Source organism: Nostoc sp. (assembly GCF_036917655.1).
In the GTDB taxonomy this organism is placed as follows: Bacteria; Cyanobacteriota; Cyanobacteriia; order Cyanobacteriales; family Nostocaceae; genus Nostoc.
The window spans coordinates 1-57,671 of sequence record NZ_JBALCY010000047.1; the positions used below are offsets into that span (position 1 = coordinate 1).

55 protein-coding genes, 1 tRNA gene and 2 pseudogenes (1 of these 58 running past the window's edge) are annotated in these 57,671 nt (G+C 42.8%); 26 read left to right on the forward strand and 32 right to left on the reverse strand.

Going from position 1 to position 57,671, the window contains the following annotated elements; genetic code table 11:
* Positions 1-378 precede the first annotated feature (378 nt).
* From V7K30_RS16720 to V7K30_RS16745, 6 genes are all read left to right on the forward strand, one after another.
* A complete protein-coding gene (locus V7K30_RS16720) occupies positions 379-558 on the forward strand; it encodes a hypothetical protein (RefSeq protein ID WP_335001059.1) in 180 nt (59 codons plus the stop codon).
* A gap of 115 nt (positions 559-673) precedes the next feature.
* Entirely contained in the window at positions 674-2,092 is a 1,419-nt protein-coding gene (gene lysA / locus V7K30_RS16725) for a diaminopimelate decarboxylase (protein ID WP_335001061.1), read from the forward strand.
* Positions 2,093-2,326: 234 nt separating this feature from the next.
* On the forward strand, positions 2,327-3,250 hold the full coding sequence (cdaA, locus tag V7K30_RS16730; RefSeq protein WP_335001063.1) for a diadenylate cyclase CdaA: 924 nt from the start codon (positions 2,327-2,329) through the stop codon (positions 3,248-3,250).
* Entirely contained in the window at positions 3,247-3,996 is a 750-nt protein-coding gene (locus V7K30_RS16735) for an isoprenyl transferase (protein WP_335001065.1), read from the forward strand. Before cdaA ends, V7K30_RS16735 begins: the two co-directional genes overlap by 4 nt.
* Before the next feature lie 434 nt (positions 3,997-4,430).
* Positions 4,431-4,829: a hypothetical protein gene (locus tag V7K30_RS16740; protein WP_335001067.1), complete on the forward strand. Its 399-nt coding sequence runs from the start codon at positions 4,431-4,433 to the stop codon at positions 4,827-4,829.
* Positions 4,830-4,841: 12 nt separating this feature from the next.
* Positions 4,842-4,967 carry a hypothetical protein gene (locus V7K30_RS16745; RefSeq protein WP_335001069.1) on the forward strand — a complete coding sequence of 42 codons (126 nt, stop codon included), beginning with the start codon at positions 4,842-4,844 and terminating at the stop codon, positions 4,965-4,967.
* Here V7K30_RS16745 and V7K30_RS16750 read toward each other — a convergent pair.
* The 5 genes from V7K30_RS16750 to dnaK all read right to left on the reverse strand — a co-directional run bounded on the left by V7K30_RS16750 (position 4,961) and on the right by dnaK (position 10,971).
* Entirely contained in the window at positions 4,961-6,373 is a 1,413-nt protein-coding gene (locus tag V7K30_RS16750; protein WP_335001071.1) for an eCIS core domain-containing protein, read from the reverse strand. The genes V7K30_RS16745 and V7K30_RS16750 overlap by 7 nt on opposite strands.
* Before the next feature lie 232 nt (positions 6,374-6,605).
* Positions 6,606-6,878, reverse strand: coding sequence for a DUF3143 domain-containing protein (locus tag V7K30_RS16755; RefSeq protein WP_335001073.1), 273 nt, complete (start codon positions 6,876-6,878; stop codon positions 6,606-6,608).
* Between the two features lie 38 nt (positions 6,879-6,916).
* Positions 6,917-7,441 carry a J domain-containing protein gene (locus V7K30_RS16760; RefSeq protein WP_335001358.1) on the reverse strand — a complete coding sequence of 175 codons (525 nt, stop codon included), beginning with the start codon at positions 7,439-7,441 and terminating at the stop codon, positions 6,917-6,919.
* Positions 7,442-7,735: 294 nt separating this feature from the next.
* Entirely contained in the window at positions 7,736-8,731 is a 996-nt protein-coding gene (locus V7K30_RS16765) for a J domain-containing protein (protein ID WP_335001075.1), read from the reverse strand.
* Between the two features lie 149 nt (positions 8,732-8,880).
* The gene (gene dnaK / locus V7K30_RS16770; RefSeq protein ID WP_335001077.1) at positions 8,881-10,971 is read right to left on the reverse strand and encodes a molecular chaperone DnaK; all 2,091 of its coding nucleotides are present in this window, start codon (positions 10,969-10,971) and stop codon (positions 8,881-8,883) included.
* Positions 10,972-11,288: 317 nt separating this feature from the next.
* On the opposite strand from dnaK, the gene V7K30_RS16775 reads away from it, so the two are divergent.
* Positions 11,289-12,137, forward strand: coding sequence for a M28 family peptidase (locus V7K30_RS16775; protein WP_335001079.1), 849 nt, complete (start codon positions 11,289-11,291; stop codon positions 12,135-12,137).
* Positions 12,138-12,377: 240 nt separating this feature from the next.
* A complete protein-coding gene (locus V7K30_RS16780; RefSeq protein ID WP_335001360.1) occupies positions 12,378-13,910 on the forward strand; it encodes a SagB/ThcOx family dehydrogenase in 1,533 nt (510 codons plus the stop codon).
* Positions 13,911-13,970: 60 nt separating this feature from the next.
* On the opposite strand, the gene V7K30_RS16785 is transcribed toward V7K30_RS16780, so the two are convergent.
* The 8 genes from V7K30_RS16785 to V7K30_RS16820 form a co-directional block, all read right to left on the reverse strand.
* Positions 13,971-14,279: a KGK domain-containing protein gene (locus V7K30_RS16785; protein ID WP_335001081.1), complete on the reverse strand. Its 309-nt coding sequence runs from the start codon at positions 14,277-14,279 to the stop codon at positions 13,971-13,973.
* A gap of 226 nt (positions 14,280-14,505) precedes the next feature.
* A complete protein-coding gene (locus V7K30_RS16790; protein WP_335001083.1) occupies positions 14,506-14,814 on the reverse strand; it encodes a KGK domain-containing protein in 309 nt (102 codons plus the stop codon).
* 105 nt (positions 14,815-14,919) lie between these two features.
* Positions 14,920-15,993, reverse strand: a complete 1,074-nt coding sequence (gene ccsB, locus V7K30_RS16795; RefSeq protein WP_335001085.1) for a c-type cytochrome biogenesis protein CcsB — start codon at positions 15,991-15,993, stop codon at positions 14,920-14,922.
* Positions 15,994-16,252: 259 nt separating this feature from the next.
* A complete protein-coding gene (locus tag V7K30_RS16800) occupies positions 16,253-18,040 on the reverse strand; it encodes a DUF3352 domain-containing protein (protein WP_335001087.1) in 1,788 nt (595 codons plus the stop codon).
* A gap of 463 nt (positions 18,041-18,503) precedes the next feature.
* Positions 18,504-19,067: a Uma2 family endonuclease gene (locus V7K30_RS16805; protein WP_335001089.1), complete on the reverse strand. Its 564-nt coding sequence runs from the start codon at positions 19,065-19,067 to the stop codon at positions 18,504-18,506.
* A gap of 31 nt (positions 19,068-19,098) precedes the next feature.
* On the reverse strand, positions 19,099-19,674 hold the full coding sequence (locus tag V7K30_RS16810; RefSeq protein WP_335001091.1) for a Uma2 family endonuclease: 576 nt from the start codon (positions 19,672-19,674) through the stop codon (positions 19,099-19,101).
* A gap of 355 nt (positions 19,675-20,029) precedes the next feature.
* A complete protein-coding gene (locus V7K30_RS16815; RefSeq protein WP_335001093.1) occupies positions 20,030-20,653 on the reverse strand; it encodes a chorismate lyase in 624 nt (207 codons plus the stop codon).
* Between the two features lie 128 nt (positions 20,654-20,781).
* Positions 20,782-20,862, reverse strand: a tRNA-Leu gene (locus V7K30_RS16820).
* Positions 20,863-21,750: 888 nt separating this feature from the next.
* Between V7K30_RS16820 and accC the strand changes: the two genes are divergently transcribed.
* Positions 21,751-23,094 carry an acetyl-CoA carboxylase biotin carboxylase subunit gene (gene accC / locus V7K30_RS16825; protein ID WP_335001095.1) on the forward strand — a complete coding sequence of 448 codons (1,344 nt, stop codon included), beginning with the start codon at positions 21,751-21,753 and terminating at the stop codon, positions 23,092-23,094.
* Positions 23,095-23,219: 125 nt separating this feature from the next.
* Here the strand turns inward: accC and V7K30_RS16830 are convergent, their stop codons facing one another.
* Entirely contained in the window at positions 23,220-23,513 is a 294-nt protein-coding gene (locus tag V7K30_RS16830; protein ID WP_335001097.1) for a YggT family protein, read from the reverse strand.
* Positions 23,514-23,860: 347 nt separating this feature from the next.
* On the opposite strand from V7K30_RS16830, the gene psbX reads away from it, so the two are divergent.
* The 4 genes from psbX to V7K30_RS16850 all read left to right on the forward strand — a co-directional run bounded on the left by psbX (position 23,861) and on the right by V7K30_RS16850 (position 26,338).
* Positions 23,861-23,980: a photosystem II reaction center X protein gene (gene psbX / locus V7K30_RS16835; RefSeq protein WP_012412183.1), complete on the forward strand. Its 120-nt coding sequence runs from the start codon at positions 23,861-23,863 to the stop codon at positions 23,978-23,980.
* Positions 23,981-24,230: 250 nt separating this feature from the next.
* Entirely contained in the window at positions 24,231-25,145 is a 915-nt protein-coding gene (locus V7K30_RS16840; RefSeq protein WP_335001099.1) for a Ycf66 family protein, read from the forward strand.
* 47 nt (positions 25,146-25,192) lie between these two features.
* On the forward strand, positions 25,193-25,753 hold the full coding sequence (locus V7K30_RS16845; protein ID WP_335001100.1) for a TolB family protein: 561 nt from the start codon (positions 25,193-25,195) through the stop codon (positions 25,751-25,753).
* A 48-nt stretch (positions 25,754-25,801) separates the two neighbouring features.
* Positions 25,802-26,338, forward strand: a complete 537-nt coding sequence (locus V7K30_RS16850) for a TolB family protein (protein ID WP_335001102.1) — start codon at positions 25,802-25,804, stop codon at positions 26,336-26,338.
* Positions 26,339-26,410: 72 nt separating this feature from the next.
* Here the strand turns inward: V7K30_RS16850 and V7K30_RS16855 are convergent, their stop codons facing one another.
* Positions 26,411-27,421, reverse strand: a complete 1,011-nt coding sequence (locus V7K30_RS16855; protein WP_335001362.1) for a succinate dehydrogenase/fumarate reductase iron-sulfur subunit — start codon at positions 27,419-27,421, stop codon at positions 26,411-26,413.
* 1,469 nt (positions 27,422-28,890) lie between these two features.
* Here V7K30_RS16855 and V7K30_RS16860 point away from each other — a divergent pair.
* The 3 genes from V7K30_RS16860 to V7K30_RS16870 all read left to right on the forward strand — a co-directional run bounded on the left by V7K30_RS16860 (position 28,891) and on the right by V7K30_RS16870 (position 31,123).
* Positions 28,891-29,328, forward strand: a complete 438-nt coding sequence (locus tag V7K30_RS16860; protein WP_069074038.1) for an AbrB family transcriptional regulator — start codon at positions 28,891-28,893, stop codon at positions 29,326-29,328.
* A gap of 185 nt (positions 29,329-29,513) precedes the next feature.
* Positions 29,514-30,383, forward strand: coding sequence for a CPBP family intramembrane glutamic endopeptidase (locus V7K30_RS16865; protein ID WP_335001104.1), 870 nt, complete (start codon positions 29,514-29,516; stop codon positions 30,381-30,383).
* Positions 30,384-30,502: 119 nt separating this feature from the next.
* Positions 30,503-31,123 carry a hypothetical protein gene (locus tag V7K30_RS16870; protein ID WP_335001106.1) on the forward strand — a complete coding sequence of 207 codons (621 nt, stop codon included), beginning with the start codon at positions 30,503-30,505 and terminating at the stop codon, positions 31,121-31,123.
* Positions 31,124-31,565: 442 nt separating this feature from the next.
* On the opposite strand, the gene V7K30_RS16875 is transcribed toward V7K30_RS16870, so the two are convergent.
* The 4 genes from V7K30_RS16875 to V7K30_RS16890 all read right to left on the reverse strand — a co-directional run bounded on the left by V7K30_RS16875 (position 31,566) and on the right by V7K30_RS16890 (position 34,944).
* Complete coding sequence (locus tag V7K30_RS16875) at positions 31,566-32,687, reverse strand: geranylgeranyl reductase family protein (protein ID WP_335001108.1); 1,122 nt, start codon at positions 32,685-32,687, stop codon at positions 31,566-31,568.
* A 367-nt stretch (positions 32,688-33,054) separates the two neighbouring features.
* Positions 33,055-33,603, reverse strand: coding sequence for a ribosome recycling factor (frr, locus tag V7K30_RS16880; protein ID WP_273766877.1), 549 nt, complete (start codon positions 33,601-33,603; stop codon positions 33,055-33,057).
* Positions 33,590-34,318, reverse strand: a complete 729-nt coding sequence (gene pyrH / locus V7K30_RS16885) for a UMP kinase (protein ID WP_335001110.1) — start codon at positions 34,316-34,318, stop codon at positions 33,590-33,592. Before pyrH ends, frr begins: the two co-directional genes overlap by 14 nt.
* 71 nt (positions 34,319-34,389) lie before the next feature.
* Complete coding sequence (locus V7K30_RS16890; RefSeq protein WP_335001112.1) at positions 34,390-34,944, reverse strand: thioredoxin family protein; 555 nt, start codon at positions 34,942-34,944, stop codon at positions 34,390-34,392.
* A 468-nt stretch (positions 34,945-35,412) separates the two neighbouring features.
* On the opposite strand from V7K30_RS16890, the gene V7K30_RS16895 reads away from it, so the two are divergent.
* The gene (locus V7K30_RS16895; protein ID WP_335001114.1) at positions 35,413-36,336 is read left to right on the forward strand and encodes an alpha/beta fold hydrolase; all 924 of its coding nucleotides are present in this window, start codon (positions 35,413-35,415) and stop codon (positions 36,334-36,336) included.
* A gap of 196 nt (positions 36,337-36,532) precedes the next feature.
* Positions 36,533-37,195: pseudogene (gene iscB, locus V7K30_RS16900) on the forward strand (RNA-guided endonuclease IscB); the annotation flags it as partial.
* 263 nt (positions 37,196-37,458) lie between these two features.
* On the opposite strand, the gene V7K30_RS16905 reads toward iscB, so the two are convergent.
* Entirely contained in the window at positions 37,459-38,160 is a 702-nt protein-coding gene (locus V7K30_RS16905; protein WP_335001116.1) for a diacylglycerol/polyprenol kinase family protein, read from the reverse strand.
* Positions 38,161-38,221: 61 nt separating this feature from the next.
* On the opposite strand from V7K30_RS16905, the gene yidD reads away from it, so the two are divergent.
* The 3 genes from yidD to ychF all read left to right on the forward strand — a co-directional run bounded on the left by yidD (position 38,222) and on the right by ychF (position 40,036).
* Positions 38,222-38,461: a membrane protein insertion efficiency factor YidD gene (yidD, locus tag V7K30_RS16910; protein ID WP_335001118.1), complete on the forward strand. Its 240-nt coding sequence runs from the start codon at positions 38,222-38,224 to the stop codon at positions 38,459-38,461.
* Positions 38,462-38,710: 249 nt separating this feature from the next.
* Entirely contained in the window at positions 38,711-38,899 is a 189-nt protein-coding gene (locus tag V7K30_RS16915; protein ID WP_335001120.1) for a hypothetical protein, read from the forward strand.
* Positions 38,900-38,944: 45 nt separating this feature from the next.
* Positions 38,945-40,036: a redox-regulated ATPase YchF gene (gene ychF, locus V7K30_RS16920; RefSeq protein ID WP_335001122.1), complete on the forward strand. Its 1,092-nt coding sequence runs from the start codon at positions 38,945-38,947 to the stop codon at positions 40,034-40,036.
* A gap of 280 nt (positions 40,037-40,316) precedes the next feature.
* On the opposite strand, the gene V7K30_RS16925 is transcribed toward ychF, so the two are convergent.
* The 6 genes and pseudogenes from V7K30_RS16925 to hisG form a co-directional block, all read right to left on the reverse strand.
* Positions 40,317-41,321, reverse strand: a complete 1,005-nt coding sequence (locus V7K30_RS16925) for a zinc-binding dehydrogenase (RefSeq protein WP_335001124.1) — start codon at positions 41,319-41,321, stop codon at positions 40,317-40,319.
* A gap of 118 nt (positions 41,322-41,439) precedes the next feature.
* The gene (locus V7K30_RS16930; protein ID WP_335001126.1) at positions 41,440-42,351 is read right to left on the reverse strand and encodes a hypothetical protein; all 912 of its coding nucleotides are present in this window, start codon (positions 42,349-42,351) and stop codon (positions 41,440-41,442) included.
* Positions 42,352-42,776: 425 nt separating this feature from the next.
* Positions 42,777-45,077 (reverse strand): hybrid sensor histidine kinase/response regulator, encoded by a 2,301-nt coding sequence (locus V7K30_RS16935; protein WP_335001128.1) that lies wholly within the window; start codon positions 45,075-45,077, stop codon positions 42,777-42,779.
* Positions 45,078-45,082: 5 nt separating this feature from the next.
* Entirely contained in the window at positions 45,083-45,532 is a 450-nt protein-coding gene (locus V7K30_RS16940; RefSeq protein WP_442941071.1) for a response regulator, read from the reverse strand.
* Positions 45,526-47,214, reverse strand: a pseudogene (locus V7K30_RS16945) (PAS domain-containing sensor histidine kinase); the annotation flags it as partial. The pseudogene V7K30_RS16945 and the gene V7K30_RS16940, both read right to left, overlap by 7 nt.
* A 452-nt stretch (positions 47,215-47,666) precedes the next feature.
* Positions 47,667-48,314: an ATP phosphoribosyltransferase gene (gene hisG / locus V7K30_RS16950; protein WP_335001130.1), complete on the reverse strand. Its 648-nt coding sequence runs from the start codon at positions 48,312-48,314 to the stop codon at positions 47,667-47,669.
* Between the two features lie 67 nt (positions 48,315-48,381).
* Between hisG and rppA the strand changes: the two genes are divergently transcribed.
* Positions 48,382-49,098, forward strand: coding sequence for a two-component system response regulator RppA (gene rppA, locus V7K30_RS16955; RefSeq protein ID WP_335001132.1), 717 nt, complete (start codon positions 48,382-48,384; stop codon positions 49,096-49,098).
* Positions 49,099-49,333: 235 nt separating this feature from the next.
* Positions 49,334-49,600 carry an NIL domain-containing protein gene (locus tag V7K30_RS16960; protein WP_196523851.1) on the forward strand — a complete coding sequence of 89 codons (267 nt, stop codon included), beginning with the start codon at positions 49,334-49,336 and terminating at the stop codon, positions 49,598-49,600.
* Between the two features lie 98 nt (positions 49,601-49,698).
* Here V7K30_RS16960 and V7K30_RS16965 read toward each other — a convergent pair whose 3' ends face one another.
* Positions 49,699-50,433 (reverse strand): type I restriction enzyme HsdR N-terminal domain-containing protein, encoded by a 735-nt coding sequence (locus V7K30_RS16965; RefSeq protein WP_335001136.1) that lies wholly within the window; start codon positions 50,431-50,433, stop codon positions 49,699-49,701.
* 103 nt (positions 50,434-50,536) lie between these two features.
* Positions 50,537-51,667, reverse strand: coding sequence for a hypothetical protein (locus tag V7K30_RS16970; protein ID WP_335001138.1), 1,131 nt, complete (start codon positions 51,665-51,667; stop codon positions 50,537-50,539).
* Positions 51,668-52,054: 387 nt separating this feature from the next.
* Here V7K30_RS16970 and V7K30_RS16975 point away from each other — a divergent pair, with 387 nt between their 5' ends.
* Positions 52,055-52,699 (forward strand): NIL domain-containing protein, encoded by a 645-nt coding sequence (locus V7K30_RS16975; RefSeq protein ID WP_335001140.1) that lies wholly within the window; start codon positions 52,055-52,057, stop codon positions 52,697-52,699.
* Between the two features lie 239 nt (positions 52,700-52,938).
* Here V7K30_RS16975 and V7K30_RS16980 read toward each other — a convergent pair whose 3' ends face one another.
* Together V7K30_RS16980 and cysE are read right to left on the reverse strand one after the other, a co-directional pair.
* The gene (locus V7K30_RS16980) at positions 52,939-53,529 is read right to left on the reverse strand and encodes a Crp/Fnr family transcriptional regulator (RefSeq protein WP_335001142.1); all 591 of its coding nucleotides are present in this window, start codon (positions 53,527-53,529) and stop codon (positions 52,939-52,941) included.
* Positions 53,530-53,719: 190 nt separating this feature from the next.
* On the reverse strand, positions 53,720-54,448 hold the full coding sequence (gene cysE, locus V7K30_RS16985) for a serine O-acetyltransferase (protein WP_442941072.1): 729 nt from the start codon (positions 54,446-54,448) through the stop codon (positions 53,720-53,722).
* Positions 54,449-54,662: 214 nt separating this feature from the next.
* Between cysE and V7K30_RS16990 the strand changes: the two genes are divergently transcribed.
* Together V7K30_RS16990 and cysK are read left to right on the forward strand one after the other, a co-directional pair.
* On the forward strand, positions 54,663-55,145 hold the full coding sequence (locus V7K30_RS16990) for an RrF2 family transcriptional regulator (RefSeq protein WP_273769587.1): 483 nt from the start codon (positions 54,663-54,665) through the stop codon (positions 55,143-55,145).
* An 18-nt stretch (positions 55,146-55,163) separates the two neighbouring features.
* A complete protein-coding gene (cysK, locus tag V7K30_RS16995) occupies positions 55,164-56,126 on the forward strand; it encodes a cysteine synthase A (RefSeq protein WP_335001143.1) in 963 nt (320 codons plus the stop codon).
* 204 nt (positions 56,127-56,330) lie between these two features.
* Here the strand turns inward: cysK and V7K30_RS17000 are convergent, their stop codons facing one another.
* Positions 56,331-57,029, reverse strand: a complete 699-nt coding sequence (locus V7K30_RS17000; protein ID WP_335001145.1) for a cadmium resistance transporter — start codon at positions 57,027-57,029, stop codon at positions 56,331-56,333.
* 168 nt (positions 57,030-57,197) lie between these two features.
* On the reverse strand, positions 57,198-57,671 hold the final stretch of the coding sequence (locus V7K30_RS17005) for a hypothetical protein (protein ID WP_335001147.1). Its footprint extends 858 nt past the window's final position; 474 of the gene's 1,332 nt are visible here — the last part of the coding sequence; the start codon falls outside the window, past its right edge — the gene reads right to left on this strand; the stop codon is at positions 57,198-57,200.

Genomic DNA, 57,671 nt, shown 5'->3' on the forward strand with positions numbered 1-57,671 from the left:
GCGCCAAACCACTGAGGAGCCGTGTGAATTGGAAACTTTCATGCACGGTTTTGAAGACCAGTGAAACTGGTGACAGTTCCACTGAGTTCTAATGAAGCATGGGATATGGTTGACTGATACTGCTTGGAAAGTACTAAAGAAACAAGCTTGTATACAAGAATTAAGTCTTAGTGAATTTTTGGAAAGATATGCCCGATCTTTAATAGATAGCTAAGTTCGGGGAGGAATGAATAACTTTTTGGCTATTCAATCAACCTCTGTGAACCCTAGACTATTTAATTCCTCTGCTGGTGTTGGTAAGCCTTTGCAGTATGTCAGCGGACTCATTTATCTTTTAACGCTACAATCACTAGTATACCACTTAATACAGTATTTTCTATGCCATTCAATAAAGGTCATGAATACCGTTGGGAGCCAACAAATGATGAAAGCCTGGATAAATCGCCAATCTGCTTTAAAGGTCGTGTTGGGCAGAAACAAAGGCTTAAAAATATTCCCGATTGGCAAGAAATACTGAGGGATTTTGTAGATCAGTTAATTCTAGAAAATCCCCATTAAATCTAGGTAATTCTAGATATTTAGCCTACTGTTGTTAGCCCATCAATTCCGGTAAACTGGGAATCGGGAGACGAACTCAAAGCCCGTAATTTGAACAAGGACAACTTTTATAGTTATGGTATCGACTCACCCCACTGGGGTTCAACATTCTGGAAGTCAATATTTACCTCAAAAGCGCGACACCAGCGCAAATCCATCGCCTAATCAAGAACTTTTACCCTTGACTGCCAGAGTTCATCATCATGACTCCCTGGAAATTGGTGGGTGTGATGTCACAACCCTAGTTGAGCAGTTTGGTTCACCTTTATATATTTTAGATGAAGAAACCCTGCGTTCGGCTTGTCAGCAATACCGAGATGCTTTCAAGCAATACTACAAGGGTGAATCTCAAGTATTGTACGCCTCAAAAGCTTGGAATTGTTTAGCCGTTTGTGCGATCGCGGCTTCTGAAGGGCTGGGAATCGATGTAGTCTCCGGGGGCGAACTTTACACCGCCTTGGAAGCGGGTGTTAGTCCCAATAAGATCTACCTCCACGGAAATAATAAATCTCATGAAGAACTAACTTTAGCGATCGAGTCTGGTGTCACCATTGTCGCGGATAACTGGTATGAGTTGCGTACCCTTGTCGAAATAGCCCAACCCTCTCTTCCAATCCGCATCATGCTACGGCTAACTCCAGGTATCGAGTGTCACACCCACGAATATATTCGCACGGGACACTTAGATAGCAAATTTGGCTTTGATCCCAACGATCTAGATGAGGTGTTTACCTTTGTCAGTCAACAATCTGCCCTTAATTGCGTAGGAGTACACGCTCATATTGGTTCCCAAATTTTTGAGCGCCAACCGCATCAAGATTTGGCTGCTGTCATGGTGCAGTGGCTGCGGGATGCCGCGAAGTATGGTTTAAATATTACAGAGTTAAATGTTGGTGGCGGTTTGGGGATTAAGTATACAGAATCAGACGATCCTCCCAGCATTGAAGAGTGGGTGAAAGCGATTTGTGAAGTAATCCAAGAAGCTTGTGTAGCCGAAAATCTGCCTTTGCCGAAATTACTTAGTGAACCAGGGCGATCGCTAATTGCTACAGCTTGCGTCACTGCCTATACTATTGGTTCATCTAAAGTCATTCCAGAAATTCGTACCTACCTGGCAATTGATGGAGGAATGTCTGACAATCCCCGCCCAATTACTTACCAATCAGTTTATCGGGCAGTTGTTGCCAATAAAATGTCTTCTCCTTTAACCGAAACAGTCACAATTGCTGGTAAACATTGTGAATCAGGAGATATTCTGATTCACAATGCCCTACTCCCAAAGACTGAACCAGGGGATATTCTCGTAGTTATGGGAACTGGTGCGTACAATTACAGTATGGCATCTAACTACAACCGCTTGCCCCGACCGGCAGCAGTCGTAGTGGCGTATGGCGAAGCAAATTTAATTTTGCAACGCGAAACTTATCAAGACTTAATTCGACAAGATCGCCTACCAGAAAGGCTAAAAAGTCAAGAGTTAGGAGTTAAAAGTTAGGAGTTAAGAGTTGTGAATTTTAAGTTAGGAGTTATACCGATTATCTATGAGGTTGCTCCTGAACAATTTGCTTGAGCAAATTGTTTCACCATGCTTGATTTTGTGCAGTTTCACAAAGAATTGCGATTAGGAGCTAGGAGTTGTCAATTAAAGGTTTTTTCATAACTCCTAACTTCTAACTTCTAACTCCTAACTCATAACTCAAATTAGAGGCAAAAGTGTAATCCAGATGTCATGAGAGATTGGTGGAAGCAATGGCTGACAAACCTAGGATGGTCACAGTCCTTGCTACTTGGGACTCTGGATATTGTGTTTGTGCTGGCGCTGACGTACATGATACTAGTTATTATTAGTGAGCGCCGAACACTGTGGATGGTGCGAGGATTCATTATCTTAATGCTAGCCTCAGCACTAAGTGCCAGATTAGGACTACCTCTGCTAAGTTTTGTACTGGAAAAGTTGGTGATTGGTTGTGCTGTGGCGATGGCAGTTGCCCTACAGTCAGAGTTTCGGCGGTTTTTGGAACAATTAGGGCGTGGCGAATTCCGCCAGTTATTTCAACCCGACCGTCTGGCAATCCCCAAATCTGATAGTGTAATTGATGAAATTGTCGAGGCTGTTAAAGAATTGTCAAAAAACCGCATTGGAGCTTTACTAATTTTGGAAACCACAGGGCCGATTGATGAGCGGGATTTTTCTGTGCCAGGAGTAAAGCTAAATGCGGAGGTTTCTAAAGAACTGATCCAAACAATTTTTCAGCCAAAAACTTTGTTACACGATGGAGCAACATTGATTCGTGGCTCACGGATCGTGTCATCGGGTATAATTTTACCACTTTCGGGACGCACAGCCTCGCGCCAGTTGGGAACACGCCACCGCGCGGCAATGGGAATTACTGAGCGGGTCGAAAATTGCATTTGTGTTGTTGTATCTGAAGAAACGGGTTCCATTTCCTTAGCGGAACGGGGAACCCTAAATAGACCGCTAACGATTAAGAAACTGAAAGAGTCATTAGAGGCTCTTTTGTCCCTAACCGTGGATAGGGAAGCTGTTGCTCCTGGTCTATTGAGTTTTGTTCGTCAGATAGGTGGGAAGACAGTAGCACTGGTTTCACGTTTACTCAGATTACCATCGACCGCTTCTCGAGATAAAAAATGACAGCACAACAAACTAAACTGCAAGATTTGCCTACTGACTTAAAACGAGAACTATTGCCCCAGCATATTGCGGTGATTATGGATGGCAATGGTCGATGGGCTAAACGTCAGGGTTTACCTCGGATTATGGGTCATAAGCGAGGAGTAGATGCTCTTAAGGATTTACTTCGCTGTTGTCAAGATTGGGGAATTCAGGCGCTGACGGCTTATGCTTTTTCAACGGAGAACTGGAAAAGACCGCAGGAAGAGGTGGATTTTTTGATGACTCTCTTTCAAAGAGTTTTGCGCCAAGAACTGCGGGAAATGGTCGAAGAGAATGTGCAAATTAAGTTTGTGGGAAATTTGCAAGACTTGCCACGATCGCTCCAACAAGAAATATCCCGTTCAATGGCAGAAACCAAGGATAATCGCGGTATCCGGTTTTCAGTGGCAACTAATTATGGTGGACGGCAAGAGATTTTACAAGCTTGTCAGGCGATCGCCAAGCAAGTTCAGCAAGGTATACTACAACCCGATGAAATTGATGAACAGGTGTTTGAGAGCCACTTGTACACAGCAGGAATTACTGACCCAGATTTGTTAATTCGCACCAGTGGAGAAATGCGCCTCTCAAATTTCCTTCTCTGGCAAATGGCTTATGGGGAAATTTACATCACCGATACTCTTTGGCCTGATTTTGACCGAGCTGAGTTTCATCGCGCCTTGTGTGCCTACCAGCAAAGGGAACGGCGGTTTGGGAAAGTGTAATTATCTATTTAGGACTTACGCAAGAGTTACGGAATAACGAACAGCAGAGGCGCAGAGAAGCCAGTGCGTTAGGCGGGTTCCCCGACTTGTAGCAACTGGCGCGACACGGAGAAATCAGAGTTTGAGATATATTTTGCGTAAGTCCTACTATTGAGAGGCTACGGATACTAGGTAAAATTTCATCACGCTGTCGTCCGAGACGAGGGAACTGAGCAATTTGGGCAAATTTTCACGTCCAGCTTACTTAAAAAACCTTCAGACTGAGCCAAGCCAGATTGTCTAGCAATGTAATCCGCTATCTGCTCAATGTCTTGAATTGCGGGTTTGGTAAGGCGAAATTGTGGGGTCATGCTTCGTCTGAAACACCGTAGCGTGATCGGACATTGGCGCGAATTTGAGCCATTGCAGCCGAACCATCAACAACTAACGGCCAAGTGACTATCCCGTTTGATGTAAAGCAGGCGAATAAGATCATTTTACGTATTGACCCTCCTTCGTCGGGACTGATTGTAGCCGCAGTCCGCTACAACGTGCAGGCAATTGATGCCGTGAAATTTGCCCAAATGGATTCCAACGCGGCACAGGTAGTAGGAACCTATCGTGTTCATAGCTATGAACTTGGTGAGGATGAAAATAATAAACTTATCAAGCTATTGCCAGATGGCAGAATCGAAAGCGAGACAGGTTCTACAGGCTCGTGGTCACTCTTCGATCCGGGCAGCAGAACCTACGTCATACAACTCGCAGGCAAACGTGGCAGTCTAATATTTTGGCCCGCCGTAGGTTTCTCGAAGGAATCCACCGGCAATCCCGATCTGCTACTAGTCCGATAGTAGTTCGGAGAGTTGGTGATCGGGCAACACGGTAACTGCTTATTGGGCAAGCTGCGATCGCATTCGTCCCAACTCCCCAAGCTGCGATCGCCTTCCTCCCTTTTCAAGGGCGATCGCACAACAGTTTGGGATCAATAATCTGATTCGAGCGACGAATCAGGTGATTGACTGACGGGAGGTAACATGATTTCTGCCGTGCCTTTAGTTATGTAGTCAGCCGCACTTTTACTTTTGAGCCGTTCAAAAGCCTCATGCAAACATTGTGTAGGACGCGCTTCTAGGGGATGCCAAGTATAAGGATCTCTAATCGTAATTTGAAACTTGTTATAGCCAACTGGGTCATATTTTCCAATCAACCGCCAGTCAACTTGATCTATGTTGCCATTAGCGTTACGCCAATCTTCCGAGTCATAGTCAGATTGTGCAATAGGTGCGTCTTGACCGTCATCTGCACCTTTGCCAATTATTGAGCCTTCGGTAGTGCTGCCACTAGCGATCTGAGCGTTAATTAGTTGGGCAATGTGCGATCTAATCCGTGGGTTAGCCCCAAACAAAGCCTTTACATTTTCTGGGTAGTCCTTACCAGCACCAGTGACATAATGAATTAGGTGCTGACGTGCGTTCGGTTGATTTGCAAAATAGAAATCGCTAAACAATTTATAAACATGTTCATCGCTCATCAGGGCACAAGCAGTTTCAGATGCAAGCTTTTCCCACGAAGGTAATTTTTGAATAGTGCCTTGATTATTTTCTTGACGTTGAAATTCCCTTCCGCCTGTTTGCTGCACCACATGAGTCAACTCGTGGGCAGTCAACGTATCCTTCGCAGGAGCCTTCCCCGCCCCAAAGTAAAGATCCTGTCCATGAGTAAACGCCTGGGCATTTACATCCTGGTTCATCTGCACCGCTTCACTGTCTGTATGCACCCGCACAGAGCTAAAATCGACACCAAAGCGGGGTTCCATAAACGATCGCACCTCATCTGGCAACGTACTACCCCCACCTTTACTGCTATTGAGCCGACTTTCAATATTATCCCCTGCCTGAAAGCGCCCATCAGTATCTGGTTGTATCGATGACTTAGTTTGTACTTTGTCTTCTTCCTCACAATCTGCACATTTAGGCTGCAACAAATCTTGTACAGGCTGTACGCTTTGAGCCTTAAGTTTATCTGGCACAACCATCCGCATTACCTGATTTGCCACCCAATCCGCTTCCTGCTCATACTTATCCCCTGGTTCTCCCACCGTCAGTTTGGCCTGGGGACGATGCAAAGATATCCGGCTAATGTCATGACCAAAAGACCGTTGTTGAATGGCTTCCGATAATAAGGATTGCTCGTCAGCAGGCTGTGGTTCTTGAAGGTTGGTTGATTCTTTTGTTGCTGTTTGGATGACATTATTCGTTGGTAAACCAAAGCCACGGAATGGGTTTGCCAGCGTTGGAGTAGTTGGTGAGACAAGCGATGGATTGGAAAAATTAGATGTACTTGCTTTCTTGCGCCCAAACGTGCGTGGGCGTAGCCCGTCGTAGACATCGCTCATCTCACCCCTCCTGCATTGGTTGGTAAAGTTGCTGATTCCTGACTGCCAAGCAAATTTTACAATTTATCGAAATGCGATCGCTATCGACTTTTGTCTAAATTTAGGGTGAATTGTACTTATAGCGTTTCCTAATCACATAAGGTACATCATAGCCCCCTCATCGCTTGCGGGGAGGGGGTTGGGGGTGGGGTTCTTGTACCTCACAAGGGCCGAGAACCGCTATAGCACTTCCTTATGGCCCAGAAAACACAGCTTGTTCTACATCATCTCGACTAAGAGAATATTTGAATGAGCGTTGGACATCTTGTCCATTTTCCCCAGATTGGACATAGCGCACCACGATTTGCTCAACATCGAGCCATAGTTCAGCTTGCCAACTAGGCCGCTGCACATGCCAGCAATGCCTCTGTGTTTCGTCTTGTTGACAGCCTTGGTCTTTTAGCCACTGTTCAATTTGTGGCAGAGGATGATTATATAGGGGGGTATCAGAGGGAAGAAGAGGCATAGGAATTTTAGATTCTGGATTTTGGATTAGGAAATTTTTTAATTTTTAATTACCATACGGGTAATTGGTTGCGACACATGGATAATGTGCTGTTGTACAGATGGAGTTGGCTGTAGCAAATGCGTTTGGAAAGCAGCCTCACCACGAGTTAAGCCGATGGCTACTGCTAGTAGTAGACAACCTACAAATGTTAACACCAGCATAAATAAAGCAAAAATTTCGCCAGATGATAGGGGGCGATCGCTCGCATCCAGGTAAGCTGATTTTGACAAGTCATAGGAACGCGATCCGGGATGATTCAAATCAGGGGGTGGTTGAATCACTCCAAAGCGGGAATAGCCAATTTTTAAATCGTAGCGGAAGCGCCGTTCTGGATGGCTAAGGGTAGCGTAGGCTTCGTTGATTTGCTGAAATTTGGGAGTGGCGATCGCAGTAGGCAAGTCTGTAGTATCAGGATGATAGCGTTTGCTCAGTTCTCGATAAGCGCGACGAATATCAATTACTGATGCCGAGGGATGCAGTCCTAGCAGGGAGTAATAAGTTGGTTTACTGCTTTGTGGCATTGCCCCGTTGTGATTCACGGCTGTTTGAGTCACTTTGCTCAAAGATATTTTTTATATTTTAAATCCTTAAATGGGCAGAGAACGATCTGAGTTGGCTCCTTTGTTGCGAAGTTTTCCGGTAAAAAATTAAATAATTTTTTATCGTCCAATAGCCGAAGGCATAGAAATTGCACGTAATCTTGCACGGCTCACAAGATATAGAAACTATTTTTCAAGATGAAGACTGAGGTCAATGAATTACGAATTATAAGTTAGTAATTATTTTGATCAATAGCTTGATGTGCTATCTCATGCCTAACGGATTAAATCAGCACGGGGTTTAAAGGTTTCAATTTGCCGTAACTTCTCGTACAGTTCCCGTTCTTCTTGACTAATATTTTTTGGGGTAACTATTTGAATTTCCACCAATTGATCGCCACGTTTCCCGTCATCGCTGGCGTAACCTTTATTGCCTAGTCGAAATTTTTGACCAGACCTAACTGCTGGGGGAATTGTCATTTTCACTGGCCCGTCCAAAGTTGGTGCTTCTACCTGTCCTCCTAAAACTGCCTCGCTGGGAGTAACTGGGACTTGACAGAGGATATTTAAACCTTCTAGCTTAAATAATGGATGAGGCTCAACAGTAATTTTTAAGTAGAGGTCGCCACCACCAACGCCTTGGTTCCGCAAACGGATGGTTTGACCTGTCACCATCCCTGGAGGCATATTAACTTCTAGCGATCGCCCATCTTCCAAACGAATGCGTTCATTGCCACCTTGATAAGCTTTTTCGAGTGGGAGGGTTAATCTGGCTTCTATATCCCGCCGGGTTGTGCGAGGTGGAGTGTTAACGGTGTAGGCAACTTTTGTTCTGGGGGAACGAAACGGATCGCTAGTATTGGCATTATTGGAGTTACTTGTGCCATTCTTATTTTTGACGCCGATAACTTGATTAATAAAGCTTTCAAAGTCGGAGAATTGACTTGGATCTACGTCCTGATTACTGTTGCGCTCGCCTTGACTACTCTGCCAAGTTTTAGCCTTTGGTGTTTGTTTGTTGCCCGCAAAGCCTTTTTGCTTCCAGTAGCGGCTAAACTGGTCGTACTGCGATCGCTTTGCTGGATCTGAAAGAACTTCGTAAGCCTCGCCGATATCCTTAAATTTTTCCTCAGATTCTTTGTTACCCGGATTCAGATCGGGGTGATATTGCCTTGCTAACCGCCGATAAACCTTTTTTATTTCCTCACTAGAAGCCTCTTTAGTTATTCCTAAAATCTCATAGTAATCGCGGAAGTTCGGCAAATTTTGCATAGTCAGTTATTTAAATTTTAGATTTTAGATTTTTGATTAATTATGAGTAGAGACGCGATTAATCGCGTCTGTACAGGAGTTAGGAGTTGAAAGATTTAATTTTTAACTTCTCACTCCTAACTTCTCACTTCTCACTTTGATTAAAAGTACTACAACCAATCATTGTCTTCTTCATCATCCCAGTTATCTTGGTAACTGGGACGGGATTTGCGTGGAGGACGGCTATCAGAAGAGGAAGAACGACTGTCTCGGCTATAGTCTGTGCCATAGTCTTTACCGTAATCTCTGCCGTAATCTCTGCCATAGTCCTTACCATAGGAGTCGCGTTCTCGATATGTATCTCGCACAGGTTCGCGTTCTTTATCTTTATCACCAGTAAAGATGTCACGGATAGTACCAAACAAGTCGTCGTCTTCGTCTTCAGCATAAGACTGGCGAACTTCCCGGTTTAGCTCATACAAAGCATCTTGCAAGTCAGCGTAGGCTTGGTCAATACCGCGATCGCTATTTTCCTTAAGACTCTCTTTTAGTTGTCGGCAAATATTATCAATTCTTTGGCGGCGGCTGCGGGCAAACTGCATACCAAATTCCAGTGCTACTTCTCTAAGTTGTCGTTCTGCTTGGAAAATCAACGCCTCAGAACGAGTCCGCTTTTCTACTCTTTCTTTACGTTCGCGATCGACATCAGCGTATTTCTGAGCATCCTGAATCATCCGATTCACTTCCGACTCGTTCAAGGTGGAAGCGCCTTGAATGGTGATACTCTGTTCTCGCCCAGTAGTTCTATCTAAAGCTGTCACCTGTAAAATACCGTTAGCATCAATATCAAATGACACCTGAACTTGGGGAATTCCTCGTGGTGCTGGCGGGATGCCATACAGCTTGAAGCGTCCTAGAGACTTATTGTTTGCTGCCATTTCCCGTTCGCCCTGGACTACGTGAACTTCCACAGTATTTTGGTTATTTTCAGACGTGGAAAAAATGTCAGAACGACGGACTGGGATGGTGGTGTTGCGGGGAATAAGTTTTTTCATCACGCCGCCGATGGTTTCCAATCCCATAGAAAGGGGTGTGACATCCAAAAGCAGCACATCTTTGAGTTCGCCTGCGAGAATGCCTGCTTGAATTGCTGCACCCACTCCCACAACTTCATCGGGGTTGACGTTTTCGTTAGGTTCTGTACCAATCAAGTCCCGCACTAGCTGCTTCACCATTGGCATCCGTGTAGAACCGCCAACTAACACCACTTCTTCAATATCTCTAGGTGAGAGTCCGGCATCTTTGAGGGCGCGTTTCACTGGTGTCCGCAAGCGCCCCACCAAATCACCACACAAGCCTTCAAACTGGGAACGAGTTAGACGAGTTTCCAGATGTTTGGGGCCATCTTCAGTGGCGGTGATGAAGGGTAAGTTAATATCGGTGACGCTGACAGCAGAAAGCTCAATTTTGGCTTTTTCCGCCGCTTCCATCAGACGTTGCAAAGCTTGGCGATCGCGTCTTAAGTCTACCTCTTCTGTTTCCAGAAATTGCTCTGCTAACCAATCTACTATTTTTTTGTCAAAGTCGTTCCCACCAAGTTGCGTATCTCCACTGGTAGCCTTGACTTCAAATATCCCATCACCAACGTCTAAAATCGACACGTCAAAAGTGCCACCACCCAAGTCAAATACTAAGATAGTTTCCGTGTCACCCCGATCTAATCCATAAGCCAAAGATGCAGCAGTCGGTTCATTCAGAATCCGCAGTACTTCTAAACCGGCAATTCTGCCAGCATCGCGGGTTGCCTGCCGCTGAGAATCGTTAAAATAAGCGGGGACTGTAATCACTGCCCCTGTGACTGGTTCACCCAAATAGCGACTAGCATCGTCTGCCAATTTCTTCAGCACCATTGCCGAAATTTCTTCTGGGGCGAAATCTTTATTCAGACGGGGACAGGCAATTTTAATATTACCTACTTCGTCTTTGCGGATGGTATACGGTACACGCTTGGAATCTGGGTTAAGTTCGCCATACTTGCGCCCAATGAAGCGTTTCACTGCAAAAAAGGTATTTTGGGGATTGAGTACCGTTTGTCGCCGTGCCATTTGCCCAACCACCTTTTCACCATCTTTGCTGAAGCCAACTACGGAGGGGGTTGTTCGCATTCCTTCTGCATTGGCAATCACCACCGGCTTGCCACCCTCCATAACGGCGACTACTGAGTTGGTTGTACCCAAGTCGATGCCGACTACCTTGCCCATGCGTTACTCTTCTCCTAAAGTGTCTTATATATTTATTATGATTGGGCGGAACTACTTCTAGCTTTGTGCTATAGCATTAAAAGACCTCAATGGTATAATAGTCATCATTAAGGCAGTAAGCTAAGAAGTGCAGCTAAAGGAGATAGTTGCAAGACTAGGATAGCATTGACGATGATTGGTGTGTCCAAGCAGCCTCAATTCTTGTTATCCAGATACTTCTATGCACTGGATCTGCAAGTTTGTAAATGCATCTTAATAATACTTGTTCTGCTTCTTTAAGTGCCTGAAAACTCTAATATTGCCACTATTTTAAAGATTTGAATTTAACAGAGCGATTACAAACTTCCCTGAGTGCGATCGCGCGAGAACGCGATCCTTACATGGCAACGGCTGGACATTTTTTTGTCCAAGAATACATCCGGCAGGAATTTTCTCAATGGGGGGGTGTGGAAATCCACACCTTTGAAGTCAGGGGTAAAGCTTGTAAGAACTTGATATTAAATTTACCTGGACGAGCTAGAGGGCAAAAAAAGGATTTGCCACCTATTTTAATTGGCGCTCATTATGATGGCGTTCCGGGAACACCTGCGGCTGATGATAATGCTACAGGTGTGGCAGTGTTGCTGGAATTGGCCCGAAAGTTTGCTGTCGAGCCTGTAAGATATCCCTTAAGGCTGGTTGCTTTCGATATGGAAGAATACGGCTTATTGGGTAGCGCTGATTATGCAGCGCTGTTGCATCAACAAAAGCAACAGCTACGCTTAATGATCTCCCTAGAAATGTTGGGCTATAAGGATTCTACGCCTGGTTCCCAAAGTTACCCTCCTCCTCTGGAACGCTTCTACCCAGATAAAGGAGATTTTATTGCTTTAATTGGCAATTTGCGGACATTGCCTGACTTAATTGGCATGAGCCGTAATATTCGCAAAACTGGCGTACCTAGTCAATGGCTACCCGTGCCGAATCGAGGTTTAATAGTTCCCCAAACCAGACTTAGTGATCATGCACCTTTCTGGGATTTGGGTTATCCCGCAATTATGGTTACAGATACGGCATTCTTGCGAAATCCCCATTATCACAAACCTAGTGATGCGATCGCTAGTTTGGATTTAGATTTTCTTAGCGGTGTATGTGAAGGGTTGGAAATTGCGATTCGGCGATTGTGAAAAATATTAGACATGTCCAGAAATTAAATATGCGTTATCCAGAATCCTTGTAGAGACGTAGCAGTGCTACGTCTCTACATTCATTTTTCACCAGATGCCCAATGCCCAATGCCCCATGCCCAATGCAGTTGTTACCAATTATCACTTTGTGACTATGAGGATTGTACCAATTGACACGAAACAATGAGGCTAATGAATGCCAAGATCAAAAAAGGATGCCCCAAGGATATTAAAAGTACTATGCCAGAATTACACCAATCAATTGCCCAGCATTACCACGAACGAACTAAATACAATCCTGAGACTCTCGCCTCCAAACATCAGCAATTAGACTGGACTAAACAGCCAGTGCCTTTCAAAGAGTACAAAATTGGCTCTACTTTTGATCTCAAACCCTATATTCAAGAAAAAGCCGAGGCATTTGCTAATAACCCAGATGCTCAATGGTGGCAAAGACTTTCACGGTTGCTGTTTCGCAGCTATGGATTGACAGCGAGAATGCCTTCTATGGGTAGTGCGGTGTATTTACGCGCTGCTCCCAGTGCCGGCGGATTATACCCTGCTGAGGTGTATGTGGTTTCCCGTGGCACGGCGTTATTGCCACCTGGACTATATAACTACCAGTGTCGGACTCATTCTCTGATGCATTATTGGGAAAGTGAGGTTTGGCAAACTCTGCAAGCAGCTTGTTTCTGGCATCCTTCCCTAGAAAATACCCAACTAGCAATTATTGTTACTGCGGTATTCTATCGTTCTGCGTGGCGCTATGAAGATCGGGCTTACCGCCGAATTTTTCTAGATGCGGGACACCTGTTGGGCAATATCGAATTGGCTGCTGCTATTACTGATTATCGCCCCCATTTAATCGGCGGTTTTGTGGATGAATCGGTAAACGATCTGCTTTATATCGATCCGCAACAAGAAGGTGCGATCGCTGTCTTACCTCTGGCAGACTTGTTAGATGTCAATCAAAATTTGCCATTGGGATGTACTGCTTTACCTTCCGCCACCGAAACTAGTTATCCCCAAATCCCGGATGGCGAACTACTGACATATTTCCATCGACACACCCAGATCCAATCAGGTATAACTGGCAATCTCAATCTACCAACTATCAAACAAGAAAAATCTTTGGAGGATAAATACAATTTTCCTTTCTGTTTAAAAATTCCCACCACCACAGCACCCATAGATTGGGGAAAAAAGCTGTCAGAACTGGAAATCACTATGTACAAGCGACGCTCTACCCGCGCCTACAATGGTGATGATTTAACCTTCGATGAGTTGAAAAGTTTACTCGATTTCACTTACCAACCGCAAAATTACATCGATCAAAGTTTAGATATTTCTCCAGACTACTTTGATTTGAATTTAATAGAAACATTCATTGCTGTTTGCGGAGTCAAAGGATTGGATGCGGGTTGTTACTATTACGCGCCCAAAGCGCAAGAATTACGCCAAATTCGGTTTAAAAATTTCCGGCAAGAGTTACATTTCCTCTGCTTGGGACAAGAATTAGGCCGGGATGCAGCAGCGGTGTTGTTTCATACATCTGATCTGAAAGCTGCGATCGCCCAATATGGCGATCGCGTTTACCGTTACTTACATATGGATGCCGGTCATTTGGGACAACGCCTGAATTTAGCCGCAATGCAACTGAATGTAGGTGTCAGTGGGATCGGTGGATTCTTTGATGATCAAGTAAATGAAGTTTTGGGTATTCCTACTGATGAAGCTGTTTTATATATCACTACATTGGGACGCCCAAGATAAAAATAATCCCAGAGGCGCAAAGTTTGTAATTGATAATACAATTATCAATTACAAATAATTTTAGTTTTCTACTTGTTTGAGTTTCTGAAAAATTTCATCAAGTGGTGATTCAGATTCATCAGGACAAAATTCTAAAGCGAGTCTAACTTTTCCTTTTTTCCATCCCTGAGTACTAAACTGCAAAACTTCACAATTTAATCCTTGGGTATACAAATTTACTTCATCTGTCTCATCTGCTCCAATATATTCCTTAATTGCTGTAATCAAATCACGGACTTTAAAAGTTTTAGGAATATTTAACTTATTAAAAGTGTCTGGTTCTATAGACACAACTTCATCGTGATTCAGTCTCTCGAATCCATCTTCCATAAAAATCTCCTGTCACTAAATCTATACTTTCTACAGATTTAGCAGTTCATCCGAAATAAAATGATGATTTTGTAGATTTAGTGCTACTCAGTATAAAAAATTATAACGGTTTGTTTTCATCAGGATGGAATAAATACACTACTCCAGCCCCTAGTTCCTTCAGTAACTATGGCATTAACGTTAGTGCGACGCTCAATAGCCCGTCGTAGACATAGCTGATTGGGTATTAATTTTCAACTTGTCTGAGTTGCTGGCGGATGTCATCAAGTAGCGATTCCGGTTCATCAGGGCAAAATTCTAAAGCGAGTCTAACTTTTCCTTTTTTCCATCCTTGGGCACCTAATTTCAAAACTTCACAAGTTAATCCTTTGCTATATAAACGAGCTTCATTTGTATTATTTGCATTGACATATTCTTTAATAGCTACAAGGAAATCACCAACTTTAAAAGTTTTAGAAATATCTAAATTATTAAAAGTGTTTGCTTCTAAAGACACAACTTCATCATGATTTAGATGTTCAAATCCATTTTCCATATCAATCTCCTGCAACCAAACTTATAATTTCCAAGAGATAGTAGTAAATTTTAATCTGCTCCTTTCTCCCTCTCCGCCAGCGGAGAGGGCTTAGGGGTAAGGTTATTAAAAGAACCAACCGTAAGAATGCAAACCTTTACCCAAAAGATTTACACCTAGATAGCAAACCCAAACAACAACAAAGCCGGTGGCGGCTAAAATTGCGGGACGACGCCCTTGCCAACCGCGAGTGATTCGGGCGTGCAGGTAGGCGGCGAACACTAACCAGGTGATTAATGCCCAAGTTTCTTTAGGGTCCCAACTCCAGTAGGAACCCCAAGCTTCGTTAGCCCAAACGCCACCGGCAATGATGCCAATTGTCAGTAGGGGAAATCCTAGCCCGATGATGCGATAGCTGATGTTGTCGAGGGTTTCGGCAAGGCTAAGGCGCTGGGGTGAAAGGGGTTCCGAATTTTGGATTTCGGATTTTGGATTTTGGATTGAGGTTGTTGTGACTAAACCCAAAACAGCGATGTTACCGTTACCGTTGCCGTTGCTACTACTTTCAAAACGAGCAAAGCCGTTATTTTCGACAGGAGAGGCTGGTGGTTGAGAAATTAGTTCAGCTGCTTTGTGCAAGCGGTAGCCATTGCTGCGATAGCCACCATTACCTACAGAACTGCCTTGTAGTTGAATGTTTTGACCGCGAGTGACCACTAAAAAAGCGATCGCTAATAACGCACCCACCATCAAAGCAGAATAACTCAACATCATGACGCTGACATGCATCATCAACCAATTTGATTTCAAGGCAGGTACTAGGGGTTCTGACGTTTGCATCTGGGATGGTAATGTCATGGTAGCAAAAGCAGCGATCGCCATTGCCACTGGAGCTGTAACAACTCCTACTAAGCGGCTACGGCTACTACTTTCAGCAATCAGATGGACGGTGGTAATTCCCCAAGTTAAGAAAAACAGGGATTCATAAAGATTACTTAAAGGAAAGTAACCAGCTTCTATCCATCTTGCCCCTAATAGAGTCGCCATGCACAAATTAGCGATCGCCATCCCAGCTGTCCCCAAAGCGGCTAGATAAGGCAGATTCGGAAAAGCCGCTCCTCCCCAATACACCAGCATTGTCAGGAATAATATGGCAAAGGAGGCATTGTCCAGCCAGTTCTGGAGTACAACCAGATTCATAAAGTGTTCTCTCCGTGGATGATTTAAAATATGGATTCTGACTGTTCTGATCCTATATGCTTACAGGGTGATGAAACAGGAGAAAGTTAGAAGTTAAGAGTTATCAGTTAATAATTTTTAATACCATTTCATTTTCAGGTTGCTACAGATGATATCGCTCTGAGGGAAAGATACACCAGACGCGAAGATTGATGTATAGCAATATTTTTGAGAATTGGTACAACTCCTAACTTCTAACTCCTAACTTTTCCAATTGGTGTTATGGAGAAGTCGGAGATGGTGTAGCAGAGTTGCTCTTATTGCTTTCTGGACTAGGCAAGGCTGTCAAGTTACTAACTTTTTTGAGTGCTATAAAAATGTCGTAACGGTTACTGCGACTGTCGCTGACAGCAGATGTGATCCCAATTGAGCGCGTTGCATCTAGCAAAGTTTGTTGATTGGGAATTAGAGTTGGTAAAGGGAAATTTTTCACAGTTCGTTCCACATCCAGGAAAAATTGACCATTTGTCGGATTTGGTTCTGTAGGAACTGTTTGTTGGAAGGGGATCGTGCTAGCTAGTGTGTTATTGGGTTTGGGTACAATTTTATCAGTGATGGGAGCGCCCACTACTAGAAAGGCGACATCTCCATCTAACCAGCCGTGGGTGGCAGTTAACGTCCCATAAGGTGAAACCCAGTTAACAACGGGTTGCCCTGCAACTTTTGCCGATTGGACTTGGAATTGGTATTGATTTTTCATCACGTCATCCAGCTGTTTTATAGATGCTTCAGCTGATTGGCGTAGGCTTTGCCCGCCGTAGGCATCGCTTGCCTGTACCATAAACACTAAACCCGCCCGAAAATCATCTGGTGAACCTTGTTTTGGAGTAGTAGGAATCACTGATAAGGAAAATTCACCTTTCATCCAATCGAGCAAATCCTTATCTAAATCGAGATTAGTAAGAGATTTTATACCACCTCTGATCTGTTCTGGTGCGATCGGCGAGAGGGGATTTCCCTGAGATGTTAAAACGTAATCTCCCCACAACCTCTGTAAGTTACCGCCAGATAGCATCATTAAGGTTTCTGCTGGTACACGGCTTTGCATTTTCCCCGCGTTGTTTTCCACCGCCAGCACCCGTTGACTATTAGGGTTTAGCCAAGAAACGCCCTTGAAGCGGATTCCTTCTGCCTCTAAAGTCATTGTCCCTGCTAAACCTTGGTTATTTTGCAGTTGAGCCAAAACTTGAGCAGGTAAAGGGCGGTTTGGAGCAGCTGCGGCTATTTTGGCTGCTGTTGGCACATTTACGTAAAACTGGCCAAAGGGTTGGTAGTTGGCAATTTTTGGAAAATTCTCAGCAAAGCCCCCTGTTGTCGCTAGGGATGTTTTATTTTTGTAGGCGTCGATCGCTCGTTCTGTGGCTTTGGGACTATCAGTTATAACTAAAAAACGCCCATCTAGTAATGCCGCTGAAAAGTTTTCCCCTGCTTGTCCCTCAGTTTGTTTGATGGCGATCCCTTGATAAATACGGTCAATCCATTTGCCTTGTTTAAGGGTTTTGGGTTGTGCCAAAATACTTTTGGCGATTTCTGGGTTTCTCACTGGCAATACCATCACCATCGATTGCTGATCACTGGCAGCATCTTCATTGGTGGTAACTGGTTTGGGTGTAGGTTTACTCGCTGTTGCTGGGGCAAGAATTGCGATCGTAATGTCACTGTCTACCCAAGGAGCGATATCTTTCTGGAAGTCGTAACCATTATTAGTCAGAAAGCGATCGCGCAATTCTACTAAATTTTTGTCCAGTTCTGCTTGGGTTTCTTTTGTCCCAAACTGCCGCAATTTCTGCCACTGCTGGGGATCTGTTGTCAGAGAAACCGCAAACAGGGCATCACCAGGAATAATATTTGCACCTACTAGCAAATCGCTAGAAGATATTTGTCTCTGGCTTAACAACCAGTATCCTATACTCCCTGCACCAATCAATAGCCCAGCAGCCGAGAGCGTCAGCACCAGAGACGGTTTCTTATTTTTCTTCATCGGAACAGACACAAGAGGCGGTGCCATTGAAACCTATACCTTATACTTGCAAACTCATTACTTGTTTGATTGGTTAAGTTAACCAAAAAGTTTTTCGTTGTCTAGGGCAGTTAACTGCATAAATTTCTCCATCCTAGACATTGATGATATTTCCGTAATAAACCTTCCTGAGTCTTTCAAAAGCTGTGTTTTTGGCTCAGTTACCATTTTTAACACGCTTTGTTGAATTTCGTAGGACGTTTCCCTAAGATTAATTCCTCAGTCGGAGAGTTTCCGCAAGTAAATCCGTTATTCCAAGCAATTTGAGAATATAACTAACTGGACAAAGCTGCAAGTCATGATTAACTCACACTACTCTGGGTTGGCAAAGCCTCCGTTCGTTCCAGAGAAAGGAATCTGAAGTACTTTGGCTACAATTTTTAATGGGCGATCGCATCTTTTGGATGGAAAATGTGGTAAGCAAAGCTATGCCGTCAGGCTAATTGCCTACTTATACTTGCAACTCAAATCCAGGTAATATATCTTCTCCAGAAACAATCGCTGGCATTTGCACAACTTCTACAGCTTTCAAAAGTCGGTAAATTTCTACTCTTGCATCTTGAGGATTAATCAGCCAACCCAAGCGCAGACCATTTTTGATGTATTCCTGCATTTTCTCTTGAATCGATGCCAGCCGATCTGTCTCCGAACGCAGTTCAATCACAAAGTCAGGTACAAGTGGCGGAAATTTTTTTCGTTGTTCTGGTGTTAAAGCTTCCCACCGCTCCAATTTTACCCAAGCAGCATCAGGAGAACGTTTAGCACCGTTGGGAAGTATAAAGATAGTTGAAGAACTAAAAACTTTCCCTAATTTAGCTTGACGATTCCAATTATTTAAGTCTGTAATTAAATCTGCTTCTTGATTTCCGCTTTCTCCTCCTACTGGTGGCATAATGATTAGTTCTCCAGCTGCATTCATTTCCAGACTTAAATCACGATTGGCAATACACAATTGATAAAATTGCTCATCGGTTAAATGAGCAATCGGTTCTAGATTTAGCACAACAGTATTCATTAAATCTTTCCTCGTGCCTTTCTTGCTAACATCAGTAGGAAATTTTTGCTTGTTGGAAGATTTGTTGAGGTGTAATTTGCAACCCTTCAAATAAGGAATCTTCTAAACTATCAGTACCGCGTTTGGTTTGAGGGAGAATATCAGGATAAAAAATAGTAATAGTTTTTGCTCTAGGATCAATAATCCAAACTCGTTGAACTTTAGCTTTTAGATAATCAGTGGCTTTTTCGGTCATTTCTGGGAAAGTTTGACTGGGGGAGATAATTTCAATGACTAATTTGGGTGCAACAGGACAAGCCTCATCTTGCAACCAATCAGCAGAAAGCCGATTATAAGAAATATATGTCAAATCTGGTACAGGAACCCAATCTTGTTGATTTCGTGTTAACTTAATTGCCCATTCAATTACAACCCGCCCCTTTCCTTGCGCCCATACAGACAATAGTAGAAATAGCGCACCTGTTATAGAACTATGAAAAAATTTTGGTGCCATTTCATCCTTTTTGAATTTAGAAACAGCTTCTCCATCAATGAGTTCGTAGGTGATGTCTCCTTCGGGAAGTGCAAGAAATTCTTCGAGGGTGAATTGGGTTGTGAGTGGAATCATGGTTGATCTTGGGGAATGACTCTATTTTAAAGAGGGTGCGATCGCCTAACAACGACACTACTATTAGAGGCGATCGCTGCAACAATAATTCAACCTTCCTTTGATAATTTCATTGTATGATTTCAGCTACTTGGTTTTGCTCGGTAGCGACGCCGAACAGCCCGTCGTAGACATCGCCTAAGGCTGCGGGTACGCCATCGCACCACATCATAACTTTTTACCATATTCAGTACTGACTGCTGACTGTTGACTGCTGAGTAATAAGAGTACTCAGTACTTTTGCACTATGGTAAAAGCCCCGCCCCTTGTGGGCGGTCTTTTAACTCAGCACTGGGAACTCGGAACTCAGCACTCTTCATTGATTTGTTGAATTTAATTGCATAGCTCCCAAATATTTGGTTAAATAAGGCGAAAAAACTTCATAAATTAAGGTTAGTGGCTGTCCATGATGCCAAAACAAGTAGTGGCGACCCCAAAAAGGCCCAGTTACATCAAAACCAGACTCTAGCGCCGATGAGTCACCGTAGTAAATTCCTCGAACATCCCGATACAACTCTGTGCGGAGACGAGCTAAACTTGCCCAAATTGGTAATGAACGATTTTGCAAATACTCATCTACATGACTGGCTTCCCACCACGAGGTAGCATAGGCTAATCGTTGGCCAGAAGCGGTACGCAGCCACACTTGTCGCCGTAGTCGCGGCCCTGGGACAGCTTGAATTAAATCAGGAGCCGCATCCAAGTCCATGCCAATCAATGACATATCAATCACATCTACTTCTACAGGCTCACCTGTAAGCAATTCTAGGTGACGTGTTGGAGAGCCGTCACCCAAAAGCATTAGCTGCCAAGCCGGTGCTAGCTGAGTATGAGGTAAACTTTTTTGAATTATTTCCTCCCCTCCTTGCCAAATCGGAGTGAGGCGATGCCAAGCTGCTGGCAGTGTTAAGTTGTTTGTCGGCGTAAAAGTAATACTCAATGCTTTTTACAAAACTTCACGTATTTCTATAAAAGCATAAAAAACCAGAGCTATACCAAGATTTAAGGGTCAACAGTCTAAGGTGTTTTGACCCTTGACTATTGACCCTATGATTAAACAAGCAAAAATGCGGATGGCGAGACTCGAACTCGCAAGGCAAAGCCACACGCACCTCAAGCGTGCGCGTATACCAATTCCGCCACATCCGCACGGTTTGTCTAAACATAGACTATAGCATAAGAAAATAATTATAGTAAGGTGATATCTAAATTCAGTTGCTCAAAAATATAAATTTTCTCAAGGCGGTATCAGACTGACAGAAATCTAGCAGCTGCACAAGTGATATTAAAAAGGGTAGAGCTACTGTAGGAGACGCGGTGCGATGTCTACGACGGGCTGTTCGGCGTCGCAAAAGCCACCGCAAAAGCCGAATTTGGTAAGCTAGCCAAGACTTACAGCAGCAATGTTGTTAATGTAGTAAGACTGTAGAGGCAGCAACCTGCAACCTTGCGTTTTCTTAGAATCAGGGTGGCGAATCTCCTGTGATAATTTTAAATAGTGCGAAAGCGTCGTTTCAAGTTGGATCAGAGAAAATGTCAGAAACCCCACGGATAAATCTGGGGGCTTGAAAAAGTCCTAATCTGACCAGACTAAGTTCTTAACTGAACTACGTTAGAGGCAAGAGTTAAAAGACCTACCAAGGAATGCGTTCGCGTCAGCGTGTCGTCAGACAAGCTAGTTCCTTGCACTAGAACCGAACGATTAAACATCTGTACAAGGGTTAAAGAAGTGTCGTTTGGATAGTTACCGACCTCTAACATTGTCGTTCGCGAAGCATCTCCCCTTGGGAGAAGCTAACATTACCCCGTAAGGGAGGCTCTTTTGAGCAAAACATTATGCGTACAGGGCGAAAAGTTTGAAGCGGTAATTGTCCCGTTGAAAGTACATTACAAAGGTACACCGAATAGAGTAGCCCCAAGGCGATAATGTGACGGCGCTTTATTACCGCCTGCGCCTTACCCCCATACATGAATGTAGGGGCTTCCACGGCGCGAGGAATTTGGTAAATCTACTGGTAATGATATCGAAACTAAAAAATGAAGTTTGACAAAATATTAATTGCCAATCGGGGAGAAATCGCCCTTCGCATTCTCCGCGCCTGTGAAGAAATGGGGATTGCCACAGTTGCGGTTCACTCCACCGTTGACCGTAATGCTCTCCACGTCCAACTTGCTGATGAAGCGGTTTGCATTGGCGAACCTGCTAGCAGTAAAAGTTATTTGAATATTCCGAATATTATTGCTGCCGCCCTGACGCGCAATGCCACTGCCATTCATCCAGGCTATGGCTTTTTAGCAGAAAATGCCCGGTTTGCGGAAATCTGTGCCGACCATCATATTGCTTTTATCGGCCCAACTCCAGAAGCTATCAGGCGGATGGGGGATAAATCCACTGCCAAAGAAACCATGCAAAAAGCTGGAGTCCCTACAGTACCAGGTACTGAGGGGTTAGTAGAATCTGAGGAAGAAGGATTAAGATTCGCCAAGGATATCGGCTATCCAGTGATGATCAAAGCTACAGCCGGTGGCGGTGGACGCGGTATGCGCCTAGTTCGTTCTGAAGATGAATTTGTGAAACTTTTCCTCGCAGCCCAAGGGGAAGCAGGAGCAGCTTTTGGGAATTCTGGCGTTTACATAGAAAAATTTATTGAACGTCCCCGCCACATCGAATTTCAAATTTTGGCGGATAACTACGGTAATGTTATCCACTTGGGCGAACGGGATTGCTCTATTCAGCGCCGGAATCAAAAGCTACTAGAAGAAGCACCAAGTCCGGCTCTCGACCAAGAACTGCGTGAGAAAATGGGACAAGCTGCTGTAAAAGCTGCCCAATTCATTAATTACAGTGGGGCGGGTACTATCGAGTTTCTCTTGGATAGATCGGGTAAATTTTACTTTATGGAAATGAACACCCGGATTCAAGTAGAACATCCTGTAACAGAGATGATTACTGGAATAGATTTAGTTGCCGAACAAATTCGGATTGCTCAAGGAGAAAGACTCAAGCTTACCCAAGAGCAAGTAGTTTTGCGGGGTCATTCGATCGAGTGCCGGATCAACGCTGAAGACCCAGATCATGATTTTCGGCCTTCTCCTGGACGCATTAGTGGCTATCTGCCCCCTGGAGGCCCTGGTGTTCGGATTGATTCTCACGTTTACACAGATTACCAAATCCCGCCTTACTACGATTCCTTGATCGGCAAGTTAATTGTTTGGGCCCCAGACCGACCCACTGCTATTAACCGCATGAAACGCGCACTCCGGGAATGTGCCATTACTGGACTACCCACCACTATTGGGTTTCATCAAAAAATTATGGAAACTCCACAATTTTTGCAGGGTAATGTCTATACAAATTTTGTGCAGGAAATGAACGGTTAAGGGAGTGGGGGAGTAAGAATTTTAGATTTTAGATTTTAGATTTTGGATTTTAGATTGAAATTTAATCCAAAATTTAAAATCCAAAATCCAAAATTGAATTGCCCTGTTTGGCCAATGCCCCATCCCTAATTCACACGAGAAAGCATAGTCAGCAATCCCTGCTGACCTAGTAATATTTCTCGCAGCAGACTGAAGATACCAACCCAAATAATAGGTGTAATGTCAACTCCGCCTATAGGTTGCACCAGTTTTCGCAATTGCACTAAAAATGGTTCAGTAGGCCAAGCTATTAAATTGAAGGGCAAACGATTCAGATTCACTTGCGGATACCAAGTGAGAATGATCCGAAATATAAATAAAAATGTCATCACCCCTAACACAGGGCCAAGAATCCAAGCAGTCAGGTCAACACCAGTCATCGGTTTAAGGTACTATCTATCTGTAAAGAAAGAAAAACTTAGGCAGCGGTAAGCCGCGCTTTGCGACGCCGAATAGCCCGCACTTCTCTACGAGACGCTACGCGTAGCTTGCTTCCCGAAGGGTACGACAAAGCTCAGTGACCATCGTAGACATCGCCACAAAAATTTTAAGCTTTGTAAAGCACTCTCATCATCATTTTAACCAAATGCTGTCACTTCCATCTGGAATAAAAAAGCAAACTCGCTCATAGCAGTTACCAAGTTTAGCAGTTCAGAGTTAGAGGCTTCTCAAGAAAGTAATACACTATTAAAATTAGGATGAAGTGTGTAAAAAAAGGTTGAGAAGTATGACGCCTTCTTTAGCAAATTTTCTTTGGAGTCTGTTATGGGGTACTGCAATTGTTGTAATACCCGTTACAGTTGGTCTAATTTTCATTAGCCAAAAAGATAAAATTCAGCGTTCATAATGCTTATGAGAGTTAATTTAACTCTCATAATCGATTGTCTGTCAGCTATCTACATTTATTTCACCAAAAGCAGCAAAAACTGCGACTGGTGGCAGTTGTAGATGACAGACATAGGTGTTTTTACTTTTTGGTGAACAGCTTCAGAGCTTCTTTGCCAGAGGCTTTGAAGCTTCAATATTTATCGTGACTAATTAGAGTAGTGATTTTAATTGTGACTCGCTAACATAGATTTGATATTGGGAAAACAGCAATGATAAATTTTGGGCTGAACTCAGCCAGTTTTCTGGCTCAGGTAAATTTTGGGGCAAATTCAGCCAGTATTCTAGGAATTTTCCTGGCTGTGGCTGGGGCAGCACTGTATTTTCTCCGCACTGTGCGTCCAGAATTGTCACGGGATCAAGATATCTTTTTTGCGGCAGTCGGTTTGCTCTGCGGCTTCATTCTCGTCTTTCAAGGATGGCGGCTAGACCCCATTCTACAATTTGGTCAACTGCTTTTAGTTGGTACAACTGTGTTTTTTGCAGTTGAAAGTATTCGCTTGCGGAGTATAGCTACCCAGCAAGCAAAGCGCAACACTCCGATTGTGGATGATGAGCGAGAGGTAAGCAGAAACTATGAGTACAAGAATCGCAAAAATTATCAGGCTGAAATTGAAGACTTAGATCCATTGCCTTATGAAGACGAGGAAGAACGCCCCGTGCGTGCCCGGATTCGGGGTAGCAGGGATGAGATTTCCACTCGTGATAACTACTATGAGGAGCAACCCCCCCGTCGTACAGAACGCCGTAACAGCAGCAGTGGTGAAAAACAGGCTCCAGCTGATAAAACGCGGCGGCGGACTTCTGGCCGTCCTGTGAATCGCCCTCCTGAAAGCTCTGAAGATGAGAATTGGGGTTCTTCATCTAGGCAAGTTGATGATTGGGAAAGTTCGGGAGGGGAAGTCAGAAAACCTTCTCGCCGCACTAATAACGGGTCTGGGCGTCCCGAAAGTCGTGAAGATGATGTTGCTCCCAGACCGAGAAGGCGTCGTCCGCCTACTGACTCAACTCCTCGAAGAGGGCGCGAAGATGATGAGGCGATACCAACTGATTATGTACCATACAACCCAATTGAAAAGCCAAATGAGAGGCCAGACAATTCGACCGATTTTGATGACGATGTTTAAAACAGTTGGCGTGGAAGTAGATTTAGAGGCGGCGGAAAACAGTTGAGGTGGAAAAATTTACGCCTACATTTTGGCTCCAAAGACCTATTCATTGGAGCCTGGTTTTTGGTTTAACAAGTTTGCTTGTATCTTGTAGTTCTAATGATATTCCCATAGGGCCTACTTCCCTCAACAGTCGCTACACCGAGGAGCAACCTGCTTTGAGTGGAAATGGGCGCTTTTTAGCATTTGTATCTAATCGGAATGGTAATCAGCAGCTACTAGTGTACGATTTGGAAAGGCAACTGTTTATTAGCACACCGGGGATAAACCGACAGGAAACAATTGCTGAAAGTCCTAGCTTGAGCTACACAGGGCGTTATATTTCTTATGTTACTAGTGACCAAGGTAGACCAGTTGTGGCGCTTTACGATCGCGCTACGCAACAGTCGCAAATCGTCACACCAATCTATCGCGGCTGGGTCAGAAAACCAAATATCAGCCCAGATGGACGTTATGTTGTTTTTGAAACCGCCACCCGTGGTCAGTGGGATATTGAAGTTCTAGACAGGGGGCCAAATATTGAGTTAGATATTCCCAACGGTGCAACTGTAGGTTCACCTCCGTAGGGGAGAAAGTTAGGAGTTAGGAGTTAGGAGTTGTGAGACTATTGACTAATGACTATATATCTGAAACGTGTTTTTTTTATACCTTTATTTTTCTGCTTAAGTTTATTGACTGGGTGTTTTGGCTACCCTCGCATTTTGAGTTATCCCTTTGATCCGGGGGGTCGGAGTCTCAATAGTTTAGCGTCGGAATTAGACCCTCAAATTTCTGGGAGATACATTGTTTTTATTACTGACCGACGCGGTAGCCAAGATGTTTATATGTTTGATACGGTAACTCGTGATTTGGTTGATTTACCAGGTTTAAATTCCTTTGATGCGATCGCAACTCATCCTAGCGTTTCACAAGATGGTCGTTATATTGTGTTTGCTGCTAGCCGTCAGGGGCGATCGGCTATTTTTCTCTATGATCGGGAAACACGTCAATCACGGAATTTGACTAATAACCTACAAGCAGAAGTCCGCAACCCTACAATTAGCGCTGATGGTAGTAGGATTGCTTTTGAATCTAGTAACAATGGGCAGTGGGATATTTTAGTATATGACCGGAATGGACAGCCGTTGAATATACCTCAAGAACCACGTTGAAATAGAGTTAGGAGTTAGAAGTTATGAGTTATGAGTTAAAATTCCTTACTCCTAACTCCTCACTCCTAACTCCTAACTCCTAACTTTTTTTTCTACTTTTTGCACAGATTCAATAAGCGATCGCACTTGTTGCGTCCCTTCTGAAGGTTCAAATGATAGGGGAAACTTGCCCCGAAGGATCATCCGCAAACCGAGGGGTGCAAGAGTGAGTAATCCTTTTAAGTCCCGAAAGTAGTTACCGACAACTTGTAAACCAAATTGACGTTCATCAATCCAACCACCTTCTTTAACTAAATCCACCAACACTTTTCGGTGACGAAGTGAGCGACTATCGCTGACTTGTTTCTGGGTGAGAATTTCTTGTTTAATTTTGGTGATTTGTTCTAATGGTGCAACTTCCATTGGACAAACTGAATCGCAGTACAAACAACGGGTACAACCCCATACGCCTTTAGTACCTTCGTTGTAGCTTGCTAAACGATTTTGGGTGTCGCTATCGCGGGAGTCTGCTACCATCCGGTAAGCTTTAGCAAGGGCATGGGGGCCAACAAAGTTTGGATCAACTTCACGGGCGTTGCATTCCGAATAACAAGCACCGCACATAATACAGTTGCCAGTTTGATCGAGGCGCGATCGCTCTTGTGGTGTTTGCAAAAACTCTCTTTCTGGTACTTGTCGTGCGGCCGTACTCACATAAGGAGCAACTGCCTCTAGATTATTCCAGAAACTGCTCATATCTACAACCAAATCTTTAATCACGGGCATATTGCCCAGAGGGGCGATCGTGATTTCACCAATGCCATTTACTTTACTTTGGGGTGATGGTATTTGTTGTAATCTGGCAAGTTCACTGCCAACATTTTCCTTACAAGCTAAAGCCGAACGCCCATTAATTCGCATAGCACAGCTACCACAAATGGTATTGCGGCAATTTTTGCGAAACGCCAAAGTTCCATCTTGCTCCCACTTAATCTGATTGAGGCAATCCAGGATTGTATTACCTGGTTCTGCCTCTACGAGGTAGGTTTGCACAACAGGAGAGGAATTTTGTTGCTGTCGAATCACCTTAAAAATAACTTCCATGACCACTAACCAAAATTTTAAAATTGCTTCACCAGCCTCAACAATCATCAGTAAAGGCAGCTAGTTGCGAAAAGTGAGCTATACTCTTTTTGCCCTTAATTCAAACTCTGGTGTTAACAGGCTGACGATGAAAGAGCGACTGATTCTAGTTTAAGGATAACCATTAAAACTTTAGTTTTAGCAGCGCTCTAGGCAAGATTTGTGTCAAATTCTGAGTTAAAACGCCAAAAATGTAATCTCAGCTTTGCATTGAATTTCGCTGTTTGGGAATGTAAAGGAAACGGGGTTTGCGGAAAAAGACACTTAGGTTTATCTTTAACCTAGCGATCATATCCAAATTAAATGCATATCAGGTTAGTGACACGTCTTGATGTCAACTTCAGTGAAGCAGTCCTGCCTGGAAAATTCTGTCAAGCTACCGCATGGCGGAATTTTTTGATTATATAGAAGTGTAAAAGCAGATGTTCAATATATAGTAGTGGCAATCAAGCGGTAGGCAGATGTTAAGATATTTATTCTTCCCATAGACATACGGACAAAATCCTCTGACCGCTTTTGAGCTTAAAGTAATAAACCGAGGAAAAATCTTCATCACTTTCAAAGAAAAGTTCTTGCACCGGGAATCCATGATCCGCGAGACTTTTAGATTTTTGCCTCCTCTCAATCAAGAAAATCTTGGATTTAACTCATTGGTCAAAACTGCTCGTCTAAATTAGATAAATTTCTATAAAAGCCATAGAGCAATACTCACGCTTGCAATAAAGGGTTAGGAAAATCCTCACTGCTTTTTCCAAGCTTTAAGTCCAGAAATTTAAATAAAAATTTACCAGCAACTTTAATTCAAAATTAAACAACTATTTTGCTATTATTAGTCCATGCTAGTATTTAATATAAAATTACGAAGTCACAAAACCAGAATCAATAGCCGGATCAGCGCGGCTACTACTGCTTTGTTGAATCGTAATGTAGAGACAAGAAAATTCATGTCTCTACTGGCAGGACAAAAGGGCGTATGCCCGTAGGACTCTATTGAAATACTATGCTGTCCTAAGTTTGAGAGGACGAGTAGAGAAAACTTTACTTGCTCATTGGCCAGAAGGGCAAGCACTAAAAGTGGAAAACCTGCAATCTTTTGGGTCTACGACTTATTTGTAGTAGAACCAACCCAATTTGTAAAGGTGGCTGAAAGTTACATCGCTACAGTAGCGCCAAAAGAGAAAACAATTTTATTTCTGATGGCGAATAATGGTTAAAAGTGGCCTGAAATTAGCAAAATTAATTTCTGTGGCAACTATGACCTCTAATTGGTTATGGACAACCATAATAGAAGTGCTTTTGGCTCCTATCGGCAGGAATTCACCCGTTACACTAGGGTCTTAAGTAGCTCTATGCAAATGCTAAAAAGCTAAATGCTGGCATGAGACTACATCGTTTATCAGTTTGGAGAGAGTAAGGAAAATTTGAGCATAATGACTGAAACTGCAACCGCGCCATTAACCGGAAAAGCACTACTTGCTAAAGTAAAAGAACTTTCCACTTTACCACGCCGAGAAAGAGCTAAACAGTGTGGCTATTACACTGTTACTAAGAATAACCAGGTTCGTGTCAATCTTACCGATTTTTATGACGCTTTGCTATCGGCTAGAGGAATTCCTCTAAGTCCAGAAGCACCTAAAGATGGTCGTGGTCGTGAACCGACATATCGGGTTAGTGTCCATCAAAACGGTCAGATTGTAATTGGTGCTACATATACCAAGGCAATGGGCTTAAAACCTGGAGATGAGTTTGAAATTAGGTTGGGATACAAGCATATTCACTTGATTCAACTCGGTGAAACTGATAAAAAACTAACCTCACAAGATATAGATTCTGACGAATCAGACGAAGATTTGGAAGACGAAGAGTAAATTTGCTGATGGTAGGGATAAGTTTCAGGTAATGATAACTTGTCCTTATCCCGTCGGCAAACTGGTAGCTCTATTGAGAAAATTTTGTCCCAGGTAAAAAATACGATTAGACCCCTTGCAGAAGTCACCAAATTTAGTAGAGTCTTGATTAATCAGCAAGAAATCTATAGTGCAAGAAGTCTATCGTGTTTTTTTTGTTTATTTTGATAACTTTCTTTGAGCCTTCGGTCAACGTCCTACTGGCATTTCTGGAAAATGCACCACCACTAGTTATAGTGATGGCATTTTTTATTTGCTGGATAGTTTGCTGGTTGCCAATAGCAGCAGTAGCAGCAATATTGCTCAATTGGCAACCCACTAAACCTTTGCAGCCAGAGCAAAAGATGCCGTTATTGGCGTCACTCTATCTATTAGCTCCCCTGATTCTATGGGGAGTTAGTTGGCTGACCAATAAATCTTTTTCGGATTACGGCTTTGTTGGGAATCTTTCAACTCTTGGTTCTTTAGCGCTAGGTTTCGGTTTGGGAGTAGTGAGCCTAGCTATTGTATTTAGTGGGCAATTTGGGTTAGGTTGGTGTTCTTTTGAAAAGACGAATTTCAAGTTAGTACTACCCATCTTGCTACCGATTTTCTTGATAGCGTTATTAGTCGGTGGGATAGAAGAGTTAGTTTTTCGCGGTTTCCTGTTCACTGAATTAGCGCAGGATTATCCAGTTTGGGTAGCAGCAGCAATTTCTAGCTTGATTTTTGCCTTGCTACACCTGGTTTGGGAGCAACGCGAAACCGCACCTCAACTCCCTGGATTGTGGCTGATGGGAATGGTGCTGGTGTTGGCACGCTTTGCTGCGGACGGCAATTTGGGTTTAGCTTGGGGATTGCACGCGGGATGGGTATGGGCGATCGCTACCCTAGATACAGCAGAAGTAATTATTTACACAGGTAAAGTCTCTGACTGGTTCACAGGTAAGAACAAAAAACCCTTAGCTGGCTTGGCGGGAATTATTTGTATATTGGGAACTGGAGTGATTATCTGGTTTTTCTCTAGGTATTTTTAATTTCGCGCCGAGGTGCAATATTTGAGAGGCGAGTCTGCTAACCAAGCTTGCCTTTAAAATAATATCTTGCAAAGAGGGGCAAGCCATACACTATTAAGATAGAACTGGAGCAGAAGTCTATGGCATACAGTGATTTTAGTCTCCTTAAAGTCAGAGATGCATTTAGCTTAACTTTGGAAGAGACACGTAATCTGTTTCTGACTGTAGGCGAGGTGCAGCCCTCTGACTTGCTAAAGCGGTTGCTGGATGAGAACCTAACTTTAGCGACTGCCATTAACAGCGAAAAAGCTCGTTCTGAGTTTTTAATCGCTCCTATTCTGTCTGAGGTTAGGCGACAGTTAAATTATCAGATCAGCTTATTTTCAGGTACAGAGTTCAATATTGATCCTGCGAAAGGACTATCAGGTTTTTGTGACTTCATCCTCAGTGCATCTCGTGAACAGTATTTTATCAGCGCTCCAGTAGTCACTGTTATAGAGGCCAAAAATGAGAATATCATCGCCGGATTGGGGCAATGTGCAGCCACAATGATTGCTGCTCAGATATTCAATCAAAGAGCAGGAAATGATATTAAAGTTATATATGGAGTTGTGACAAGTGGTACCGCTTGGAAATTCTTAACTTTAGAACAGAATACTGTTTGCATTGACTCAATAGAATATCATGTTAATGCAGTCGAAAAGATTCTGGGAATTATATTACAGACCTTTGAGAGTTCCTTGTCTAAAACCCTAGTTTAGAGAAATGGTAATACCATTTCTGTTTGAAGATGTGCCCATAAGACTGATACAAAACTACAGGCTGTAGGGGCAATTCATGAATTGCCCCTACGTGAATAAAGCGCAGTCTCATATAGAATTGGTATAAGTAGATAGGCATAAATAAAGTGAAAATAGGGCGGGCGAGACACCATTGGTGTCAACTTAAGCTAAAAGTCTTTTCAAATCTCGTTTCCAGCAAGAGGCTGGAAATGCAGCTCAATTGCGGCTCTGCCGCCAGCAAGGGAGGCGGAGCCTCTAGAACGGCATTCCCAGTCTGAGACTGGGAACGAGACAATCTAAAAGCTGGTTCTAGGCAGGTTTTCACGTTAAGTTGACACCAATGGCGAGACGCCCATCCCACAAGAGATGATTAATTTTTTGGGGTGGGTGTCTCGTCTGTTAGAGATTTTTTACCTAATCCTTAACCGCCAAAACCAGGGATTAAACGCTTCAAGGCGCGACTGGCAACGTCGCCATAGCGTAGTTCTCCACATAGAATCTTACCCATGATTTGGGCACCGGAGGGGCGCTTAACACCAACTTTGTAGCCAATGCCTGGAAAGCGATAAAATGCTCCACCTAATTTTTGCGCCCAAGCCATCTCAGTACCCCATTGTTCATTAATGTCTTCGCTATATTTTTCTAAAGCGTTGGTATCACCAGAAAGAGCCTCATTAATCGCTCCTGCTGCAATCAAACCGCTAAAAATTGCCGGACGAATGCCTTCTGCTGTCATTGGATCAACTACACAAGCAGCTTCCCCAGCTAAAACTGCATTTTGAGTATGCAACTTTTGGTTGCCATCCCACAAGCAAAGGGGATAACCATACTGCTTGCTAGTTTTGATATCTACATTAAACGATCGCGCGTACTCATCTAAAATCTTCTTAAAATCTTGAGGTTCGCCACCGATAAACGTACCGACACCAATGGAATAACCATCAGCTTTTGGGAAGTTCCAAATGTAGCCATTTTTCACCAAGCCAAACTCGAAATGAATTGTGGATTTGTCCTTGACAGTTGCCAGAACTTCTGCTTCCAAGGCTGCCGCTAAACGGCGTTTACGTTCTTTGAAGCCTAACCATTTTGCCATTGACCCTTTGGCACCATCAGCCGCGATTAAGTAGCGACCTGTAACTGAGCCATTAGTTGTATTAACTTGCCAATAATCACTTTTAAACTCAATACCCGTTACTTCCGTATTATCTCGTAGTTCAGCCCCTTGCTTCTGTCCTTGCTGCACTAGGAAATGGTCAAAAATATCTCGTCGCACCATCCAGACTGGTTCTTTTGTGGCAATTTTCGCTTCCACGGGGTCGCCCAATTTCCAGGTAAAGCGAACGGAGTCGGCTTTCACCGAAATCACTGGGCTAAAATCAAAGTCAAACCATTGAGCGATCGCTGGAGATACACCACCGCCACAAGGTTTATATCTTGGTAGAGATTCTTTTTCCAACACTAATACTGAGCGACCTTGCTTGGCTAAATGATATGCAGCTGTTCCACCAGCTGGCCCAGCACCAACGATGATGCAATCGTACATAAGGCTGAATTTTTGCTCCTGAATTAGTTTATTTTCTATTGAGTAGGGGCAATTCATGAATTGCCCCTACTTTAATGATTCACGCTCACTTACTTGCTCAATCTCTCGTTCCCAGTCTCAGACTGGGAATGCCCGTCGTTGAGGCTCCGCCTCGCTTACTGGCGGCAGAGCCACAATGAGCAGCATTTCCAGCCAGAGGCTGGAAACGAGGTTTGAAAAGGGTTTTACCTGAAGTTGACACATATATTCATGAATTGCCCCTACTTTAATTATTCACTTGATCAATTTTTGTTAGATACCTAAGAAATGATAAAGGCTGAAGAATTTATCCATCATCCTTCAGCCTTTATGCTTCAGACTTTAGACTTTAAACAGTGGTGATGTCTTTTTCTTTTTCTGCGAGCAATTCGTCTATTCTTGCAGTGTACTTGTTTGTCAGTTTTTGCAGTTTGTCTTGCTGATCCCGTGCTTCATCTTCAGAAATTTCAGTATTTTTTTCCTGTTTGCGAATGGCATCTATGGCATCTCGACGGATATTGCGAATAGCAACACGACCTTCTTCAGCATACTTAGATGCCATTTTGACGAATTCTTTACGGCGATCGCTTGTCAGGGGCGGAATATTCAGCCGAATTACGGAACCGTCGTTGCTGGGGGTTAAACCGACATCTGAGAGGGAAATCGCTTTTTCGACTATATTTAAACTGCTGCGATCGTAGGGTTGAATTAAGATCGTCGTGGCATCCGGTGTGCTAATGTTTGCCAGTGATTTCAAGGACGTGGGCGAACCGTAATAGTCTACCAATACCTTATCTAATAGACTCGCATTGGCGCGACCAGTGCGAATCGTGTTAAAAGCTCGTTGAGTTGACTCAACGGTTTTTTGCATCGTACTCTCAGCTTCAGCTAATTTCACAAGAACCTCCCACAACGGTGCCGATGGATTCTCCCATGACTGCTCGGTGGATGTTACCTCGCACCGTTAGGTCAAATACCAGAATTGGGATATTATTTTCTTTACACAAGGCGATCGCAGTACTATCCATCACCCGCAAATCTTTGGCTAAAACGTGCGCGTAGGTGAGGCTATTGTAACGCTTCGCATCAGGATAAATATGAGGATCAGCATCATACACTCCGTCTACTTTGGTGGCTTTAAAAATCACTTCCGCATCAATTTCTGCGGCTCTTAATGCCGCAGTAGTATCTGTAGTAAAGAAGGGATTTCCCGAACCAGCACCAAAAATTACCACCCGCCCTTTTTCAAGATGGCGGATGGCACGACGACGAATATATGGTTCTGCTAATTCTTGCATAGCGATCGCAGTTTGCACCCGCGTCTGTACCCCTATGCGTTCCAGCGAATCTTGCAGCGTCATGGCGTTCATTACCGTGGCAATCATCCCAATATAGTCAGCGGTTGCCCTGTCCATCCCCGCCGACGCTGCTTTGACGCCACGAAAAATATTGCCGCCGCCAACAACGATGGCGATTTGAGTGCCAGTGGCGATCACCTCTGCTAATTCTTGTGCTATTCCTTTGACCACTTCTGGATCAATGCCATAGCCCATGTTGCCCATTAAGGCTTCACCGCTCAGTTTGAGTAAAACCCGTCGGTAATTCGTTCCCATGAAGTTACGCTTTATCAAAAAAGTTGCAATTGCCTCCAATTTAAGATAGCAGTTACAGGGACAATCTATGTCTAGTTACGCCAAATCAATGTAGTACCTATTGGTTCTGTTTGTGGTATATCTATTTCTTTACCAAGAAACAGAGAAGCGATCGCAGTTCTCAAATAATCGTCTCCCACTGCTGATGCATCTTGGGGATGATCGTCAATTTTACCTTTGTAGCGGACTATACCGTTAGTATCTATTAGAAAGGCCATTGGTGTTTTTGTAGCACCAAAACTGTGGGTTACATCTTGCGTCGAGTCCCACAGGTAAGGAAAGTTCAAATCGTGATGCTGGGCAAAAGCTTTCATATTTTCAAAGCTTGGCCTAGTGTCGTTATTGCCATCACTACCATTCATACCAATTAGTGTGAAGCCTTTCGGGGTAAATTCGGCTTGAATGTTTTTTAACCTGTCTATATACCACTCTACATAAGGACAGTGGTTACACATGGAAATAACGCCCACTGCTCGAAACTTCTCAAGATAACGCCTGAGATGGTGTACTTGATCATCAATTCCTGGCAGTTCAAAATCGGGTGCGTAGCTCCCAATGGGAGTATCGATTGTTTCTAGTATATTCATGTTGTCTGGCTCGCAGAACTAGGAACAAGAAAAATGTTGTTAAATTCAGCGTCAGTTTCCAGTTGCAAACCACTCCTTAGCCGATGCCTCATATTCGACAATCTTATAGACCAAATTAGCTATCGTAAATTGTGAAACTACTGAATCTAGCACTGATGCTAATTCGCTCGCATCTAAAAAATAGCGAAAACCTTACTCACATTATAGAAGTTATGATTTCTAATACTGACATAATCTAATTTGTGAGTAAATTACCTCTATCAATAACATGAAAACTCTCTATGCTGGATAAAACTATCAGCTTGATGCTAGTGTTATCAGCCTAGAAGCTTTCATGGTGTATGTCTAAGCTATCACTAGAGCAAAGGATTTACTTTGAAAATCTGATAAATTTTATTCAAATTAAAAACAATTTTGCTTGCGCGTTGCTACTGAAAGGCTTTTACCCTTGTATTCATCAAATTTACCATGACAACCTCAAGTTCAAAAACAGCACTTAACTCTACAAAAACCTGGATTTGGCAAGATTTCCCGATCTGCTATCAAACCCAAGGAACCACTGGGCCTGCTGTTGTCCTGGTGCATGGATTTGGCGCTTCTTGGTGGCATTGGCAGAAAAATATTCCCGTATTAGCCGAAAATTGCCGTGTTTATGCGATCGATTTGATTGGTTTTGGCGCTTCCGCAAAACCTCAACCTGGTGAAAAAATTGCCTATACACTAGAAACCTGGGGACAGCAAGTAGCAGATTTTTGCCGCGAAGTTGTCGGTGAGCCAGCTTTTTTAGTCGGAAATTCTATTGGCTGTATTGTAGCCATGCAAGCAGCAGTAAGCAACCCAGATATTGCCTTGGGAGTTGCTTTGCTCAACTGTTCTTTACGGCTGTTGCACGATCGCAAACGGGTAACTTTACCTTGGACTCGTCGTTTCGGAGCGCCTTTACTGCAACGCCTGTTATCCATCAAACCAGTTGGTGATTTCTTTTTCAATCAACTCGCCAAACCGAAAACAGTGCGGAAAATTCTGCTGCAAGCCTATGCTAATCCTGAGATGGTGACAGATGAGTTAGTAGATATTCTCACTTCACCAGCAAGTGATCCGGGGGCTGGGGCTGTGTTTCTGGCTTTTACTTCTTATTCTACAGGGCCACTACCTGAAGACCTTTTACCACTGTTACCCTGTCCGGCGATTATCTTGTGGGGAACGGCTGATCCGTGGGAACCAATCAAGTTAGGTAGAGAATTAGCAAACTTTCCACAAGTAGAAAAGTTTATTCCTTTAGAGGGAGTGGGGCATTGTCCGCAGGATGAAGCGCCGGAGTTAGTCAATCCGATTTTACTCGATTGGATTTTGGAGCTATTCACCAAACAGTGGACAAAACTAGACATCTAGTACTGCTACTGGACAGATAGCCAGCCTAAGCATAAAGCTACGTTTTGAGAATCATGACACCTGTGGGTGCTTTCCAGCCTGTAGCTCTATCGTCAAACATTAAACACCCGTATTTGGTTAAGGGAGTGTGGTTGACTTAACAAGTTCTCAAAACATTGGCGAGGAAAACATAACCCCAGTGATGGGAGGACAATCAATGTCTAATTTCGTATTTGTACTTGACACCAACAAACAGCCGTTAAATCCAATACCACCAGGACAGGCAAGACGATTATTGAAGTTACAACAAGCTGCTGTGTATCGTCGCTACCCGTTCACAATCATCTTAAAATATGCAGTTCCTAATCGTGAAATAGAGCCACATCAATTAAAAATAGATCCAGGTTCCAAAACTACTGGATTAGCAGTTGTGCAAGGTGACAAGGTAATCTGGGCTGCTGAATTAAGCCATCGTGGACAACAAATCAAGAATGATATAGAGTCACGTCGCGCCATTCGCCGCCATCGTCGTAACCGAAAAACTCGTTACCGTCAGCCGAGATTTTTAAACAGGACTCGACCAAAAGGCTGGTTGCCACCAAGTCTAGAATCTAGGGTCAAAAATATCATGACTTGGGTTGAACGCATAACTCGATATGCGCTAATTACGGGGATATCTCAAGAATTAGTTAAATTCGACCTCCAATTAATGCAAAATCCTGAAATATCAGGTGAAGAATATCAGCAAGGTGAACTTGCAGGCTACGAAGTTAGGGAATATTTACTTGAAAAGTGGGGCAGAAGGTGCGCTTACTGCGGTGTTGAAAACGTACCTTTTGAGGTTGAGCATATTTACCCAAAATCAAGGGGAGGAAGCGATTAGAGGCATACCGATCGCGGTAATTGACTCGGCTCACTTTTCACGTAATGGGTGGTATTGAATATATTCAAAAATATTTATTTTTTTCTTTGTGTACTTTGCGCCCTTTGCGGTTCGTTCCTCATCTGATTTGGAGCATCTTTATACAGAATTGGTATTACCCGTATTGGAATCAGATGAGAAGGATTATATTTGTTAACTAACGATGAATTTTTGGCGCTATCTCTTGTTTGCTCAATTAGGAATAGTACTCAAAGCAATTATTAACTCAAAACTAACTGACTTAAAAAGAAAGCAAGGGCTGCACTGCCCAAAGGAACTGTCAAATTGTCAATACCCAAAAAGGAAACAGCCTCTAAAGCAGTAGCTATAACTGCTACTAACAGTGATATTGCCCAAGTTTGCCAACTGTTTCCTTGAGTTCCAACTAAAATCAAACTACAGACTAGAAAGCTAACGAGCATCATCGTTAGGGAGCCTTCCCAACTTTTTTCTGTACCAAAAACTTTATACTTGTGTGTACCAAAGCGTTGCCCAATCAAGGCTGCTAATCCATCTCCCCAAGTCATGATCAAAATTCCTAGTGCTGCGTATTGAGGTTGTTGCAAGTACCAGAACCAGGCGACTAAAATACCGAAACTGACAGAGTAAAAAAACGTCCCTAAACTTTGGCGTCCAACGCTATTAATACCAGGGAGAATGGGCAATCGGTAAGATAATAAGGTGATTGCACTCGCTAAAATTGAAGCTGTAATCCCTACGCTAGCGGGAATATCTAGCCACCAAGCGATTAAAATCACATTACCAGTGCCAATATGAACTATCTTCCGCACGATTTCTGGCTTGTTGGCAAAGCGGTTTACCACCGATGCAATTAGGAGGATGAGTAACACCCAAATTGCAGCTATCGCAATTTGCAGCCATAAAACCGGAATTGAGGTGAAGTCAGAAAATGTAATTAACAAAGATGCAACAAAATGAAAATTTTTACCTCTGTTACTAATTTATAAGATTTGGGTAACTGCAATGAAATTATTATTTATTTGGCTGATTCGGGGCTACCGAATGTTTATCTCGCCGTTGTTTCTCCCGACTTGTCGCTTTCAACCAACTTGTTCGATGTATGCTATTCAAGCCATTGAACGATTTGGAGTGTTGCGTGGTGGGTGGATGGCAACTCGGCGGATTTTGCGCTGTCATCCGTTTCATCCAGGTGGTTACGATCCAGTGCCAGAGGTGGTAGAAAAGGTAAAAGAGCCGAATTGAGGGTTGAAATTTAAACGCATAGGGGCGCAGAGAGAAACGCAGAGGGACGCAAAGTTTGTTTTAGTGTATTGGCTACGAATTAAATTTGGCAATACTCTGCGTACTTTTGCGTTTACTTTGCTACCTGGAGCGTTTAAAAACGGTAAATTATTAAAGGGAGTGTTCGTGGGTATAGTCTTTTGGGGAGATGCCAACAGCTGAGGTTGTCATCTAGTTTGGGAAGGTTGAATAATTTAATTTAGACTTACCATGATTAATCCCACTGCGATTTCTATACCAGAACCACAAATTCCTACTCCTGGCCCGAACCCGCTACCCAGCCCCAATCCTGAACCGAATCCGCTACCGAGTCCGCAACCTGTACCAGAACCAGTACCTGCTCCGATTCCTCAAACAGTTCCAGGGCCGATTCCCCAAACCATACCGGAACCTGTTTAGATTACCTTGGTAATGTAATCCAAAATCCCAAATCTAAAATCCAAAATGCTAAGAGCCGGAATTGTCGGACTTCCCAACGTCGGAAAATCTACTTTATTTAATGCTGTAGTTGCTAATGCCAAAGCAGAAGCAGCTAACTTCCCTTTTTGCACGATTGAACCGAATGTCGGCGTTGTCGCAGTACCGGATGAACGGTTAGATGTTCTTGCTAAGATTGCCAGTTCGGCACAAATCATCCCGGCGCGGGTGGAATTTGTAGATATTGCTGGTTTAGTTAAAGGTGCAAGTCAGGGTGAGGGACTAGGAAATCAATTCTTGTCCCACATCCGGGAAGTTGATGCGATCGTCCATGTGGTACGTTGTTTTGAAAATGACGATATTATCCACGTTGCTGGTTCTGTAGACCCAGCGCGAGATATTGAAATCATTAATATAGAGTTGGGTTTATCAGATTTATCACAAATTGAGCGGCGAATTGACCGCACTCGCAAACAAGCTCGTACCAGCAAAGATGCACAGTTTGAAGTCTCAGTTTTGGAAAAATTAGCTGCGGCTTTAAATGAAGGTAAATCGGTGCGTCAGGTGAGCTTGAATGAAGAAGAAACAGAGATTATTAAGGGACTGGAACTGCTCACTTATAAACCGATTATCTACGCCGCCAATGTATCTGAGGATGAGTTGGCAACTGGTAATCATTTTGTAGAAAAAGTGCGGGAAATTGCAGCGACAGAAAATGCCCAAGTTGTCATAGTTTCGGCCCAAGTTGAAGCGGAATTAGTAGAATTACCAGAGTCAGATAAAGCTGATTTTCTTGCGTCTTTAGGTGTGCAAGAAGGCGGTTTGAAATCATTGATTCGTGCAACTTACATGCTTCTAGGCTTGCGGACATATTTTACCTGCGGCCCCAAAGAAACCCGCGCTTGGACAATTAATGCCGGAATGTCTGCACCTCAAGCTGCTGGTGTAATCCATAGTGATTTTGAGCGGGGATTTATTCGCGCCGAAACTGTTGCTTATAAAGATTTGGTAACAACTGGTTCGATGAATGCTGCGAAGGAGAAAGGGTTGGTTCGCAGTGAAGGGAAAGAGTATGTTGTGCAGGAAGGAGATGTAATGTTGTTCCGATTTAATGTGTAAATGTAATTAATCAGTGACCGTTATCAATAAGATAATGGTCACGCCCTACCAAGTTGCGATCGCTCTAAATAACTTGACAAAATCTTAAAAATATGTTATAATACAATTATTAATGAAGCTAGTTTATTTGCGCTAGCAAATAAACTAGCTATCGTCAAAATATAGTTGCAATCACTAATTAGGTCAAATAAAATGAAAGGCGCTCTCGAAAAGGGGGGCGCTTTTTAGTGTGATTAGTCAGTTATTAGTTTTTATGAGTGGTATAGGTTAATAATTGTTGTTAAAAACGAACAATAACTTTACCGCAATTTTTACCACTATATAAGTATTCCACAGCGTCAACGATAGACTCTATTCCTCTGAATTCTGTTGAATCAACAGCAGGTTTAATCTTATCTGTCGATAATAATTCCATCAGTCGAGACTGTTTCTCTTGTAGATATTCTGAATAGTCAACAAACAGAAAGCCGCGTAGTGAGGCTGATTTCCATAGTAATTTGTTGTATATTCTCGGACGGTTTACCAACTCTAGTTCTGATGATAAGTATTCAGAAATATATCCGACGATAACTACTCTACCGCGCTGTGCCAGGTTATCAACACATATATCAAACAACTCACTCCCAACGCATTCATAAACTAAGTCAATGCCTTGAGGATATTCTTTTTTGAGAATTTCATCAAGATTTTCTTGAGAGTAATTAATCGCTCGATGACAGCCAAGCTGCTTGAGAAATTCAACTTTTGTTTGCGTTCGGCATGTTCCAATCACATGAGCACCTGCAAGCAAGGCGAGTTGGACAGCATAATTACCCGTGCCACCCGCTGCGGCTGTTACCAATACCACATCACTGCTTTTGATTTCTCCAACAACTTCTAAACCAATTGCAGCAGTTATACCACTGACTACAACAGTCAGTATTTCTCTTGTCGCTTCTTTAATTGGAATAACTTGAGTAGCATCAATTGCAAAATACTCGCGGTATCCACCTCCTATTTGAAAAGTAATAACATGGTCACCTATGTGGAGATGCCGTACATTCTCACCAAGAGCAACGACAACAGATGCAGCTTCAACTCCGACATCGAATGGTGGTGTATTTTGAAAATATACCCCAGCAGCAATATTCACATCCGAAGCATTCACTCCAGCAAACAGATTACGCACGACAATCTCATTGGGAGCAGGTATAGGAAAATCAGCTTCAACAATATCGACAGCGGTTCTAAAATCTCGGCTCAACTGTTTGACAACTAGTTTTTTATAAGTCTTGGGGTTCATCATTATTTCCAAATAATTGGTATCAGTTGAAATCTCACTTACCAACTGCTACTCCTAAATCTTAGTCCTAGAGGGTATTTTTCAAATAGCAGTTTACACAGGTTATCAAAGGACATACCGTTCAGCTACTTCCACCCACAATGTATACATAGGAACCCAAATTCTCATCATCTGTACCAACAATTACACCGCCTTCTGCACCGGGAACAAGTTCGATACCTTCAATTTTGTGATAATTAGAGCGGTAGAGAGGAACAAGTTGAGAATTTTGTCGCCATGCAATTTTGTTATCACGCAATCCCAAGTAACCAGCGACATACACAGCTGATTGGAATGGGCCATCATCTCCGGCATCACTTGCTGAGGTGATGTACACAATTCCTACAGGGTCTACTTTAATATCTGAAATATGGCGAACATTGCCAGATGGAAACGGTACTTTCAGATTGGCAGAACCTGTGAGAGTAATTTGATATTTAGCCAAGTCAAACACTCCCCAAAAAATAGTTGCTGGTTGTTCTCCTTGACCGCGATGTCCCCAAATAGCAACTAATTTACCATCTATATTTTGTAATCCAAATCCTTCAAAATTATTTCCTTGAATAATCTCTGGTAGATTGAATTCCTTGAGAACCGAGATGGTTTTGTTGGCAGGGTCTAACCTGATGTAATAAGCTTTTCCAGAACTGCTTAAAGCGATAAAAGAAAATTTTCTTTTCTCTGGAACAGATGTTAAAGCTTCTAAGTCGATGGGCAATTCTATGTTATTTGGCCAGTTCAAGGGGAAATATTCAGGTTGGTTTTTACCCTTAATACTGATGATTGCTAAACGACCTTGGTTTTTTTGTTTGTTGTCATGGACAATCAGAAAATCGAGCGTATTGCTTTGCTGCTCTATCAAAGCTATACCACTGATACCGAAAGGGATACCACCGCGAACCGGACGCCAATCTTGGGCCCAAACTTGCTGGGATATGAGTAATAATGTACCCAAGATTACTATGTTGATGATTAACTTAAGAAACCGAGGCATATTAAAAGGGATTGGGCATGGGGCACTTGTACTGAGCGTTCGCGTAGCGTCTCGTAGAGAAGTATTGGGCATTGGGCATGGGTTAGAAAAACTCTTCCCACTGCCCACACTCCGTAAGAGAAATGTGTTAGCGATGCTCAATCATATCAAACCCAGGCAATTTGCACCCACGTCAATAAAGCAACCTTTTGTACTCACAACTATCAGGATACTTACGTAATTACTTGACCGTGCCAATTTTAGATTTTAGATTGAAGAATTAAAAATTATTTCGGTTCATGCCCTGCCCCTAGTGGGCGGAACAATTCCATTATCGTTCGACTGAGCGCTCACGACGAAATCCTCAATTTAAAATCATATTGCCTCGTACCCTTGTGGTTGGGGTCAATCCAAAATTTAAAATCCAAAATCCAAAATCGATTGACTCACGATAATATTTTCTGTAAAGAAAGCAATAATTCGTTGACAGTATAGGGCTTCGACAAAAATGTATTCACACCAATAGCAGCTACTGCACTGAGCTTATTGTCAGACATAAGTCCACTGCTGGCAATAATTCTGACTTGAGGGTTGATTTTTTGCAGGGTACGGATGGCAATTAAACCATCTAGCGAGGGTAGCATAATATCCATCAGGACGGCACTAATTTTGTCCATATTTTTAGCATATAGCGCGATCGCCTCAATCCCATCACTGGCAATTAGGGTTTTGTAGTTGTGAGCTTCCAGTGATGTTCTCGTAATCTCTTGAATGGCGGCTTCATCGTCCACAAGCAAAATCAATTCTCCATGTCCTATCTGTGGTGGCAAATTTTCTGGGCTGAATGTTTCCATTCCCCCCGCAGCTGGCAAGTAAACCTTAAAGCTGGTGCCACTTCCCGGTTCGCTATACACGTTCACAAAACCTCCGTGACTTTTAATTATCCCCAGTACGGTGGAAAGTCCTAACCCTGTGCCTTTTCCGACATCTTTTGTGGTAAAGAATGGCTCAAAAATTCTATCTAAGATTTCTCTAGGAATCCCAACTCCAGTATCAAAGACAGTAATCACTATGTAAGGCCCCTCTTTGGCTTCCAGGTTCATGCGGGCAGAATTTTCGTCAATCAACAGATTCTCGGCAGAGATACTCAAAGTACCGCCATTGGCCATAGCATCGCGGGCGTTAACGCAGAGGTTCATCAGCACTTGATGCAGTTGCGTGCTATCTCCAGAAACCATCCACAAATGTTGCGGTACATCAATGCTAACTTCTATAGATTTAGGAAATGTCTCTTTAAGAATCTTGGCAACTTCCACAATCAAATGCTTGAGTTGCAAAGTGATGCGCTTCCCTTCCACACCCCGCGCAAAAGACAGCACTTGTTTGACTAAATCAGCGCCGCGTCTAGCGTTAATTTCCAAAATCTCCAGTAGATGGCGAGTCCGCTCATCTGCATCGGGAAATTTGAGTGGTAACAGTTGCGCTCCTGCCAGAATCGGTGTCAGGATATTGTTGAGGTCGTGAGCAATGCCACTAGCCAAAGTGCCAATACTTTCCAGGCGTTGAGCGCGAAACAATTGGGCTTCTAAATGTTTTTTCTCGGTAATATCTGTGTCAACGGTGAGAATTGATTTCGGTTTGCCTTGTTCATCGCCCACCAGACTCCAGCGACTAGCAACAAGGATTTCTTTGTCAGTTTTAGTAAGTTTAGTTAACTCGCCTTGCCACTTCCCTTTACTAATAACTTGCAACAGAGCCGCTTCGATTTCTGGTGAATGTTCGTCAAACAAAAGCTCACTAGCATTTTTGCCCCAAGCCTCTGTAGCTTGCCAGCCGTAAAGTGTTTCTGCGCCTTTGTTCCAGAAGAGTATTTGATTGTTTAAATCTCGCACGCAAATGGCATCAGTGGTGACATCTAGTAATGCTGCTTGTTCGCGGATTTTTTCTTGTGCCAATTTGCGTTCACGTAGCGCAGCTTGCTGTTCGCGAAGTGCAGCTTGCTGTTCGCTAATATCAATACTGGCGCAAGTCACGCCGACAACTTCTTGCGACTCATTCCGCAATGGCTCAACTGTCAAATCGTAATATCGAGTTGTATCTTTGATTGTAATTGATACTTCCTCGCGCGTTCCGATGCCAGTCGTTAACACCCCACGTTTAATTGTGGTGAGATGTTGAGCATCTTCAACTGGCATGATATCCAAGTCTTGTTTGCCTAATATTTCGTCAACCGTCAATTCATAGGAGGGATTGTAAACCCAGGTGTACCGTAACTCCTTATCTTGGTTGTAGACAAAGATTGGCGAGTTTTTCAGGGCAACCCGAAATCGTTCCTCACTCTGTCGCAGTGCGTTGTCTGCCCGTTGACGTTCGATGGCATAACGCATTGAGCGCACCAGCAAGTCGCCAGTTACTTGCCCTTTCACCAAATAATCCTGCGCCCCTTCCTGCATTGCGCTAATTGCCAGGGTTTCATCGTCTATACCTGTTAGCACAATTATTGGAGTGGCTTTTGCCTGATGGTGAGCGATGACAAAGGTTTCTAGTCCCTGGCTATCTGGCAGCGAGAGGTCTAACAGAATCACATCAAAAATTTCGTTTGCGAGGTAATTGAGTGCTTCCGAAAGCCGCACAACGGGCATGAAATCAACTACAACTGTGGTAACTTCCTTTAAAAACTCCTGTAATAAAAAGACATCACCAGGGTTATCTTCTACTAATAAGACTTTAATATTTTTACCTGCCATTTTCACTACTCCGGTGGCAGTTTTACGATCGCAAACCAAAAATTTTCTATTGATTGGACAATTTTAACGAATTGATCGAAATCTACTGGTTTAGTTATATAACAGTTGGCAGCAAGGTTATAAGCTTTGAGGATGTCTTCTTCAGCTTGGGAAGTCGTCAAAATTACTACAGGAATTCGTTTGAGTTTTTCATCTCCTTTGATTTCTGCTAATACCTCCCGCCCATCTTTTTTAGGGAGGTTCAAATCCAACAGCACGATATCTGGATGGGCTGCTTTGACATATTTTTCCTGTTTTCGCAAGAATGCCATTGCTTCTACACCATCTTGAACCACATTCAGGTGAATCGAGATTTTGCTATCTTCCAGGGCGATGCGTGTGAGTTGGGCATCGCCAGGATTATCCTCTACCAACAAAACTTCAACAGGCATAATCGCTGTTATGGTTGTCACCATTGCTTACCTGCTATATCTGGAATTGTGAAGTAGAAACTAGAGCCTTGACCCGGTTTCGACTCAACCCAGATCCGGCCGCCGTGGCGTTCTATAATTTTCTTACAAATTGCCAGACCAATTCCAGTACCTGGATACTTGTCTATAGCGTGCAAGCGCTGAAAAATTAAAAATATCCGTTCTGCATACTGGGATTCCAAACCAATACCATTATCGCGCACCCAGAACAACCATTCATCTGCCGACGGGATAACATTTAAACTTTCCTCATCTGGATTTGCATCTCCCTTCGCTACGCCGATGTGAATTCGTGGCTGCTGATGACGGCAAAATTTGATCGCGTTGGCAATCAGGTTTTGAAATACTTGCGTCAGTTGAGTAGCATCAGCCATCACTTCAGGTAGTGTATCATGAGTGACAACTGCGAAACTATCCGCGATCGCCAGTTGAAGATTAGCGATCGCCTGTTCTAAGACAACACTACTATTTACTGGCATCAAGGGCTGTCCACGGGTGCTGACACGGGAATAGTTCAACAAATCGTTGATCAGGGTCTGCATCCGCCGGGCCCCATCTACTGCGTAGGTGATAAACTGATCAGCATCGGCATCTAGTTGATGTTTATATCTTCGCTCTAGTATTTGTAAATAACTAGTTACCATCCGCAACGGCTCTTGCAAGTCATGGGAAGCCACATAGGCAAACTGTTCCAATTCTGCATTGGAACGAGCGAGTTCCTGACTTTGCTGGGTTTCTTTTTCTAATAGTTGCGCTTGAGATAAAGCAATCCCAATTTGATTACCTAGTTGCTGTAACAACTCCGTCTCAAAGTTATTCCAGTGTCGAGGTGCAGCACACTGATGAGCCAGTAACAAGCCCCAAATGCTCTCCCTGACAAGTATCGGCACTACGAGGTTAGCCCTGACAGCAAACTGCTGAAGAAATTCTCGATGGCATTGTTGAATATGAGCAGCTTCAATGTCTTCAATGGCACTCACTCTTCCCCGGCGATATCTTTCTAGGTATTCTTCTTTAAAGCAGGGATCGAAAATATTTTTTCCCAAAATTACCGGCCAACCAGGTAGCACCGCTTCTTGCACCACTGTTCCCGAACCATCAGCATCCAGTTGAAAAATCAAAACTCGGTCAGCTTGTAGTAGTTTTTGTACCTCTGTCACCGTGGTTTGGAGAATTTCGTCTATTTGTAAAGATTCTCGAATTTTCAGAGTGATTTCGGCAAATAGTTGCGATCGCAGATTCTGCTGTTTTAATTCCTCTTCTACCCGCTTGCGATCTGTGATATCAGTATAGGAACCTACCATCCGCACTATATCACCCGATGCGTCCCAAAGTGCCTGTCCTCGATCTAGAATCCATTTATAGCTGCCGTCTTGGCATTGGACTCGATATTCACAGACGTAAAACGGTATTTTCTTGGCAAAGTGGTCTTGGAAAGCTTGAAGTACGCAATCTCGCTCATCGGGATGGATTCGTTTTATCCATTCATCCCAACCGTTGGAAACTTCGTGGTCTTTATAGCCGAGCATTTCCTTCCATCGAGCTGAGAAGAACACTTCATTAGTCTTGAGGTTCCAATCCCAAATACCATCATTATTACCATGTAATGCTAACTGCCAACGTTCTTCACTCTCTCGTAGTGCTTCCACTGTTTTTTGCCGTTCAGTGTGTCCAGCTTTCATTAACTTTTATTAAAAAATCTCAATCAATATGATATCTAGTTAACAGCATGGCTATCTGAAGAATAGCTTAACCTTTTTTAACAATCCTTAGTCCTTTCCCCGCCTCTGGCTGTTCAGGGAAGTCTATTTAAATTTTCTGAAACCGCTACATCCAGATTAAAAGTGATGCCTAGCAGCAAGCTATTCCCTGTGTACACCACAAAGCTATTAATCATAGTGTAAACAAATTTATGACTGATATTATTTACTGTGTATGATCAGATTCAGTTGTTGCAGACTATCGACTAGTGAGTTATCACTACGCCAAAACCTGTTGCGATAAAAATCGTGATTTTATGATAAAAATCGTGATTTTGGTTAAAAAATTGGGGAGCATCCCAAATGTGCAAAATTTCCCTCTAACTGGGAAGATAGGCATTATAATGCCCATCCTACCGTTATCTAGCCCCTACCAAAACGGCTGACCGTAGCTTGGCAATCACATCAGTTAGATTACCCGTGTTTAGGCGGTAACTCAGAGGATGAGCAATCAACCGCGCCGTGCTTTCATACAGAGTAGCGATTTCAATCAAACCATTTTCGCTCAAAGTCCGCCCTGTCGAAACCAAATCCACGATCGCTTCTGACATCCCAGTAATTGGGCCTAGTTCCACTGAACCATACAACGGCACTATTTCCACAGGTAAATCCAGACTGTGAAAATATTCACGAGCGCAATTTATATACTTAGAAGCAACTCTACCATGTGGTGGTAAATCTAAAGGCGATCGGTAAGAACTGGATGCTTTTACCGCCACCGACATGCGACAATGCCCAAACTGCAAATCTACTAAGTGGGCAACTTGCGGCTGCTTCTCCCGCAGTACATCGTAACCAACAACACCCAGTTGTGCTTGACCATATTCCACATAAACGGGCACATCCTGCGCCCGCACCAGCAAAGCTTTCGCAAGTCCCTTAGTGTCAAAAACTTGAAGTTGGCGATTTCCTGAATCTAAAAAAGCACTAAAATCTAATCCCACAGATTGTAGCAGGCGGATGCTATTTTTAAGGAGTTCCCCTTTTGGCAATGCAACAGTCAGCATTCTTTTTCTTAGTATCCTTGGCGTCCTAGCAGTTGAATAATATCTCTATATGCTTACCACAAGCAGCATGACAATTTTATTAGTTGATGATGAAGTTGAACTAACTGAACCCTTGAGTCGCTTATTAACTCGTGAGGGTTACATTGTGGATGCCGCTTACGATGGCACAAGTGGCAGCGAAAATGCACAAGCAGGCAGTTATGACCTACTAATTTTAGATTGGATGCTGCCAGGAAAAACGGGGTTAGAGATTTGTCAGGAATTGCGACGCCAAGGCAAAACCACTCCTGTTTTGTTCCTCACAGCCAAGGATACTCTAGATGACCGCGTACAAGGTTTAGATGCTGGTGCTGACGACTATTTGGTTAAACCTTTTGAACTGCGGGAGTTACTAGCCAGAGTCCGGGCTTTATTGCGTCGTTCCGGTTCCCAAACCTATGAAACCACCACCGAACGCCTAACTGTCGCTGATTTAGAACTCGATTGTGAAAATCAAGTAGCCTATCGCCAAGGACGAATAATTGAGCTATCGCAAAAAGAAAGCCAGTTGCTGCAATACTTTATGGAACACACTGGACAACTAATGACTCATGCCCAGATTATGCAAAATTTGTGGCAAGAAGAACAACCCAGTAGTAATGTGATCGCGGCATTAATCCGCCTATTGCGCCGTAAGATTGAGGTAGGTAGAGAAACTGTGCTGATTCACACAGTCTACGGCAAAGGCTATCGTTTCGGTGCTTCCTCAGTAGAGTTAGTTCACCCGCCTATTTCCAACTCATAATGATTCGGTTCATTGGTAGGAGAATCATTGATATTTCTCAGTCTTTGCGACTTTAATTCCTGTCGAAGTTTTTTGTAGAGGGATGAAAAATCAAGCGATTATAGTTATCCTTTGAAATAAGATACAAGCAAATCAGGGGACATGGTACGATCTACCTAGTACCTATCAGAAAATTAGCATTAGGGTTAAAGGTAGTTTTGTACCAATTCCTATCAGGGATTGAAATAATTCAGATATGGCTACTGACAATACACTTACCAATAAACGGATTCGCCTCAGAATTCCCAAGGATTATCACCAGGAACCTGTGATTTCTCGCCTGGTGTCTGACTATGGACTGACTGTGAATATCACAGCAGCGATTTTGGGAGCCAATGCTGTCGGTGATGGTTGGTTTGACCTTGAATTACAAGGAACAGATGCACAAATTCAGAGCGGCTTAACCTATCTCCACGATTTGGAGTTGGAAGTTTGGGATGACACTAAAGCAAGTGATTGGTAAGGGTTAACCTCTCTCTAAATCTCTCTCCTTTTAGCAGAGAGACTTTGAATTTTCCCCCTTCCCGCGTCGGGAAGGGGGTTAGGGGGTTAGGTTTTTCTTTAATAAGCAATAGAAATTAGTTTTTCAAAATCTTGGTAATCAAAATTTTGTTGTTTTTGGGAATATTTACCACATACATCATAGTAAACTTTATTTCCTTGTATATTGAAGAAATATCCTTCTATTTGGGATTGCTGTTGTTTAACTTTAAAAACTACTTGATTAGTTGTATATTTACCATATTTCCTAATTAAATAAGCAAAACTATCAAAATTTCCGTTTTGAGCTTTTTCAAAATCGAATAAATCATCATTGTTATTATTGCTTTGTAAAATTAATGCCTGTATCTCTGTAAGTCTTTTGAGGTGATTAATTTCAAACTGATCATCTTTTTTAGTCAAGGCGATAATTTCATGATAATTATACAAAATTCCAATATCGCAACCAGATTTTTTTAGATACCTTTGAATCTGATTATAATGATTTTTTAAATTCACATCTTCTCGTTTTACTTCCACAATTATCAAAGGGGATTGATGTGGCTTAAAATCATCATTTTTTTGCTTTTTATATATTTCTATATCATGATGATTAGCCTCAACTTCGATACTGATGATATTTGGAAATAACCCACTTTCTTTAATAAGAAAATGAATAAATATTTGTCTAACTAATTCCTCTGGTCTTCCATTAATTGGAATTTGTATTCCCCTAATCAAACATTTTATATATTCTTGATAATCTTTCTTATATTTGATAAGTTTTTTGGTTATTTCTTGTTGTAAATCAGTCATATATCTTTTGATAGCAACTAATGGTAAATAAAATAGTTTTAGGGACACAATTATATTATATTGCGCCCTAAACTATGTATTAAATGTACAATTGATAAATTGTCTATTTTTCCCCAAAAAAGCCTAGTATTTTGGTAACTAATTTCTCCCAATGATATTCAGCTTTGCTTTTTAAGAACGTATTTAAGTTTGTCTCTTTTTCCAGTTCTCGCTTAAATATCTGACATACATTATCGACAAATGTTTCTCCCCTCTTCCTCTCCTTACCTTTTTCAGCAATTAGAGCATTCCAAAAATCAGAATCTTCGCTTCGGGGTAATAGTTTTCTTGTGACTTCTTCTTCAATTTCTTTGCCTACTTCGTATATAAAATCGTCATACAATCCGTAAAAATTCTTAACTAATTCAGGAATAAATGTCTTTAAAGATTTATTAGCAGATGTCAGATCATTCAGGATACTTTCTAATTCCTGTTTTACTTCTTTGGTAAATTTTTTCAGCATTTTATCTTCATCTATTCCCCCAGCGACAACCCTCGCATCGTAATATATATCTATATCTCTTGGCTGATAGTAACCGAAATTTCTATGGATAGCGTGTTTAGTGTTCCATGCTGGATAAACCTTACGATAGTATTTATTAACATATTCATCAATAAAATCTTCATAATCACGACTAGGTACTCTTTTACTTAAATCCCGTAAATCCCTTATCTTCTGAATGGCATTTTGAATTACCTTGATTTCTGATTCCTTTAAAGCATCACTATTTTTGATTTTCGCCGAGCTTTCTTTGATAGCCTTGATTTCATCTAATAAAATATTTCGCCTACGTTCTACAACACCCGCTATAGCTTCGATCAATTCATTTTTATCTGCCTGTACATCTTCTTCATCGTAGATTTCATTTAGCTTAACTATGTCATCACGGTAGTATCTCAAGGAATCATAGAATAAGATATTTTTTTGGAAAAAATCTAAGTTCAACTTTTTGAATGTAGCTTGAACTTCATCTTGTCTGATTCTAATTCCTAAATCTCTATCTTCATCAGAGCCATGCACTTTTTCAGGCTCATTTTTGCGAGGCAATACCAAGGTTACAAATCTATGATGAAAGTCTTTGGATTTAGATGTAAGATGATAAATTATTAATTTTCTAATATTAGCTTCAGGAGCATCATTAAAGGGAGTTACAAAAATACAGATGGTGTCCTGACTGTCAACATATTTCTGCAAATCTTTACGAATTGGGTTCTCATCAGTTCTTAATTTTTGATTTATGCAAAAGGTCTAATGACGATATCAGCGAACGGACAGATGTAAAAGATTCTCAATTAGTCTGGCGTCAAAGTACTCTACGTAAATTATGCTAACTTTACGTGAATTTACCCATTGTTTTTTGGCAGTCTTTGTGGGAATCTCCTTTACATAACAATTAACTGCATTAACTCGATAGAATTACCGTAGTTTAATAAAAGCCAAAAATATGAAAATCTATATGAGGCTGATATCCAAGCAGGTACAGTTGAGTTGTAGGGGCACGGCATCAGCAGGATTTTCTGCCGAACCCAAAAATTGCGTAGGCGCAGCCCAACTTAGGCATCGTTATTGGGAATTAATCTGATGTCTGCCACAAAATCTGTAGAACCCGCTTCAGTCCACAGCCGCATTCTCGTGCCTCAACGGTATCATAGGCAACCTGTAATTTCTCGACTCGTGTCTCGTTATGGTTTAACCGTCAATATCAAAGCTGCATCCCTAACATCAGACAGTGACAGCGATGGCTGGTTTGATTTGGAACTTTCGGGAAATCCCCAAAAACTGACAAATAGCCTATCTTACTTGCAAGGATTGGGAGTGAATTTGCTGGAATTAGCGATCGCTAACCAGATTCAACTCAAGCATCACTCTCTACCTTTCCCAAATCCAGCTAGCAAAATGAGTCCCAAAGACTCTGCATGGCTGACAAATCAATGGCAAGAACAATTCCAGCAATGGATTTCTACAGGTCAAACCAATCGATTGCGCTTGCAACTGTGCGTCTTAAAAAGCTATTACGAAGAACCGGTGATTTCGGAGTTAGTTTCTCGTTATGGACTAACAGTCAATATCACCAGTGCTAGACTTCAACCCGATACGGAAGATGACGGCTGGTTTGATTTGGATTTGTGGGGGAGAACAAAGCAGCTCTACTCTAGCCTGAGTTATTTAGAAAAACTGGGGCTACCGATTTGGCTGGATTTGTCTAGCGTTTATAGCGATCGCTAACCAAATAATTCATAATTACTGAAAAACAAAAAACTTAGCAACAATATTTTTTGACCCATCAAATTTATTAGTAGGGTAATTATGAATTATGCTGACCGAAACAGAAAAGGATACAGAGCGACTAAATTTATTTGTGGGGATTGTTAATTTTGAATGCGTGAATGCGTGAATTCGGAGCGTCCCTTGTACGTCTGGTAGAAAAGCGACGCGACGGCGATGGCTGATTTTGCTGAAATAATCTAAATTTCGTAGTACCAAATTTCTTCTTCTCGCAGCACAATTCGATGCAGGGAAAGACGAGCAATCAAGCCCTCTTGCTCAAACTGCCCAAGAACACGAGTGATGGTAACACGAGTTGAACCGAGCATTTCCGCCAGGTCTTCATGAGTCAGACGCATATCTATTAAACGTCCTTTCTCAACTTCCGAACCAAACTTTTTGGATAACCATGCCAACAGCTTGATGAGCATAGTATCCACTTTTTTATGGCTACGAATGATCATCAATTCTTGAGCCTGTTGGATATGGGCAAGTAGAGTTTCTGTTAGTTGAGTCCACTCCTCTAGAGGTAAGACTGTCGCCTCCACTTTAGTTAAGCATTCCATCTGATAAGGTTCTAATTTTGACAAAACCTTGCCAACAACATCTCCAGGGCCCCACAATCCCAGAGCGACGGTTGTACCATCTTCCAGATAGGTAAAAGTCCTGACAAAACCCGTTTCAATCTTCCAAAGGCCGTTTTGATGCTCTGGCAGAAATGACCTACGGGCAAAAATTTGCTTAGTATTATTACTGCTTGAACTAGATAAGCTTGTGTACAAAGACACCATATTAATTAACACTTTTATCCGATAAACTAACCGTAGTATTATATTTATATCAGGTTCTAAGAGCCTATGGGTATTTTAAAGAGGGGAGTGGGGAGCAAGAATTTTAGATTTTGGATTTTAGATTGAAATTTAATCCAAAATCTAAAATCTAAAATCCAAAATTGAATTGCCCCATGCCCAATGCCCTAAATTAAATTCCCGCACCATCAAGAAAATCTTCAATCATCCCATCAGAATTTTTGCTCTTAGGGTTGTCGGTTGGTTCGTCACCAAACTCAGTTGGAGACAAACTTGATTGATCTTGCAACTGCTCGAACTGTTTCTCTAGAGCTTTGACGCGTTCAAATAGAGCGCGGATGACTTCAGCTTCTACGTCGCGGACTTTATCATGATCTAGAGCATTGGTAGCCAAGTTGTTCTGACGAGTCACACGCCCTGGAATCCCGACTACAGTTGTGTTACTGGGCACATCTCGCAGCACCACAGAACCTGCTCCAATCCGGACGCGATCGCCAATTTGAATATTTCCTAAAACCTTCGCACCCGTTCCCACAACTACATGAGAGCCTAAAGTTGGATGGCGTTTGCCGCTTTCTTTCCCAGTCCCGCCAAGGGTGACACCTTGATAAATCAGGGCATAGTCACCCACGATCGCTGTCTCACCAATCACTACTCCCATCCCGTGGTCAATAAACACTCCCTGACCAATTAATGCCCCAGGATGGATTTCAATCCCAGTTAAAAACCGACTAATATGAGAGATAAATCGAGGGATGAAGGGAATTCCCATTTTATGCAGCCAGTGTGCCAATCGATGAAACACTAGGGCATGAAGTCCAGGGTAACAGAACAATACTTCTAGCCAGTTACGGGCTGCTGGGTCACGCTCAAAAATGGTTCGCAAGTCAGTTAGTAGCATACTCTGTTGAGATTTTTGTTGGTAGGTGAGGCTCTGAAAACAGAAACTCAGGATAATTCCCACAAAAAGATCAAATCATTTATGGGAATTGTGTAAGATAATAATCTACGGTAAGTCGATAGAGTAAAGTGTTTTTGTGGGTAGTAAGTGGGATGCTATCACATTCCACACTTTGAGAAAAATTAATTTCGCATAAACTGCGATAAGTCCCCCAATTCACCGTAGTATATTGAGTACAGTCTTGAATAGCCAAAACTACGCTCTCTTGGATCTGTCTTCCAAAGTGGAATACGCGCTGCTGGCACTCTTAGAACTGGCAAGCCACCACGGGAAAAAACTTCCTCTAACCATGAGCGAGATCACTGCCAAACAACCCATACCTGAGCGCTATCTGGAACAAATTTTGACGAATCTCCGGCGTGCTGGTGTGGTGCAGAGTCAACGCGGCTCTAAAGGAGGTTTCGTTTTGGTTCGTGAACCTTGGCAGATCACAATACTTGAAATTGTCACTTTGGTCGAAGGCGAGCGGAAAGAGAAAGATACCTCTGACTCTTCCACTCTGGAAAAGACTCTGGTATATGAAGTTTGGGAGCAAGCTAACGCTGCCTCAATTGAAGTTTTGGGTCGCTATACACTCCAAGACTTGTGCCAGGAAAGGGAAACTCGGGCACAGCAAAGTCCGATGTATTATATTTAGACACGACGGAGTATTCACATGCGGATAGCGAAAGATATCACAGAGTTAATCGGACGGACTCCTTTAGTTCAATTAAACAAGATTCCCCAAGCTTCAGGAGCGGTTGCTCGGATTGTGGTGAAGCTAGAAAGCATGAATCCAGCATCTTCTGTGAAAGACCGGATTGGCGCGAGTATGGTGGAAGCGGCGGAAGAAGCAGGCTTGATTCACCCCGGAAAAACCGTTTTAGTAGAGCCGACTTCTGGGAATACAGGAATTGCGCTGGCGATGGTGGCGGCCGCCAAGGGGTACCATCTTATTCTAACGATGCCTGACACAATGAGCCAGGAAAGACGATCCATGCTCAAAGCTTATGGCGCTCAACTAGAGTTAACGCCAGGGGTAGAAGGGATGCGAGGAGCGATCGGTCGTGCAGAGCAGATTTTAGCTCAAACGCCCAATGCTTATATGTTGCAGCAGTTCCGCAACCTTGCTAACCCGAAAGTTCACGCCGAAACCACAGCAGAAGAAATTTGGGATGATACCGATGGAGAGGTGGATATTCTGGTGGCGGGAGTGGGTACTGGTGGGACGATTACGGGAGTTGCAGAAGTTATAAAAGGACGGAAGCCGAGTTTTCAAGCGATCGCAGTTGAACCAAGCAACAGCCCGGTATTAACAGGTGGTAAATCGGGGCCCCACAAAATACAGGGTATCGGCGCGGGATTTGTCCCAGCAATTTACCGTTCAGAACTGGTAGATGAAGTGATTCAGGTAGCAGATGAGCAAGCGATCGCTTACAGCCGTCGCCTAGCAAAAGAAGAAGGATTGCTATCTGGCATTTCTACTGGCGCTGCTTTATACGCGGCTATTCAAGTGGCACAACGGCCAGAAAATGCCGGTCGCCTAATCGTGATGATCCAGCCTAGCTCCGGCGAACGCTACCTCAGTACCTCATTGTTCAAAGATCCAGAGGAGAATGAGTGGTTGAGTAAAGTTTGATTCCATATACCAATTTGAGATTTGAGATTTTAGGGACTGACAAAAAATAAATTATCTCGTAGGGTGTGTTAACGCGACAGCGTAACGCACCTATTATTTGTTAGGCGGTGCGTTAGGCTTAACGCCGTAACGCACCCTACTGAAAATTTCTATTTCTTCATATACATTGAATTTTTCTCGCCGACTTACTTAAAATTGGCTTGGTTATCTACCAGAATTTTTACCATTTTCATGATTTTTCACCAAAATCATCAAACAGAAACAACTAGCAGCTAGTTTTATTAAGCTTAAAGCTCCACTTTTTAATACAATAAAAGCGCCTAATCCTATAAGAACAAAAGGCACAAGATTATTAACGTAGCGAGTCAATACATCAGCTATGACTCTGTTGTTAGTTAATTTGTATGCAGCGTAGCACCAAACTGCTAACAAGAGAAAAAATAATCCGATAATTACCACAAAACTCTCTAAGTTACTGCTCGCAAATAAAGGCACGTAGACACTAATATTATCGCTACCATTGGCAATTGTAACGGCTGCCACACTATAAGCTTGGGGAGAAAAAAAACTAGTAATTGTTGATGTTTCAGTTTCTTCTGTTGTAGCTACAACTTCTTGTGATGAATCTTCTTCCCGATTCACTAAGCTACTGATACCTATGGACATTGGTACTAAACCAATTAATCCAATCCAGCTTTTTGATAAAACTAACCCACCAAATAAACCCGGAAGACTAAGAATTAAAAGAACCGTAAAACCTAGAAACTGACCAGCAACTATATGTCGGGGGCGAAAGTTAGCATTTATTTGAGAAAAAAACAACAATAGAATGACAATATCATCAATATTAGTGGCAATGAACGCGATCGCCCCTGTACTAATTGCAGTAAGTAACTCGTTCATATTTTAAGAGAAACATAGATATGGTTTTATCTTGCAGAGAGCATCTCACCTTAGACATCTGGTGAAATTAAATATGTTTTATCCACATCCCTTATAGAGACTTAGTACTGCTACGTCTCTACATTCTTTTTTACTCCTATGTCTAATTGAATTGTGGTAATTCTAATTTCAGGTCAAACGGCTGTAGGAGAAAGAGCTATCTGCAAAAATAAAATTCTCAAAACCAGTTGTCGAAAGGGTAATGAGGTTGCCATTGTTGTTGAAAGTAATGTTGGCAGGGTTTACACTATTGCCAGAAATAACCCCAGAAACACTAACATCAGAACGCTTGAAAGCCCTCACATCAAGGGTGTCAAAACCATTCCCGCCATCAACAATTGCAGAGCCGAACCCTTTGAAGTAGTCATTTCCAGCCCCTAGTTCAAAGTGGATACCGCCACCAATAGTGACTTTCTGTTGAACTTTCTCGATGTTACTGGTAGCGGTAACTTTGTCATTTCCATCGCCAGTCCTGATGATTCCTTGCCCATAAATGCCATAGGCAGTACCACCAATTGTGGTTGTTGCTTGTCCGGTGAGGATGTCATGGCCATTACCAGTATCAATGATGCCGTCATTGAAGATGCCATAAGCTAGGGTGTT

Excerpts from the sequence above, each read along its gene's own strand:
- V7K30_RS16895 (WP_335001114.1), top strand. The coding sequence starts at position 35,413 with ATGACAACCTCAAGTTCAAAAACAGCACTTAACTCTACAAAAACCTGG.
- V7K30_RS16780 (WP_335001360.1), top strand. The coding sequence starts at position 12,378 with ATGCCAGAATTACACCAATCAATTGCCCAGCATTACCACGAACGAACT.
- V7K30_RS16805 (WP_335001089.1), bottom strand. The coding sequence starts at position 19,067 with ATGAATACTGTTGTGCTAAATCTAGAACCGATTGCTCATTTAACCGAT.
- rppA (WP_335001132.1), top strand. The coding sequence starts at position 48,382 with ATGACAATTTTATTAGTTGATGATGAAGTTGAACTAACTGAACCCTTG.
- V7K30_RS16965 (WP_335001136.1), bottom strand. The coding sequence starts at position 50,433 with ATGACTGATTTACAACAAGAAATAACCAAAAAACTTATCAAATATAAG.
- V7K30_RS16800 (WP_335001087.1), bottom strand. The coding sequence starts at position 18,040 with ATGGCACCGCCTCTTGTGTCTGTTCCGATGAAGAAAAATAAGAAACCG.
- V7K30_RS16755 (WP_335001073.1), bottom strand. The coding sequence starts at position 6,878 with ATGCCTCTTCTTCCCTCTGATACCCCCCTATATAATCATCCTCTGCCA.
- V7K30_RS16925 (WP_335001124.1), bottom strand. The coding sequence starts at position 41,321 with ATGATGAACCCCAAGACTTATAAAAAACTAGTTGTCAAACAGTTGAGC.
- V7K30_RS16980 (WP_335001142.1), bottom strand. The coding sequence starts at position 53,529 with ATGGTGTCTTTGTACACAAGCTTATCTAGTTCAAGCAGTAATAATACT.
- V7K30_RS16915 (WP_335001120.1), top strand. The coding sequence starts at position 38,711 with ATGATTAATCCCACTGCGATTTCTATACCAGAACCACAAATTCCTACT.
- V7K30_RS16940 (WP_442941071.1), bottom strand. The coding sequence starts at position 45,532 with ATGGTGACAACCATAACAGCGATTATGCCTGTTGAAGTTTTGTTGGTA.
- V7K30_RS16830 (WP_335001097.1), bottom strand. The coding sequence starts at position 23,513 with ATGACTGGTGTTGACCTGACTGCTTGGATTCTTGGCCCTGTGTTAGGG.
- yidD (WP_335001118.1), top strand. The coding sequence starts at position 38,222 with ATGAAATTATTATTTATTTGGCTGATTCGGGGCTACCGAATGTTTATC.
- V7K30_RS16850 (WP_335001102.1), top strand. The coding sequence starts at position 25,802 with ATGACTATATATCTGAAACGTGTTTTTTTTATACCTTTATTTTTCTGC.
- V7K30_RS16860 (WP_069074038.1), top strand. The coding sequence starts at position 28,891 with ATGACTGAAACTGCAACCGCGCCATTAACCGGAAAAGCACTACTTGCT.
- V7K30_RS16930 (WP_335001126.1), bottom strand. The coding sequence starts at position 42,351 with ATGCCTCGGTTTCTTAAGTTAATCATCAACATAGTAATCTTGGGTACA.
- V7K30_RS16735 (WP_335001065.1), top strand. The coding sequence starts at position 3,247 with ATGACAGCACAACAAACTAAACTGCAAGATTTGCCTACTGACTTAAAA.
- V7K30_RS16810 (WP_335001091.1), bottom strand. The coding sequence starts at position 19,674 with ATGATTCCACTCACAACCCAATTCACCCTCGAAGAATTTCTTGCACTT.
- ccsB (WP_335001085.1), bottom strand. The coding sequence starts at position 15,993 with ATGAATCTGGTTGTACTCCAGAACTGGCTGGACAATGCCTCCTTTGCC.
- cdaA (WP_335001063.1), top strand. The coding sequence starts at position 2,327 with ATGAGAGATTGGTGGAAGCAATGGCTGACAAACCTAGGATGGTCACAG.
- V7K30_RS16790 (WP_335001083.1), bottom strand. The coding sequence starts at position 14,814 with ATGGAAAATGGATTTGAACATCTAAATCATGATGAAGTTGTGTCTTTA.
- V7K30_RS16785 (WP_335001081.1), bottom strand. The coding sequence starts at position 14,279 with ATGGAAGATGGATTCGAGAGACTGAATCACGATGAAGTTGTGTCTATA.
- cysE (WP_442941072.1), bottom strand. The coding sequence starts at position 54,448 with ATGCTACTAACTGACTTGCGAACCATTTTTGAGCGTGACCCAGCAGCC.
- V7K30_RS16720 (WP_335001059.1), top strand. The coding sequence starts at position 379 with ATGCCATTCAATAAAGGTCATGAATACCGTTGGGAGCCAACAAATGAT.
- accC (WP_335001095.1), top strand. The coding sequence starts at position 21,751 with ATGAAGTTTGACAAAATATTAATTGCCAATCGGGGAGAAATCGCCCTT.
- psbX (WP_012412183.1), top strand. The coding sequence starts at position 23,861 with ATGACGCCTTCTTTAGCAAATTTTCTTTGGAGTCTGTTATGGGGTACT.
- cysK (WP_335001143.1), top strand. The coding sequence starts at position 55,164 with ATGCGGATAGCGAAAGATATCACAGAGTTAATCGGACGGACTCCTTTA.
- V7K30_RS16765 (WP_335001075.1), bottom strand. The coding sequence starts at position 8,731 with ATGCAAAATTTGCCGAACTTCCGCGATTACTATGAGATTTTAGGAATA.
- V7K30_RS16760 (WP_335001358.1), bottom strand. The coding sequence starts at position 7,441 with ATGCCACAAAGCAGTAAACCAACTTATTACTCCCTGCTAGGACTGCAT.
- hisG (WP_335001130.1), bottom strand. The coding sequence starts at position 48,314 with ATGCTGACTGTTGCATTGCCAAAAGGGGAACTCCTTAAAAATAGCATC.
- V7K30_RS16855 (WP_335001362.1), bottom strand. The coding sequence starts at position 27,421 with ATGGAAGTTATTTTTAAGGTGATTCGACAGCAACAAAATTCCTCTCCT.
- lysA (WP_335001061.1), top strand. The coding sequence starts at position 674 with ATGGTATCGACTCACCCCACTGGGGTTCAACATTCTGGAAGTCAATAT.
- V7K30_RS16935 (WP_335001128.1), bottom strand. The coding sequence starts at position 45,077 with ATGGCAGGTAAAAATATTAAAGTCTTATTAGTAGAAGATAACCCTGGT.
- V7K30_RS17000 (WP_335001145.1), bottom strand. The coding sequence starts at position 57,029 with ATGAACGAGTTACTTACTGCAATTAGTACAGGGGCGATCGCGTTCATT.
- V7K30_RS16870 (WP_335001106.1), top strand. The coding sequence starts at position 30,503 with ATGGCATACAGTGATTTTAGTCTCCTTAAAGTCAGAGATGCATTTAGC.
- V7K30_RS16890 (WP_335001112.1), bottom strand. The coding sequence starts at position 34,944 with ATGAATATACTAGAAACAATCGATACTCCCATTGGGAGCTACGCACCC.
- dnaK (WP_335001077.1), bottom strand. The coding sequence starts at position 10,971 with ATGGGCAAGGTAGTCGGCATCGACTTGGGTACAACCAACTCAGTAGTC.
- V7K30_RS16750 (WP_335001071.1), bottom strand. The coding sequence starts at position 6,373 with ATGAGCGATGTCTACGACGGGCTACGCCCACGCACGTTTGGGCGCAAG.
- pyrH (WP_335001110.1), bottom strand. The coding sequence starts at position 34,318 with ATGGGAACGAATTACCGACGGGTTTTACTCAAACTGAGCGGTGAAGCC.
- V7K30_RS16840 (WP_335001099.1), top strand. The coding sequence starts at position 24,231 with ATGATAAATTTTGGGCTGAACTCAGCCAGTTTTCTGGCTCAGGTAAAT.
- V7K30_RS16875 (WP_335001108.1), bottom strand. The coding sequence starts at position 32,687 with ATGTACGATTGCATCATCGTTGGTGCTGGGCCAGCTGGTGGAACAGCT.
- V7K30_RS16960 (WP_196523851.1), top strand. The coding sequence starts at position 49,334 with ATGGCTACTGACAATACACTTACCAATAAACGGATTCGCCTCAGAATT.
- V7K30_RS16975 (WP_335001140.1), top strand. The coding sequence starts at position 52,055 with ATGTCTGCCACAAAATCTGTAGAACCCGCTTCAGTCCACAGCCGCATT.
- ychF (WP_335001122.1), top strand. The coding sequence starts at position 38,945 with ATGCTAAGAGCCGGAATTGTCGGACTTCCCAACGTCGGAAAATCTACT.